Below are 57267 nucleotides of genomic sequence, written 5' to 3' on the forward strand. Positions count from 1 at the left end.
CCCCTATTCCCCTACTCCCCTACTCCCTGCGAGCATCATGCCTTACCAATCCCCAATTTCCCCCGGCCGTTCCTGGTACGAGGACACGGCGGGACCGAGGCCCGAATATCCCGGACTGGATGGCGACCGGACATGCGATGTCGTCATCATTGGTGGCGGCTTCACCGGGCTGTCGGCGGCGGCGCATCTGGCCAAGGCAGGCACCAATGTCGTGCTGATCGACGCGTACCGCTTCGGCGATGGCGCCTCCGGGCGCAATGGCGGGCAGCTCGGCACCGGCCAGCGCGCCTGGGCCGAGGACCTGGAATCCGAGTATGGCCTGGCCCGCGCCAAGGCGCTGTTTGATCTTGCCGAAGAGGCCAAGGCGCATCTCCTCGAATTCACTGCCGCCAACCAGATCGATATCGACTATATGCCGGGCCAGCTCTCGGTGGCGCACAAGCCCCGCTATGTCGACGACTACAAGGCGCATGCCGAGATCATGGCGAGCCGTTTTGCCTACCCGCATATCTCGTTCATGGATGCCAGGGAGACGGCGGAGCGGTTGGGCTCGACCGCCTATTTCGGCGGCACGCGCGACACCGGCACCGGCCACATCCATCCGATGAAGCTGGTGATCGGCACGGCGCGGGTGGCAGCGCTTGCAGGCGCGCAGCTGTTCGAGGGGACGCCGTCGACCGGCATCATGTCCAGTGGCGGCAAGGTCAAGGTTTCGACACCGAGGGGGACGGTGACGGCGCAAAAATGCCTGATAGCGGTCAACGCCTATGGCGGCGCGCTCGAGCCGGTAAGTGCGGCGCACATCATGCCGATCGGTTCCTTCATCGGTGCGACCGTGCCTCTGGGGGCAGAGTCAGATGTGCTGCCGGGCGGCGAGGCGGTCGACGATTCGCGCTTCGTCGTGCGCTATTTCCGCAGATCGAAGGACGGGCGGCTGCTGTTTGGCGGACGCGAGGTTTATGGCGTCAACGATCCGAAGGATATCCACATTCACATCCGCCGCCAGATCGCGGAACTCTACCCCGCACTCAGGGATGTCGAGATCACGCATGGGTGGGGCGGCTATGTCGGCATCACTGTGCCGAGAAAGCCTTTCGTGCGCGAAGTGATGCCCAATGTGATCTCGGCCGGCGGCTATTCCGGCCACGGCGTCATGCTGTCGAACTATTTCGGTAAACTCTATGCTGAAACCGTTGCCGGCAACCGCGACCGGCTGAAGCTGATCGAGGATCTGAAAATCCCGCCGTTCCCCGGCGGTCGGCGCTTCCGCACGCCGCTGCTGTTCCTGGCGCTCAACTGGTTTGCGTTGAGGGACAGGATCTAGCCGACCGACCTGATGTAATATTGTAATATTCATTGTAACATTTGTTGCCCGTGCGACGCATTGCGCAATTTCCCGCAAAGGCGCAGAATCCCCTATAATGGCGTACTGATGCCACAATCGCAGGCGAAAGCTGCCGGTTCTGGGCGATTGTTCGGGGATTGTTGCGGGACTGCCCGCGTTGTTTTTGGGACCTATGCGGATCAGACGCCGGACTTCCGGCACCGACTGAAAGAACGTCGGCCCGCTTATGGAGGTGGCAAGAGTGAGAGAGCCCTTCAGTTTCGGTACGCCGGAACGTCGGCGCTTTGCCATGCAGTTCGGATACGACATGCGGCCGTCCTTCTGGCAGGAAGTCCGTTCGAACTCGCATCTGGTGATCGCCGCGATCGGCACCGCCGCGTTGCTTAGCGTCGCCGCCGTGGCGCTGTGGCTGGCATTGCCGGCCAGCGACAGACAAGCGGCAGCGAGCCCCGAACAGACCATTCCAACGGTTCCGGTGAAAACAACGAAAATAACCCCGGTTGGGGCTGCGGTCGCTGCGGCATCCGTGCCGCAGGCGCGCAAGTCCGACGCGGTTCCAACAACCGTGGCGGCCGCGCAGGCCAACATCCCCGCACTCGCCGCCAATGACCCGCGCTGGACCGGTTCCCAGCCGAAGGACGCAACCACGTCCGATTCGACCGCTCCCAAGGCAGCGGACAAGCAAGCGGCGGCATTCGCACAGCCGGCAGCCGCTACCGATGCCGCCACCGAACTCGCCAAGGTAGCCGCGCCCAGCGCAGCCGCGGGCAACCACCCCGACGGCGCACAAACCGCCGCCATCCCCGCGGTGCAGCCGCAATCGCCGGCTCAAGAGCCAGCGGCAGAGGGGGATGACAGCCAAGCCAAGGCGAAGCCAAGGAAAGCCGCAGCCGCCGGAACAGGGCGCATCCTGAGGGCCGTGACCATGCGAAGCGGCCCGAAGAAAAATGCCGCCGCCATCGGTACGGTGCCAGCCAAAACCTCGGTGCAGGTGAAGAGCTGCAAGCAATGGTGCCAGATCACCTACAACGGCAAGACCGGCTGGGTCTACAAGAGTTACATCAAGACCGGCGCGTGACGCCTGGCACTTTCAGATGCAGCGGCCGCCATCGACCTCCAGCGCCACGCCGGTGATGAAGGCGGCTTCGTCCGAGGCCAGCCAGAGTGCGGCATTGGCGATGTCGAGCGGCGTCGAAAGCCGGCCGAGCGGGATCGATGCGCGGAACTTCTCGCGGATTTCGGGCGTGTCGGCGCCCATGAATTTCTCCAGCATGCCGGTCTCGCCGGCAACCGGGCAGAGGCAGTTGACGCGGATGTTCTTCGGCGCCAGTTCGACCGCCATCGACTTGGTGGCGGTGATCGCCCAGCCTTTCGACGCGTTGTACCAGGTGAGGCCGGGGCGCGGCCGCAGACCCGCGGTGGAGGCCGTGGTCAGGATGACGCCGCCGCCCTGCCGCTCCATGATCGGCACCACGGCGAGTGCCGCGTGATAGATCGCCTTCATGTTGACTGATGTTATCAGGTCGAAGGTGTCCTCGTCGACATTGAGCATGTCGCCGTTGCGATGGGTATAGCCGGCATTGTTGACCATGATGTCGATGCGGCCGAAGGCGCTTTTGGCGGCATAGACCATCTCGTCGAATTCGGAGCGCAGCGAGACATCGGTCTGGGTCCAGATCGCCGCTTCTCCGATCTCACCGGCGACGCGTTCCGCGCCCCTGGCGTTGAGGTCGGCGACAACGACCCTGGCGCCCTCCTGCGCAAAGCGCCTGGCGATGCCCTCGCCAAAACCCGACGCAGCACCGGTGATGATCGCAACCTTGTTTTCCAGACGCATGTTTTTTCCGCTCACTATTGGTGACGATCAACGGGCACGTCATTGGCGCTCATCCGCGCAAAGCCACGGCTTCTGACTGGATTGGCCGAAAGATGTGGAGCCATCGCTGATTTCTCCTTTGGCTTTCGCGTCGATCCCGCTCTATGCTGCAACTGCGAAGGCTTCCGGAGCCGCGCCTTCGACAAGCCTCCGGGTCATCGGACTGTCAAGGGGCAGGCGCATACACCCAGATGTGACACCATGGCACTGGAAAATTTAAATCGATTAGATTATATCAGCCGCGTCACAGCGACCGGCGTCAAAGCGGACAGACCATGACCAGCCAGATCATCCCCGTCGAGCCTTTCGACTTCATCATTTTCGGCGGCACCGGCGATCTGTCGGAACGCAAGCTTCTGCCGTCGCTCTATTATCGCCAGCGCGACCATCAGTTTTCGGAGCCGACACGCATCATCGGCACATCGCGCTCGAAAATGAGCGACGAAGAATTCCAGGCCTTCGCCAAACAGGCGATCTCCGAGCACGTCAAACCGGCCGACATCGACGCCAAGGAACTGAAGACTTTCCTGGCGCGACTATCCTACGTCTCGGCCGATGCGACGAGCGGCGCCGGCTTCGACAAGCTCAAGAAAGCGATCGGCGACAGCGACCGCATTCGAGCCTTCTACCTGGCGGTGGCGCCGGCGCTGTTCGGCGACATCTCGCACAAGCTGAAAGAGCACAATCTGATCACGCCGAACTCGCGCATCGTGCTGGAAAAGCCGATCGGCCGCGACCTCGATTCGGCACGCAAGCTCAACGACCTGGTCGGCGACGACTTCCACGAAAGCCAGATCTTCCGCATCGACCATTATCTCGGCAAGGAGACGGTGCAGAACCTGATGGCGCTGCGCTTCGCCAACGCGCTCTACGAGCCGTTGTGGAATTCAGCCCACATCGACCATGTGCAGATCACCGTGGCCGAGACCGTCGGCCTGGAAGACCGCGTCACCTATTACGACAAGGCCGGCGCGCTGCGCGACATGGTGCAGAACCATATGCTGCAGCTGCTGTGCCTCGTCGCCATGGAAGCGCCATCGTCGATGGATGCCGACGCCGTGCGCGACGAAAAGCTGAAGGTGCTGCGGGCACTGAAGCGCATCAACGGCAACGAGGCGCCAAAGCACACCGTGCGCGGGCAGTATCGCGCCGGGGCTTCGGCCGGCGGACCGGTGAAAGGCTATGTCGAGGAACTCGGCAAGGACAGCAACACCGAAACCTTCGTCGCCATCAAGGCCGAGATCGGCAATTGGCGCTGGTCGGGCGTTCCGTTCTATCTCCGCACCGGCAAACGGCTGGCGACGCGGGTTTCGGAAATCGTCATCGAATTCAAGCCGATCCCGCATTCGATCTTCGGCGACAGCGCCGGACCGATCTTCGCCAACCAGCTGGTCATCCGGCTGCAGCCGGACGAAGGCGTCAAGCAGTTCATCATGATCAAGGATCCGGGCCCGGGCGGCATGCGGCTGCGCCAGATCTCTCTCGACATGAGTTTTGCGCAGTCCTTCGACGGCCGCGCACCGGACGCCTATGAGCGGCTGATCATGGACGTCATCCGTGGCAACCAGACCCTGTTCATGCGCCGTGACGAAGTCGAGGCGGCGTGGAAATGGATCGACCCGATCCAGAATGCCTGGGAAAGTGCCAGGCAGGAGGCGCAGGGCTACACGGCGGGCACCTGGGGGCCATCGGCCTCGATAGCACTGATCGAGCGTGACGGGCGGACATGGCACGAGAGCAATTGAACAGCGCCGCCTACAGCTGGAACGGCTTCGCCGGGCGCCAGGAACTGGCGGCCGCCCTTGCAGGTCATGCTGCAGGCAGACTGACCAAGGCGATCGCCGAGCGCGGCACGGGGTTGCTCGCCGTCTCCGGCGGCACCACGCCGGCAAAATTCTTCGCCGCCCTTTCAGCGATACCCATCGCCTGGGACAAGGTGATCGTGACGCTGGTCGACGAGCGTTTCGTGCCGGCCTCCTCGCCACGCTCCAATGCCGGACTGGTGACCGCCAATCTGTTGCAGAACGCGGCCAAGGCGGCTCGTTTCGTGCCGCTCTATCACGAAGCCACCAGCATCGAGGATGCGGCCTCGTCCGATGATGCAGCGCTCCGCTCCTTGCCCTGGCCGCTCGATGTCGTCGTGCTCGGCATGGGGCCGGACGGCCACACCGCCTCGTTCTTTCCCGATGCCGACGATCTGGCGACGCTGCTCGACCCGTCTTCCGACAGGATCGTGCTGCCGGTTCATGCGGCAAGTGCGGGCGAGCCGCGGCTGACCCTGTCGCTGGCGCGCATCGTCGAAGCCGGCTTCATCGCGCTGCACATAGAGGGTGAGGACAAGCGTATCGCCTTCGACGGCGCGGTGGCGCCCGGGCCGCGAAAGCCAATCCGTGCCGTGCTCGACGCAGCGCATAAGCCCGTAGAGGTTTTCTGGGCCCCCTGAATCTCGATTTACTCTGGTCCCGGCAAACGGCGGGAGGATGTTTCCGGGACCTCGCCTGAAAGGACCGACCGCCATGACCGCCAGACGCGACATCGAAGCCATCACCGAACGCATCCGCCAGCGCTCAAAGCCAGGCCGCGAGCGTTATCTCGGCCGCATCGCCGAGGCATCGAACCGCACCGCCAACCGGGCTGTGCTGTCGTGCGGCAATCTCGCCCACGGCTTTGCGGTGTGCAGCCCCTCGGAAAAGCTCGCGCTTGGCGCCGACAAGGTGCCGAACCTCGGCATCATCACCTCCTACAACGACATGCTGTCGGCGCATCAGCCGTTCGAGACTTTCCCGGCGCTGATCAAGGACGCGGCCCGCGAGGCCGGCGGCATTGCCCAGGTGGCCGGCGGCGTGCCGGCGATGTGCGATGGCGTCACCCAGGGCCAGCCCGGCATGGAGCTGTCGCTGTTTTCGCGCGATGTCATCGCCATGGCCGCCGCGATCGGCCTGTCGCACAACATGTTCGACGCCGCCGTCTATCTCGGCGTCTGCGACAAGATCGTGCCGGGGCTGGTGATAGCCGCCCTCACCTTCGGCCATCTGCCGGCGGTGTTCATCCCGGCCGGACCGATGACGACCGGGCTGCCCAACGATGAAAAGGCCAAGGTCCGCCAGCTCTATGCCGAGGGCAAGGCCGGACGTGCCGAACTGCTGGAGGCCGAGTCCAAATCCTATCATGGGCCGGGCACCTGCACCTTCTACGGCACGGCGAATTCCAACCAGATGCTGATGGAGATCATGGGCCTGCACACGCCGGGCGCTTCCTTCGTCAATCCCGGCACCCCGCTGCGCGAGGCGCTGACCCGCGAGGCGACGAAGCGGGCGCTGGCGATCACCGCGCTCGGCAACGCCTATACGCCTGTCGGCCGGATGATCGACGAGCGCTCGATCGTCAACGGCATCGTCGGCCTGCACGCCACTGGCGGCTCGACCAATCACACCATCCACCTGATCGCCATGGCGGCGGCGGCCGGCATAGCCATCACCTGGCAGGATATTTCCGACCTTTCGGAAGCCGTGCCGCTGCTGGCGCGGGTCTATCCGAACGGCCTCGCCGACGTGAACCATTTCCACGCCGCCGGCGGGCTCGGCTTCCTGATCCGCGAACTGCTCGACGAAGGCATCCTGCATGAGGATGTGCAGACGGTGTGGGGCGAAGGCCTGCGGCCCTATGCGGTCGAGGCAAAGCTCGGCGTCGATGGCAGCGTGGTGCGCGAAGCCTCGCCGAAGGCAAGCGGCGACGAAAAAGTGCTGGCGCCGTTCAACAAGGCATTCCAGGCGACCGGCGGCCTGAAGGTGCTGTCAGGCAATCTCGGCCACGCCGTCATCAAGACTTCCGCGGTGAAGCCGGAGCGGCGTATCATCGAGGCGCCGGCCAGGGTCTTCGACAGCCAGCAAGGGCTGAACGATGCGTTCAAGGCAGGCACGCTGACCGGTGATTTCATCGCCGTCATCCGCTTCCAGGGGCCGAAGGCCAATGGCATGCCGGAACTGCACAAGCTGACCACCGTGCTCGGCATCCTGCAGGATCGCGGCCAGCGCGTCGCGCTGGTCACCGACGGGCGCATGTCTGGCGCCTCCGGCAAGGTGCCGGCGGCGATCCATGTGACGCCGGAGGCGGTCGAGGAGGGTCCTATCGCCAGGATCCATGAAGGCGACATCATCCGGCTCGACGCCGAAGCCGGCACACTCGAAGTGCTGGTGCCGGCCGGGGAGTTCGCTTTGCGCCGGACGGCGGATGCCGATCTCATCGGCAACGAGTTCGGCTTCGGCCGCGAGCTGTTTGCCGGCTTCCGGCAATTGGTCGGCCGCGCCGACCATGGCGCCAGCGCCTTCGGCACCGCTTGACGGCAGTTCTGCGTCGTTCATGAAAAAGGGCGGCACATGGCCGCCCTCTTGCGGTTGTGCATACGATTCTATTGCACGGTTAGCTCGGCTCGCTCGCCGGCCTTGACCGTCACGTTGCCTTCTTTCGAACTGTTGTCGGATTTCTCCGAAACGACGGCGTAGTCGCCCGCCGGGATCGCTGCCTGATACTTCTGGTCGAATGCATAGCCAAGCGACTTGCGGTTGCCGTTGATGTCCTTCTTGGCCTCGAAAATCTCGATCTTCGAGGCTCCGGGCGCGGTGATCGCCAGCACGCCGGCATTCATTGCGACCTTCAGATCCTGAAATTCGCCCACCTTGACGGTGAACGGCTGCTCGACGACGGCGAGATCAACCGTCGCAATCAACACATAGTCATCGGGCGGCAGATCGAATTTGCTGTCGGGTCCGTAGGCATAGGTCACCTCGTCCCTGGTTCCATCGATCTTCTTTTTTGCCTTGAGCACCTTGAAGCCGATGCCTGAACCGTCCGCCTTGTCGCCGCCCGCAGCATAGTAAGCATTGGCAACGACATGGCCAACACCGGCAACCATGTCCTTTTCCACGGTCTTGCCGGCAGCCAGCGGAATCGTCTCGGTAGCCACGCCCTGCCCGATCGTGACAGTCACCTTCTGGTCGCCGGCCGGCAACACGGCTTTCGTCGTCCCATAGAAGGTGGCGGGCATGTCAGCACCAGGATAGTCGATGACGACAGCCGCGCCATCGACGACATCCGCCCCCGCGCTCGGTCGCGGGTGGATGATGAGCGTGCCGGCATTCAAGTTGAAAAGCGGCTTGTAGACCTGGCCGGCCTCGATCTTGACCTTCTGCTCGGTCTTGGCCTGGCCGTCACTGGCCACGACGATATAGTCGCCCGGTTCCAGATTGGCCTTGTAGGCGCCGTATTCGGTGCTGACGTAGTCGCCGCGCGTACCGTCGGGTTTGGCCTTGTAGCTTTCCCAGGCGTTGCCGTCAGTGACGGGATCGCCGCCCTCGGCAAGCACCGCTGTCGGCAGGAAATTGAATTCCGGTTTGGCCGGCTCCGGCGCGGGCGCTGGCGCAGGTGCCGGAGCCGGTTCAGGAGCAGGCGCCGCCACTGTCTCGGCAAGCGCCTCCTGCAACGCCTTCTCGTCGGAGGCCTGGATGTACTTGCCGCCGGTGTTGTCGGCGAGGCAGGCGATCTGCCGGCCCTCATCGGCGGTCAGGCCGAAACCGACGACATCGGCGGTGAAGTCGACGCCGGATGCCTCGAGCTCCTTGCCAAGCGCGCAAGGGTCGCCGCCGCATGTTTCGAGCCCGTCGGTGATGAGCACGACGGTCGCCTTGTCCTCGGTGTATTTCAGCGCCTCGGCCGCCTGTTTGACCGCCGCCGTCAGCGGCGTCTTGCCGAGGAATTTCAGGCTGTCGGCAGCGGCCGAAATGGCGCTGCCCGAACCTGCCTGCGGCGGCACGATCAGCTGGATGTCGTCGCAGCTGCCCTTTTCACGGTGGCCATAGGCCATAAAGCCGATGTCGTCGTCGGTGGGGACCGATTGAAGCACGGTTCGAAGCGACTCTCGGGCGATTTCGAGCTTGGGCTTGCCGTCGATCTGCGCCCACATCGAGCCGGACGCATCGAGAATGATGATGACCTTGTTTGCGGCGAAGCCGAACGTCGTCATCGACAAAAGGAGGATCGCCGCAGCGACGCCTCGTGCAAGTCCCGCCATCGAAATCTCCTAAATCCGCCCCTGATCCGGGCGGCAAGCTATTTGACGTGGCGCCGGGACACAAGTCCGGGCAGCCAGGTGCGTCGGGCCCGAACCCAGCTTAACAAAAGTCGTGACGACAGCCAGTTCGGGGTGTCGGCAGTGCCGAGGGCTTTCCATGATAGGAATTTTTTCTTGACTGGATGCACTCAGCTATGGTACATTTTTGCCCATGGTGCTGATTTGCGCCGGTGACCCGCCGCTCAGGCGGGTTTTTCGTTTGATGCACCCGTCAGCCTACGCGCGGCCAAGGCTCCGAAGGAGCCATAACGCTTCGGCGTCATGTTCTCGGCTCGCTTCTTGGTGGCAATGCGCATGACGCGGACGGCGTTGCCGATCACGTCGGCGAGGCGCTTCTGGCTTTAGGTCCGGTCGGCATCAGAAATTCGCCTCAGAGTAATCTACGTAGATCGACCCGATTTTCTTCCCAACATTATCTTTCGCGTCGCTGAACCCGTCTTCAAACTCTCCCCGCTCTAAGCGGTCGGCCAACGCGCGCAAGGCGTCTGCTGCCCATTTGTTTAAGGTGCCTACGTTGGGACCAGTCAGTTCCAACTCTACATCGCACTTCAAATGCGGGCTCAATTCCTGTGCGTTTTCCATTGCCACCACCTCCATGCTTTCCGCTAAGCATATAGGCGTTTCCGCCTATGCGGGCAAACCGGGATAGGCGCTTTCGCATATTCAAATTTCAAACTGAGACACTACCCGTAAGCCGAATTCGTAGCCCCGGCCCGATGCGACGGGGCCGAAATGCCGAACTTTTCAACGAAAACGAAAACCCGCTCAGTAGGTCGTGCGGCGCTCTTCCGAGGGCGGCCTGCCGAATTGCAGCCGGTAGCTCTGGGCGAAGTAGGAATGCGAGGTGAAGCCGGTCGCGATCGCCACATCGAGGATCGGCATGTTGGTCTGGCGCAGCAGTTCGCGCGCCCGCTCCAGCCGCAGCCGCATATAGTAACGGCCGGGCGTGACGCTGAGATGGCGCAGGAACAGGCGCTCGACCTGGCGCACCGAAAGGCCGGCGGATTTGGCCAGTTGCACGGCCGACAGTGGCTCGTCGAGGTGGTCGGCCATCAGTTCGACGATACGCCTGAGCTTCTCCGACTTGCCGGTCAGGTCGCGTTCCGGTCCGACGCGCTGGCGGTCGCCGGCCGAGCGGATGCGTTCGTGCTGGAACTGGTTGGCGACGCCATTGGCGAGGTTCGAGCCGAAATCGCCGCGCACGATCTCCAGCATCAGGTCGATCGAAGTGGTGCCGCCGGCGCAGGTGTAGCGCTTGCGGTCGATCTCGAAGACGTTGCCGGTGCAGTTGATATCGGGGAAGCGCTCGACGAAGCCGGCTCGATTTTCCCAATGGATGGTGCAGCGATAGCCTTCGAGCTGGCCGGCCTCGGCCAGCAGGTAGGAGCCGACCGACAGGGCACCCAGCGCATTGCCGCGCCGGCCCCAACTGCGCAGTGCCGCCAGCACCTTGCTCTTGCCGGGAAATTCCGTCGTCAGCCCGACCGAGACGAAAAGGATATCGACCGGCGGCAGGTCGGCAACGGCGTAGTCGATCTTGAGCGGCAGGCCATTGGAAGCCATCACCGGATCGCCATCGGCCGACACCGTCGTCCAACCGTAGAAGTCGCGGCCAAGCAACCGGTTCGCCGACCGGAACGTATCGATCGCGGCAGCCAGCGAGAACATGGAGAACTTGTCTACCAGCAGGAATGCGAACTGCCGCCCGCCTTGAACGGGGTCCGTGATGACCGGCCGTTCTGAGGGAACACTGGGGTTCGGCAAAGCTGCGGCTTTCTGGCGGGTCAGAAGGACGGCCGTTTCAATCCGGCCGCTAGGTAGGCCGAGGCTAACGTATTGGCCATCAGCATGGCAATGGTCATCGGCCCGACACCGCCGGGAACCGGCGTGATGGCGCCGGCGGCCTTAGCCGCTTCGGCATAGGCGACATCGCCGACGAGGCGGGACTTGCCCTCGCCCTTTTCCGGCGCCGGAATGCGGTTGATGCCGACATCGATGACGGTGGCGCCGGGCTTCACCCAATCACCCCTGATCATCTCCGGCCTGCCGACGGCCGCGACAAGGATATCGGCGGTGCGGGCCAAGGCGGGCAGATCCCTGGTGCGGCTGTGCGCGATGGTGACGGTGCAGTTGGCGGCAAGCAGGAGGTTGGCCATCGGCTTGCCGACGATGTTGGAGCGGCCGACGACGACGGCGTTGAGGCCGGACAGGTCCTTGCCGCGCACCCGCTCGATCAGAAGCATAGAGCCGGCCGGCGTGCAAGGCACGAAGGCTGTCTCGAGTTCACCGGTGCCGAGCTTGCCGACATTGATGAAATGGAAGCCGTCGACATCCTTTTCCGGCGCGATGGTCTGGATGATCTTGCCGGCGTCGATATGGGCCGGCAGCGGAAGCTGCACGAGGATGCCGTTGATGGCCGGATCGGCGTTGAGATCGCCGATGATCTTCAGCAACGCCGGTTCCGAGGTTTCGGCCGGCAGCGTGTGCTGGACGGAATGAAAGCCGCATTCCTTGGCGGTGCGCGACTTGGACGCGACATAGACCTGGCTGGCCGGATCCTCGCCGACGATAACCACGGCAAGACCCGGCTTGGCCTGGCCCTTGGCGACAAGCTCAGCCGTCAGGGTCTTGACCGACCCCACAACGTCGCCGGCAACGCTCTTGCCATCAATCACTTCGGCCATGGACTACCCTCAACACCAGAATGCCCAAGCGCGTCGCTTGCGGAAGCGACGCGCTTTTCGATCTTTCACAGCGTGGCATTTTCACGAAAATTCCAACATGCAATCCCGCCAAAGCGCCGTCCCATGCCGTTTACGCGAAACCGGCATGTTTTTGTACGGCACAGCGCAGATTTTTGTGGCTCAGAAGTAGCGACGCCGCACGCGGCTCTCGGTCAGTTCGCGAACCGCTTCGCGGAATTCGCGCAGGCTGGCGCGGATTTCCTCGATTGGCGCTTGCTGCTCGGCATCCTCCGCGGCCCGCGACGGCTCCGCCGATCGCTGATGAGGCTGAGGCGCCTGCTGCTGCGGGAGGGACGGCTGTGGATAGGACTCGGAAGCAGGCTGAGCCGGATCGGGCTGCTGCCCCGCATTGGCGGCCGGCATCGATTGCGGATAGGGATAGGCCGGCGGCTGTGCGTAGCCCAATGGCTGCGCGTAGGGATAGAGCTGCGGCCCGGAATATGGCCGCTGCTGCACCATGGGAGGCGGCAGTGGCGGCTGCGCCGTCTGCTGCGGATGGCCGCCGGGCTGGAAAGGCCGCGACGGGTATGCTGCCGCGGCCGCCTGCCGAGGCTCGAAGGCCGGCGCCGACTGGGGGTAAGCGCGGTATTGCGGATCCTGCATTGACCCCCCGTTTTCGGCAGAAGCCCATTCAACGGTATCGAACGGCTCCTCCCTGGACGGCCTGCGTGAGACGGACTTGTGCAGCCTCGACAGCAAGGCACCGATCCGGCCGGAACCTTCGGCCGGCGAGACCTCGGCTTGCTGGACAGGCGATGGCGCGCCAGGCGGTGGTGATGCAGGCGGGGGTGTCGATGGCTGCGGCGCTGGTGGTTGTGGCGGCGCCGGCGGCGGCGCTGACCGATATGCCTTGTCTTCGTAAGGCGTCCGGTGTTCGTCCGTGCCATGGTCGCGACGCGAGCGCGAATTGGCAGTGTCACGCAGGCTCTCAAAGGCGCCACGCATGGCTCCGAGGCCAATGCCGGAGGCGAAACCCAGCAACAGGCCGGCGAGCGCGACCACGACCCGCGACGGCCCGTTCGGCTCGAGCGGCGCGAAGGCCTTCGAGATCACATTGATGTTGGCTGTGTTGATGTCCTTCTGCTCGCCGGTCTCCTTGGCGCGCAGCAGATACTGTTCGTAGACGGAACGCTTGGCGGTCGCCTCGCGCTCCAGTTCGCGCATCGACACAAGGTCGCTGTTGACGTCACCGCTGCGGACCTTCAGCTGCGCCAGGCGAGAGGCAAGATCCTGTTCGAGCTGGACCGCGCGCTTGAGGTCGACCTGCAGCGACGAGCCGATGCGGCGCAGCTCCGAGGCGATGCGGTCGCGTGCGCCGGAAAGCTGGGCATTGAGCGCCTGGAGTTCGGGATGACGCGGGCCGAACCGAATGGCAGCGCGGTCAGCCTCCTGCTTGAGCGATGCATATTGCGAACGCAGATCGCTCATCGAGTTGGAGTTGATCTCCTCCGGCAAGGTGCCGGTGAGAACCGAATTGACGTCGACCGAACGCGCCGAGGCCGCCCGGGCATTCAGCTCCAGCGTGCGGGCGCGGGCAACCGACAGCTGCTCGTTGAGTTTCAGCATCTCGTCGTCGCTGATGAGATGGCCCTGCGCGTCGACGAGGTCGTGCGTGGCCCTGAAATCCTCGACCTTGCGCTCGGCCGCCTCGACCCCCTTGCGCAGCTCGTCCAGCCGGGCCGTCAGTTCGTCGGTGGCGCGGCCTGCGGTGTCCGACTGTATCTGGCCGAAGGTCTGCAGGAAGACATCCGTCATCGTGTTGGCGATGAGGGCTGATTTCTCGCCATTCTGCGTGGTGGCGCTGACGGTGATGACGAAGGTCTTGCCGCCGCGTTCGACCGAAAGGCTCTCGGCCAGATTGCCGACAGCAAGTGCACGGCGGCGGGTGTCGTCGACACCCCCCGGCCCGTCATTGCGCGACAGGACGGAGCGGATGAGCGACATGACGCTGAGACCGCCGCCGCCTTGCCCATTGAATTCCGGATCGTTGACCAGATTGAGCTTGTCGACGACCTTGTTGAGAACGGTGCCTGAGGTCAGCACCCGAACCTGGTTCTCGACGATGGCCAGCGTGGCATCGGAAGCGACGACCGACTGGGTGAGGTCGCGATCGGTGAGCTTCAGGTCGCGCGGGTCGACGATCAGTTCGGTGGTGGCCTCATATTTCTTCGGCGTCGACAGCGCGATGGCAATGCCGAGCGCGGCGCCCAGTATTGTCGTCGTCACGATCAGCAGCTTCGACTTGCCGACACCGCGCACAACCTGCATCGGGTCGATCAGCGGCTTCCACTGCTGGCTGTCCCTGCCGTCGTTTCGGGATACCGACGCATCGCCTGCAGCGTAAGGCTCCGATGCATGATCGGCGCGCCGGGCGCCGGCGGTTTCGGCGGCACCAATTTGTGTCCGTGGCGTCGTTTGCGCGCGATATGATGACGAAGCTTGCTCATGATCCCCGTCGGTGGCGACCGGATCCGACAGTTTCGGGTTGCGCGCCTCGCGCTGCGAACGGGCGAGGCGATGACGGGTGGCGGCATCCTCGCGCCATGACGGGTCTGCCCGGTCGCCTATCGAGACCAGGGACGCGTCGGGTTCGTCGCCGCGCACAGCCTGGCCAAGCGCCAGCAATGAGCGCTCGCGCTTCCAGTCCTCGCGGTTTTCCCTGTCGACCATCGTCTGGAACTTTACCTTTGGCGACCTGCAAACGGCGCTTGGCCATTCGTTAAGCCACGCTAAACAGGCATGGAAAACAAAAGGTTAATTTTCCCGCACCGAAGCGTCGGTTTCTCGCTTCGGTTGCATCTATTTTCGACACAGGCTCAGCCTCCAGAACGGCACGTTAAGTTTTCCCGCCTAGGCTCTCCTTGAGACATGACGCAGGCCAGTGACATACCGCAAAGGCGGCCCCTCGCCCGGATCGGCAGCTTTTTGGCCGAACGACGGGGGCTGCTTCGCGACTATTTCTCGGCGATCAGCGGCGCCGGCGGGCGACTGGTGTTTTCGCTGGCCTATTTCATCGCGCTGGCCAACACGCTGTCCATTTCCGAATTCGGCATGTTCGCCACCGCTTCGGCGGCCGGTGTCATGCTGTCGCGCATCCTCGCCTTCGGGTTCATCTCGGCGCTCTACCGCACCGCCACCATCCGCCCCAATCTGATCGGCACCTTCTCCGCCGGCTTCCTGCTGCTCGGCGTGCTGTCGCTGCCGTTGCTGGCCGCGGCCTCGTTCGGCGTCTACCTGCTTTTCTTCGCCGACACCGTGCCGCTGTCGGTGTTTGCGGCAATCGTCTTTGCCGAAGCGCTGCTGTGGCGGCCGGTCGAGGTGGCGCTGATCGTCAACAATGGCCTGGGCAAATTCGGCCGCGCCGCGCTGCTGGCTATCCTGGCGACCGCGTTGCGGGCGCTTGGCGCGGTGCTGTTCATGTTCTCTGCGCATCACAGTGTCTGGATATGGTCGTGGTTCTATATCGGCGCCAATGCCGCCTCGCTGCTGATTGCCTTCGGCTTCTTCTACCCCCGCCAGCGGTTGCGGCTGCGCATCGAGCTCTATCTCAGGCGATTGGCCGATTCTGTCTACGTGGCCGGCGCCGAAGTGCTGTTCTACCTGCAGATGGAGTTCGACAAGCTGCTGGTGCTGGCGATCGGCGGCCCGCATCTGGCTGGCATCTACGCCATCATTATGCGGCTGGTAGACCTGACCGCCATTCCGATCCGCACCTTCTCGATGATGCTGGTGCAGCGCATGATGCGCGCACCGGAACTGTTGTCACGGCTGGCGGTCAAGAGCGGCATCGAAGGCGGTGTGTTCGCGGTCTCCACGGCAGCGCTGCTGACGCTTGGCATCGTGCTGCATTTCTTCCCCAATGCGCTCGGCAAGAATGTCGCCGAGGCCGCGCCGCTGGTGGTGCTGGCGATCTGCGTGCCTGGCTTGCGCAATCTGGTCGAATATCAGGCCGAGCTTTTGTTCGCGCGCGGCCAGACGCTGGTGCGGGCGCTCAATCTCGGTCTGCTCGCCGCACTGAAGGCGCTGCTTTTGACCTATGTGCTGACGACCATCCTCGACACGCCGAACCTGGTGCTGTCGCTCAATGTCGTCTTCCTGCTTTTGTATCTCGCCTCGACGCTGCTCACCTATTCGGCGATGCGTAAACCGGCAAAGCCCATCTAATCCAGCCCGATCAAACGGCGGATGCGGCCGATATCGGTGCCGATGAAGGATTGCATGCCGATCGCCACCTGCTCCGGCGCCATGGCGGCAACGAAGCGGCGGAACTCGTCGTCCGACAGCGCCTCGCCGGTCCAGTGCACCCGGCAGAACTCCTCCGAACCGTGGAAGTGGCCGGCACCCTGTAGCAAATCGTCGACATAGCGGCCGTAGATCATGCATTCGGAGAATTTGCGCGCCGAGCCGACGACCTCGACCCAGTTGCGACCATGGACCTTCTCGATCTCGCCGCACATGGCCAGCACGGTGTCGCGCCGCCACGCGATCAGCGTCGAGATATAGTCATGGATCGACGTCCGGGACGGGTCGATGCCGAGTGCCGAGCCCGCATTGCGCGACCAGATGCGATGCTCCTCATGACCTTCGTCCGCCAGCACACCGTCGCGGCGGAACAGGCGCACCTTGCCGTCGCGCCAGAAGGCGCCGCAGTCGAAAGGTTTCAGGAAGGCGACATCGGAATCGCAGAAGATGAGCACGTCTTCCCCGGCATGCGCCGAGATGGCGATGCGACGCAATTGCTGCACGTGCCAGCCACGCAGCGGCTGGGTCTTCAGGCTGAGCCAGACGCGCCGGCGAAACAGGCTGAGCGGATCGTCAAATGCCTGCAGCCAGCGCGGCAGCAATTCACGCTCGTCGACGACCGTGCGGCGGCCGGTTTCCAATTGGCGAAACAGCCTGACGTCGCGATGTTCGACCAAGATGTAATGGTGCGCCGCGCCCGAAACGTGGCGATCAAGTGTCTCGCACAGCAGGCGGCAGCGCTCGAAGTCGGGCGCGTAGCTTGCCGTCACGATGGCCGCCGTCGGTGTCTGCCGCAGCGGGCCTGGCTCGACAGCGGTGCCTGGCACGAACCTGCTGTTCACTTGACATCCTCCGCGGCTTCGGGCGCAAGCGAGAATTTCTGCCTGACGACGCGCAGCAGGAACAGTGGGTTGCCGACCACATAACGGCGCCACAGGCGGCTCGGTTCGACAGCCAACCGGAACAGCCATTCGAGCCGCAGCCGGCGCATCCACAAGGGCGCGCGGGGCACCGCGCCGCTCAGGAAATCAAGCAACGCGCCGACGGCGATCGGCAGCGTGCAGTGGCGCGCGTCGATGTGGCGTTCGATCCACAATTCCTGGCGCGGCACGCCCATGGCGACGAGCAGCACGTCGGGCCGAAGCGCGGCGATCCGGTCGACGATTTCCTGCTCCTGCGAAGCAGGGAAATAGCCGTCATGGATCACCACGAATTTGTGCTGCACCGCCAAGGCGGCCAGCTTGACCGAAGCCGCTTCGGCATTGACACGCGTCGCGCCGAGCAGCCCAACGGTCAGCGGCGTCGTCGAGGCCTGCAGGAAGGCCGGGACGAAATCGGTGCCGTTGAGATTGTCGGGAAACGGCGCCCCGTAGAGGAGCCTCGCCGCCAGATCGATACCGATGCCGTCGGGCAGGATGAGGAAATCATCGAGTGCCCCGGCGAACACCGGGTCGGTATAGGCGATGTTGGCGTTGTGGGCGTTGAGGAAGCTGACCTTGGTGAAGCGCCGCTCGGCAATCAACCGGTTCAGCAGGGCGATGGCATCGTTCCAGCGGACCGCAACCACCGGGATGCCAAGGATCGTCATCAGCTTGTCGAGCCCGAACGCAGCGCCGGCGGAATGCATGTTCATGCAAACGCCTCCTGCCTGACGGGTGCGAGCTCTTCGAGGCCGAGCCGGATGGCAGCGTCGAGCGCCTTGACCTGCGAGCCCCGGAACGCGCTGCCGTCGACGTCGCGGATGTCGGCCGCCGCAGCCTCGAGAGCCATGGCGAAGGCGACGGGATCGTCGGTGACGACGCAGTTGGCCGGACGGTGGTCGATGCCGCGCAGCGAACGGCTGGTGGCGACCGAAGGCAGGCCGAGTTCGAAGGTTTCGATGGTCTTCAACTGGACGCCGCTGCCCGCGGTGCTGATCAACGGGATGACGGCTGCACTGCGCACGAAAGCCTGCGCGTCGGGCACGCGGCAGACAAATTCAACACCGGGATGCTTGGACGCGACGCCCGAAGGCATGTGGCCGGCGATGCGGATGCGGAAATCGGGCCGCAGATGCGGCACGACCTTGCCCAGGAACCAGTCGAGGCCGATGCGGTTCGGCTGCCAGGTCCAGGTGCCGATCAGGGCGGCGTCGCAGTCGATGCGGCGCGGGCCTTTCAGGGTTGGCGCCAGGGCACCGGTCACCAGCGGCAGCACCGCCGAGCGGTTGTCGGAGGCGACACCTAGTGCGGCGCGGTCTTCCTCGGCCAGGGTGAAGACGAAGCGCGCCCGGCGGCAGAGACGCTCTTCGACGGCCTTGAGCAGCCTTGCCTCGCGGCGGAACAGCAGGCGCTGGAAGAGGCTGCCGGCGGCAGCGGCGTTCTCCCGCGCCGAAAGATGCTCGACATTGTGGGCAACGAAGATCGAAGGCCGCTCGGTGAACAGCTTTTCGAAGGCGCCGGCGAACTGCACGGAATTCAGCACGTAGCCGTCAACCGGTCCAGCTTGCTCGATGGCAGCGAGAACATCGCTGTCGGACACGGCGCGCAGCTTGACCGAGGCGAAGGTGAGGCCCGAAAGCAGCGCCTTGCCGACCCAGGCCAGCTTCTGCCGCGCGGAGGCACTGTCCGTGCGCACGTCGATGGCACCCAGCACCATGGTGTTTTCGGGGTCGGCCGCGGGTTTCCCGGGCCAGGTGAAACCAATGACGGTTACGCGCACGCCAGCGCGCCGCAGGGCGGCGATGATCGCAGCGTTTGCGATCTCGTAGCCCGAGGCGAGAGCACCGTCGGGCACGATCGATGTGGCGAACAGCAGATGCATCTCACCTATCCAGTGGTGTAGCCGGTAGCAAAGCGCGGTGAACCCTTGATTAAGCGAGCACATTCGACGGCCGAAAGCCTCTGCTTGCAGGCGTTCTCCGTGCAAGGTGATTAACGAAACCTTATCAACCGTGGTGCTACCAGAGCCCAACTCACCATGTGGCTGGACACGGATGATCCCTTTGCCATCGGACGGTTCGGTATCGGTCGCGGGACGCACGCCGCGGCTTGACGTCGAGGCCGTCGAAGCCGTCGTCACCTTGCCGACCTTCAAGCGTCCCGAGCAGGTACTGGAAACGCTGGCGTCGCTGTGCGCGCAGCAAACCGGCAGGCGCTTTGCCGTGATCGTCATGGAGAACGAAGCCGAGGCGCGGGCCGGCGCCAAGGCGGCGCTGCCGCTGTTCGAGCGCGGCGAGATGCCAGGCCTGGTCATCATCGCGCATGAGCGCGGCAATTGCAGCGCCTACAATGCCGGCTGGCAGACGGCGATCCTGCAATTCCCGAACTTCAGGCATCTGCTGGTCATCGACGATGACGAGATCGCCGATCCGCAGTGGCTGGAACGGATGTGCCGGGCTGCCGAAACGCTCGGCGCCGATATTGTCGGCGGCCCGCAGGTGCCCGTATTTGCCGACCCCGCCCATGCGCGATGGGCCGAGCATCCGGTGTTCGCGCCGCCCTACCGGGAGACAGGGCGGGTGCCGGCGCTCTATTCGTCCGGCAATCTTCTGGTCGGGCGCAACGTGCTGATCGCCATGGGTCCACCCTTTCTCGATCTCAGATTCAACTTCATGGGCGGCGGCGATTCCGACTTTCTCAGCCGGTCGGCGCAAAAGGGCTTTGTGCTGGGCTGGTGCGCCGAGGCCAAGGTGCATGAAACCGTCCCGGCCCGGCGTATCGAAGCCGACTGGATCCGGGCCCGCAGCCTGCGCAACGGTGTCATCTCGACACTGGTCGAAAAGAAGAAGCGCGCCGGCACACCGCTGGCCGGCGCCAAGGTGTTGCTGAAGAGCCTGGCACTGCTTGCCGCCTCGCCGCTTCGCGGCCTGATGCGGCTGGCGCGGACCGGCTCGCCCGATATCGCCATCTACCCTGTCCATGTGGCGCTGGGCCGCGTGCTGGCCGAATTCGGATATGCCAATGAGCAATACCGCCAGCCTGAGAAAAACTGAGCGCGCGCCGCTCAGCGCCGCGTTCACGCGCGAAGGCGTGGCGACCGCCATTGCCGCGCTGCTGTTCACCGTCATCATGGTGTCCTTCCGGCCGTTCCAGCCGGGCGGCGCAGAACTCACCGGTCAAGGCGGGGACATCGTCAACCAGCTTGGCTTCGGTTCGCTCGGCGCCATGTCGATCTTCTCGCTGATGGCCTTTGCCGATCCGCGTGTAGTGCGCTCGCTGCTCAGCCCGTCCTGGGTGCTGATGCTGGGCTTCTTTTTTCTGTCGGTGGTCCTGTCGACCGACCCGCCTTCGGCGATGCGCGCCGCCTCCTTCACCCTGATCGGCATCCTGACAATGGCGACGATCCTGGTGCTGCCGCGCGACGCCGAAGCCTTCTCGAAAGTGATCATCTTCACCGCTGTCGTAGTCATGGGCCTTTCCTATCTCGGCCTCATCGTCTTTCCGCACGAGGCGATGCACACCGCCGACTCGCAGGAGCCCGAGCATGCCGGCCTGTGGCGCGGCGTGTTCACCCACAAGAACATCGCCGGCCCGATCATGGCCTGCCTCAGCTTCGCAGGCCTCTATCTCTACCGGCGCGGACAGCGCTACTGGGGCGCCGGGATCTTCTTCGCAGCGATGATCTTCATGCTGCACACCGGCTCCAAGACGACCGCCGGCCTGGTGCCGTTCTCGATTCTGATCGTCATGTTCCCGAGCCTGATAGGCATGCGGCTCGGCACGCCAATCCTGTTTGCGCTGGCGATCGTCGCGACAGCGGTCGGCACGCTGGGCATCGTATTCCTGCCGCCGATAAAACATCTCGCGGCGATCTATTTCCCGGACATGACCTATACGGGCCGCACGACGCTGTGGGAGTTCGCCGGCAGCATGCTCGCGAAGAAGCCATGGACCGGTTACGGCTATGAGAGCTTCTGGGGCACGCCCTTGCTGCTCAACCAGGACCAGCCCTTCGACCGGCCGTGGGACATCCGGACCATCGTGCACGGCCATGACGGCTACCTCGACATCGCCGTGCTGATGGGCATTCCGGCACTCTGCGTGGCGGTCTACACTTTCCTCATCGCGCCGCTGCGCGACTACATGCGCATTCCGTTGCGCAGGGAAAACATTTTTCTCGGTGACTTCTTCATGATGGTGGTGCTGTTCACGGCGCTGAACGCTTTTCTCGAAAGCTTCTTCTTCCATCGCGGCGACCCGGTCTGGCTGTTCTTCGTGCTCGGCGTGCTTGGCCTCCGGCAAGTCTCGCTGCGGCCGATGGCAGTGCGCGATCCCGATCGCGGCTCGCGATCCTGACAGGGCTTCCCCAGGGAAGCGCCAGCGTCTATGTGAAGGCCTTCCTTCGGAGGGCTTTTGATGACGATCAGGCTTGTTCTCGCCGGCTGCGGCAATATGGGTTACGCCATGCTCTCAGGCTGGCTGAAATCCGGTAAGCTTGCGCCATCGGCGGTTTTCGTGGTCGAGCCCAATGCCGATCTGCGCAATCGCGCGACCACGCTGGGCTGCGCGACATCAGCCGATGCCGGCAGCATCCCGGCCGATGCCGTGCCCGATCTCGTCGTCATCGCGGTGAAGCCGCAGGTGATCCGCGATGTCACCTCCGCCTACAAGCGTTTCGGCGATGGCCGCACCACCTTCGTCAGCATCGCCGCCGGCACGCCGGCCAGCACCTTCGAGGAAATCCTCGGCAACCGCGCGCCGATCGTGCGCTGCATGCCCAACACACCCGCGGCAATCGGCAAGGGCATGATGGTGGTGTTCTCCAACAAGCTCGTGTCGGATGACACCAAGCGTTTCGTCGCCGATCTTTTGTCGGCGAGCGGCGAAGTGGCCACCATCGACGATGAGGGCCTGATGGATGCGGTGACCGCCGTCTCCGGATCTGGGCCGGCCTACATCTTCCATTTCATCGAAGCGCTGACCGTGGCCGCCGAGAAGGCCGGGCTGCCAACGGCGACCGCCAAGCTGCTCGCCATGCAGACCGTCTATGGCGCCGCCTCGCTCGCCGCCGAAAGCGGCGAGGAACCGGGCGTGCTGCGCCAGCAGGTCACCAGCCCCAACGGCACGACGGCCGCGGCGCTGGCCGTGCTGATGGGCGAGCACCGGCTGACCAATCTGCTGACGCAGGCGGTGGAGGCAGCGCGGCTCAGGTCTGTCGAACTGGGGAAGTAATCGTCAACTCCTCCGCTGCCGAAGTTTTGATGGGTCGGACGTGCTTGCGTTGATGGCTTGGCGGAAATGCACATCGCTTCGTCATCCTGGGGCGAAGCAAGGAGCGCAGCGACGCGGCGCAGACCCCAGGATCCATGCCGCGACTTCAAAGCGCTGCTGCGGTGCAGAATTCTGCTCCGCTGCATTCCTCGACCAAGATCACGGCATGGATCCTCGGGTCTCCGCGACGTCGCTTCGCTCCTGCTCCGCCCGTGGATGACGAAGTTGGGAAGGCTCCGGTCAATCCCGAATGTCTACGATCATCCATCGAAACGAACGACGAAATCCGAGCTGCCAGCAGGCCTTCCAACGTGACAACCCCTGTGCACCTGTCAGGCGTCATTCTGGCCGCCACCCCACATGGCATCGATCTCATTCTTGCTCACGACCCGGTCAGCCTTGCCCGCTTTGGACCTCAAATCATCGGCGATTGCAGCCAGCCGTTCCGCCAGAGGCATACGGGCGTTTTCCCGCTTCAGTTCACTTTCAAGCGCTTCGATAACCGCTCTGGTCATGGAAACCTTGCGCTTGGCGGCAAGCTGGCGAGCCAGTTCGCGGGCAAGCGGATTCCTGATTCGAAGGTTCATGTGACCGACCTTGGCGACATTTGCCCCACAATCTATCATTTGTCGCAGCAGCGCCAGCGTGGTCCTTTCAGGCCCCGTACAGCATCTCATCCTGCAGCCGGCGCAAGGCGAACAGCCTCGTTGTCTGGTCGGGCGACGCATTATCCGCCGTCAGCAACTCACCTTTCCTGACCGGTTTCAGCACCTTGCCGCCCTCGAGCAGGCCGACCGGCACGGCGCGCCGGGCGCGGGCTTCGCCGACGGTCATCGTCCAGGAGCGGTAGCAGGTCTCGCCGATCGCATCGAAGGTCTCGCCGGCGGCGAGATCCCGCTTGGCGACCGCACAGACTTCGGCAACAGGTCGCGGCAGCGGCACCATGTCGGGCTTGCCGAAAAGCATGATGCGGGCGGCGGTCAGTGGCACTTCCAGCGAGGTCAGATGGTAGGGCCGGAACAGGCTGTAGTAAGGGCCGTGGCCGATATGCAGATCGTCCATGCGCTCGATGATGCGCGGATGCGTCGCCTCGACGATGACGAAGACGCCGGGCGCGACGCCTTTGCCAATCGTGTAGTCGACGACGCCTTTCTTCAACAGCAGACCGCCATCCTCGCGCGGGATCAGCACCTTGGCGAGGTCATCGCGGTCGGCCTTGGGGCCGTGCATACCGGGCACGTCGGGCACCAGCCCGGTGGCGTTGGCGATGGCGCACATCTCGACCATGGTCTTGGAACCGTCGACGAACTCGACCAGCATGCGCGGGTTCATGTTGCGGCGGATGGCTTCGGCGCGATAGTCGTCCGGTACGGCATCGTGGTTGAGCGGGTTGTTCTTGCCCTTGCCGGCCGAGACGATGGTCAGCCCGAGCGCCGACGCGAACTCGATCAGTTCCATGCAGCTCGACGGCTCGTCGCCCGCACCGACCGAATAGACGACGCCAAGCCGGTCGGCCTGCTGCTTGAGGTAGCAGCCGATGGTGACGTCGGCCTCGACGTTCATCATCACCAGATGCTTGCCGTGCTCCATCGCCATGAGGTCGAAGTCGGCGGCGACACCCGGCTTGCCGGTGGCGTCGATGACGACGTCGATCAGCGGATTGGTGACCAGCATCTCGTTCGAAGTGACGGCGATCTTGCCGCTCTCGATAGCGCCGGTGACTTTCGACGCGGTGTCGGCTTCGACCGCCATGGCTTCGTCGCCATAGGCGATACGGATGGCATCGCGCGCGGTGTGCGGGCGGCGCGTCGAGACGGCGCAGATCGAAATGCCTGGCATCAGCATGCCTTGGGTGACCAGATCGGTGCCCATTTCGCCCGAGCCGATGACGCCAATGCGCACCGGGCGGCCCTCGGCGGCACGCCTGGCGAGATCGCGGGCAAGGCCGGTCAGGGCGACGTTGGTCATGCAGGAATGTCCACAGCTTCGTGATTTGAGGTCGGATAGCAGGGAACGGGTTCTATTTGCCAACGAAACCCGGTCGCGACCGGCAATTTCCCGCGAAATCGTCTCGGAAGGACGTCCGCCGAGGCTCGATTGGCCGAAGCGCAACCAATTGACAATGCAGCGGACAACCCCAATAAAACATTCGTTTGTCAACAAAGGCAAATGTTCACCGACGCGACAGTCGGAAAGCATTCGCCTCTGGGGCAAATTGGGGAGTGTCTTTGCGCCAGAGCGTCAAAGGCTGGATGGAGCATCATTGCGAGGCGTCGAGCGAAGGCTCGCGGCTCCAGGGGAGGAAAAATGGATACTGTTCTCGCGGGCCTAAAAGGGGCCATCGATACGCTTGGCCCGACGGTCCTGCTGCCAATTGTCATTTTCATCATCGCCGTGGTTCTGGGAGCCAAGGTCAGCAAGGCTTTTCGCGCCGCCGTCACCATCGGCGTCGCCTTCATCGGCATCAATCTGGTGCTTGGCCTCATGTTCACGTCGATTGGCGACGTCGCCAAGGCCATCGTCACCAACACCGGCATTCATCGCGACATCATCGATGTCGGCTGGCCCTCCGCGGCCGCGATCGCCTTCGGCTCATCGGTCGGCCTTTGGGTCATTCCAGTCGGCATCCTCGTCAACATCGTGCTGTTGCTGACACGGATGACGCGCACGCTCAATGTCGACGTCTGGAATTTCTGGCACTTCGCCTTTGTCGGCTCGCTGGTGGTCGCCGCAACCGACAATCTGGCCTATGGCATCGCGGTCGCAGCACTTGTCGCAGCACTCTCGCTGCTGTTCGCCGACTGGTCGGCGCGCGCGGTACAGCAGTTCTATGGCGTGCCCGGCATTTCCGTGCCGCATCTCGCCTCGGCACAGATCCTGCCGATCGCCATTGTGCTCAACTGGATCATGGACCGCATTCCCGGGATCAACCGCATCAACATCAACACGGACACCATCGAGCGCAGGTTCGGCGTGTTCGGCGAACCTGTCGTGATGGGCCTCATCATCGGCCTCGTGCTTGGTGCGATCGCCTTCTACAATGCGGGTGATCTCAGCGTGGTGCTGGCCAAGGTCCTGGGCACCGGCATGACGCTGGCCGCGGTGATGCTGCTGCTGCCGCGCATGGTCAAGATCCTGATGGAGGGGCTGATCCCCGTCTCCGACGCCGCACAGGCGTTCGTGCGCAAGCGCACCGGTGACCGAGAGCTTCTCGTTGGTCTCGATTCGGCGATCCTGATCGGCCATCCGGCCGCGATCTCGTCGTCGCTGATCCTGGTGCCGATCGCGATCATCCTGTCGGTGATCCTGCCGGGCAACCGCGTGATCCTGTTCGCCGATCTTGCGGTCATCCCCTTCATCGTCGCCATGACCGCGCCGCTGGTCAAAGGCAACGTGTTCCGCATGGTGGTGATCGGCACGGTGACGCTGGCCATCGGCTTCTACGTCGCCAACGCGCTGGCGCCGCTGTTCACCAGCGCAGCAGTCTCGTCGGGCTTCAAGCTGCCGGCGGACGCGCTGCAGATCACCTCGGTGGTCGACGGCTTCCTGTGGGTGCCTTACGTGGTCATCGAGGCGATCCAGGGGATGGGGCTTGTCGGCATCATCGTGATCGCGGTGGTCATCGCGGCATTGTTTGTCCTCTACCGGCGCAATCCGCTCGGCTGGGAGCGGGCCGCGGGCGCCGAGGACGAGCCGGCCGAAGAGACGGCCTGAACCTGATAGCGTCCACCCTTAAACCGATCGTGCGCCCTCCCGGGGCGCACGATTTCATAGACGGAGCAAAGAATGTCCGACGGACTCATGCAGCTTCTGGACCCTGACGCGATCGTGCTCGGATCCGATGCCTCGACCAATGAGGAGATCATCCGCATCCTGGCGGGCCGGCTGGAGAGACTTGGCTATGTCAAAAGCAGCTATGCCGACGCGGTCGTGCGCCGCGAATTGACCATCCCGACCGGACTGCCGCTGGAACGCTCCGACAATGTCGCGGTGCCGCACACCGATCCGGAGCATGTGCTGAAGCCTGGCATCGCGATGGGCACATTGAAGCAACCAGTGACCTTCGCCAACATGGAGGATCCCGACGAGATGCTGCCGGTCGGCTTCGTCTTCCTGCTTGCCATCAACGACAAGGACAAGCAGATTGAGGCGCTGCAGGCCGTCATGGCCACCATCCAGAACCCGCAAGCCTTGGATGATTTGAGGTCGGCCAGAACCCTCGAAGACGTGCGAGCCGTACTCGGCTGAAACAAGGAGAAGCAGAGATGTCCAGACAGAAAACCATTCTCTTTGCCTGCGGCACGGGCATCGCCACCTCGACCGCGGTCAATGTCGCCGTCACCGAGGAAATGAAGAAACGCGGCCTCACCTTCAACGCCCAGCAGGCGAAGGCCACCGAAGTGCCCGGACTGGCCGACAATATCGACTTCATCGTCTCAACCACCCCGATCTCCGCTTCGGTCACCAAGCCGGTGATCAAGGGCCTCGCCTTCCTCACCGGCATCGGCAAGGACAAGGTGCTCGACGAGATCGAGGCGCAATTGCGCAAATGACGGCACCGACGCTACGCGCAGGCTGACGCGGCTTCACACCACCCTGACGTAGCTCGTCATTCCCGATTTCTGGTGCTCGATGATGTGGCAGTGCAGCAGCCAATCGCCGGGATTGTCGGCGACGAAGCCGAGCTGAACCTTCTCGTTGGGCTGGATGAGATAGGTGTCGGAAATCACAGGCTGAACCCGGCGCGTCGAGGATGACAGCACTTTGAAGCTCATACCGTGCAGATGCATCGGATGGGATTGCGGCGTCAGGTTCTCCATGTCGATGACGTAGCTTTGGCCAAGCTTCAATTCGGCCAGTGGCGCGGTCGGGTCCTTGGTGTCGCCTGGCCACGGCACTTTGTTGATGGCCCAGAAACTGTAGCCAAGCGAACCGCAGATGCCATCGCTCGGGACGTTCTCCGCCGTGGCGCTCAGTGCCAGGGAAATATGCCTGGCACTGGCGAGATCCACTTCCGCCACCGGATTGAGCTCCAGCGGAGCAACATCGCGAATGTCCCGTTTGAGGGATTTTCCTGTCGCGCGCAGGGTTGCCAGGATTTTTGGCTTGGTGCCCCTGACGTCCCTCAAGCTGACCATCGCGCCTTCATTGTCGGGCATGCGTATGGCCAGTTCCATGCGCTGGCCGGGTCCAAGCAGCAAGGCATCGGGCGAAAAACGCTCAGGCACCGGATTGCCGTCGAGCGCCATGACACTCGCCTCCGCACCGTCGACGCGAAAAGCGTAGATACGCGTCACGTCGGTGATGGCGACGCGCAGCCGCGCTAGTCCGCCGGCCGGCGCATCATATTGCGGCTGGTCGAGCCAATTGGCGGTGCGTACCGTGCCGTAAGTGCCGGTTCTCGCGGCATCGCGCGGCCGGAACTGGTCGATGAACTGACCGTCGTCGCCGAGGCGCCAGTCGCGCAAATTGAGGACGATTTCGGCATCGAATTTCGGATCGTTGGGGTTCTCGACCACGATCACGCTGGTCAGGCCATGGCCCATCTGCTCCAGCGTGTTGCAATGCGGGTGGTACCAGAAGGTGCCGGCATCGGGCGGCGTGAAGGCGTAGTCGAAATGATCGCCGGTGTAGACGTAGGGCTGGACCAGGAACGGCACGCCGTCCATCTTGTTTGGAACGCGAATACCGTGCCAGTGGATCGTCGTCGGATCGTCGATCGCGTTGATAAGGCGTGCAGCGAAGGGCTCGCCCTTTTTCATTCTGAGCACGGGCGGCATTCCGGTGTTGCCATAGGTCAGCACATCCCTGGTCTGGCCGATATCCATCAGCTTCGCCTGGATCTTTGCCGTCTGCAAAACGACCGGCTCAGTTGTGGCAGCTGCCAAGCCGCCAAGCCGACCCATGGCCGAGAGCCCGATCCCGCCCACGCCAGCAACCGCAGCCGTTTTCAAAAGTCCGCGGCGTGTGAGTAAGGTCATTCGGCGCTCCAACTGCAAAGGCGACTGCCCTGGGTTTATCGATGTGTTGGATTATCGGCCAGCCACCAGCGCAGATGCCGGTATTGGCACATCGTGTCCCGACGATGTCATGGCGACAAGATGACGTTCGCTTGCGCTGTTTTCGACAGGCTGGTGAGAACTCATCGAGATCAGACAGCCGAAGATGAGATTTGCCAGACGGCTATGCAAGCGAGCGCAAAGCCAGCCACCCCTTCAATCGTACGTGAGATGACATCGAACAGGCGCGGACGGCTGTCGAAAAAGTGCACCAGTCGCTCTTTGAACAGGATTGAAGCGATCGCCACACAAGACAAGGTCAGTGCCACACCAAGCATCATGGTGATCGCGAACAGAATACCGGCGCCCGGTACGCCTCTGGAAATCGCGAACGTCATGACAAAGAGGGTCAGCGGGCAGGGTATCAAACCGGCCATGACACCAACAGCCTCGCCCTCATGCTTGTGATGCCGGCCATGGTTCAATGCGCGCCATATCATCCAGACGCCGATCAGCCCGAGCAGGCCGCGACTGATGTTCTCGAGGAGTGGCGCGCGCCCAACACTACCCAACGCGATCGAGACAAGCGGCAGCGAAAGCACGGCGATCAGAACTGCGATTGCCACGTGAGTGAAGGACAGAGTAACCGACACCAAGAGGCCGCGCGAAACCTTCGCATCGGAGCCGGCAAGGTAGGTCGCCAAAATAGCTTTGCTGTGACCGGGCGTCAAAGCATGTGCGGCTCCAAACAAGACCCCCATTGGCAGGAAGGCCAGGAACGCCAGCCAATCGCCTCCAACCGAGAGCAGTTTTATCTGGTCGGCGAACGCCAGATATATGGTGCGTTGAAACTCAACAAGCGTTTGGAACATCAGTCGAGGTTAGCCGACGCCGGTGGTTTTTTCGCGACCCTCAATGGTGGTGGCCGTGGTGTTCACCGTGATCATGCCCGTGAGGATGCGGATCGTCGTGTTGTTCATTTGCGGTGGCCAACCGAATGTTGGCAGCTGCAAGAGCCGGCATGTGCTCGAACAGTTCATCTTCCAAAGCGGCCGTTATCTTCCTGGCCTCGGAAACAGGCAAAGCTTCGTCGACCGAGATGGCAATGTCTGCGTGCAGCTTGTGGCCAATCCAACGAGCTTTCGCCTCGACAATCTGCGCGCCCGGCACATGCTCGGCGGCATGCCGGATTTCGCCCATGACGCCGGGTTCGACACCGTCAAGCATGCGAGTAAGCACCGAGCGTGCCGATTGCCAAACGATGCCGAAGATCGCAGCGGTGATGAGCAGGCCAATAATCGGGTCGGCCAAGGGAAAGCCGAGCCAAACGCCCAGCGCACCGATGACAACGGCAAGGCTAGTGAGACCGTCGGTGCGGGCGTGGTAGCCGTCTGCGACGAGCGCCGCGCTGTTGATCTCCCGACCGACCCGGATCCGGAACACGGCAACCACTTCATTGCCAAGAAACCCGACAATGCCGGCCGCCGTCAGCCAACCCAAATGGGTAACCAACTGGGGGTTTATCAGACGGTCGATGGCCTGATAGCCAGCGACGATGGCGCTAAACAAAATGATCAGGACAATGATGATCCCTGCCAGATCTTCGACGCGGCCCAAACCATAGGTAAAGGTCTGCGACGGCTTGCGGCGCGCCAGCATGAATGCGACCCACAATGGAATGGCGGTCGTGGCGTCTCCGATGTTGTGGATCGTGTCGGCCAGCAGCGCCACGCTGCCAGACAGCATCACAACAACAACCTGCAGCGCCGCTGTAACCGCCAGTATGACGAATGACCATTTGATGGCCCAGATGCCACGGTCAGTTGTGGCGATGGTCGCATCGATGACGCCGTGGGTATGACCATGCGGCCCTGTGCCATGACCGTGATCAGCGTGCGCGGCATGGCCGCTTGGTCCGAACCCAAACCAGTCAAGGATGCGTGCCCCCGTATGGTTCATAGATATTTCGCCAACTGCTTGAGTTCCGCCAGAGAGCTGCCGCTCGGTTCAGCGCTGTCGGTCAGGCAATGCTCGATGTGATCGTGGATCAGCTCGCGTTTCGCGCTGCTGATGGCGCTTTCGACCGCGTATAGTTGCTGCGCAAGATCAACGCAGGGGCGTTCCGCTTCGAACATGGCAATGACGGAAGCCAGGTGCCCTTGCGCGCGTTTCAGCCGCTTTAAAATGGCAGGGTGGGATGTGTGAATACCTTCGGACATACCGCCCGACTATCCCCCCTGGGAGGATAGAGTCAAGAGATCAACGACGACCGTCAGAGCGAAATGATGATAGCGTTCGCGCCGCTATTCAGCCGCCTCGGCATAATGTGCCGGCACGTAGTTGAGGATGGGGCCAAGCCAGCGCTCAACCTCTGCCAACGGCATCGCCTTCCGGCGCGCATAATCCTCGACCTGGTCGCGTTCGACCTTGGCGACGCCGAAATAGTAGCTTTCTGGATGCGCCAGATAGATGCCGGAGACCGACGAGCCCGGCCACATCGCATAGCTTTCGGTCAGGCTCACGCCTGCATTGCGCTCACCGTCGAGCAGCCGGAACAAAGTCGCCTTCTCGGTGTGATCCGGCTGCGCCGGATAGCCGGGCGCCGGACGGATGCCGCGATAGGGTTCGCCGATCAGCTCGTCCGGCGCCAGCGCTTCATCTGAAGCATAGCCCCAGAATTCCTTGCGCACCTTCTCATGCATCCGCTCGGCAAAGGCTTCGGCGAAGCGGTCTGCCAGCGCCTTGACCATGATCGACGAATAATCATCATTCGCTCGCTCGAACCGTTCGGCGATAGCCACCTCCTCGATGCCGGCGGTGACGATAAAGCCGCCGATGTAATCCGGCTTGCCGCACTCCGCTGGCGCGACGAAGTCCGCCAGTGCGACATTGGCCTTGCCGTCGCGCTTGGTCAGCTGCTGGCGCAAGGTAAAGAAGGTCGCCAGTTCCTGCGACCGCTTTTCGTCCGTGAACAGCCTGATGTCGTCGCCGACGGCATTGGCCGGCCAGAAACCGATGACGCCGCGCGGCGCGAACCATTTCTCGGCGATGATCCTCTTCAGCATCGCCTGCGCATCCTCGAACAGCTGGCGCGCGGCGGCGCCTTGCGCCTCGTCTTCGAGAATTTTGGGATAACGGCCCTTCAGTTCCCAGGTCTGGAAGAACGGCGTCCAATCGATGTAGCGCGCGAGTTCGGTGAGATCCCAGTTCTCGAATACCTTGACGCCGGTAAAGGACGGCTTCGGCGGCTCGTAGGCAGACCAGTCGATCCGGTGCGCATTAGCCCTCGCCTTGGCCAGCGGCAGCCGCTGCTTGTCGGATTCGGAGCGGGCATGCGCATCGGCGACCTTCTTGTATTCGGTGCGCACCGTGTCGACATAGCCGCCCTTGGTCTCGTTCGACAGCAAGGACGACACGACACCCACCGCCCGGCTGGCGTCGGTGACGTAGACCGTCTGGCCCTTGGTGTAGCGCGGGTGGATCTTCACCGCCGTGTGCACGCGGCTGGTCGTTGCGCCGCCGATCAGCAGCGGAATGTCGAAGCCTTCGCGCTCCATCTCGGCGGCCATATGCACCATTTCATCGAGGGATGGCGTGATCAGGCCGGACAGGCCGATGATGTCGACATTTTGGTCGCGCGCCGTCTGCAGGATTTTCGCTGCCGGCACCATGACGCCGAGATCGATGATCTCGTAATTGTTGCAGGCGAGCACGACGCCGACGATGTTCTTGCCGATGTCATGGACATCGCCCTTGACCGTCGCCATCAGGATCTTGCCCGCTGTCTGGCGTTCGCCATTGTCGATGCCGTTGGCGGCGTTGGCCAGCTTCTCGGCCTCCATATGCGGCAGCAGTCCGGCGACGGCCTGCTTCATCACCCGCGCCGATTTCACCACTTGCGGCAGGAACATCTTGCCCGCGCCGAACAGGTCGCCGACGACGTTCATGCCGGCCATCAGCGGGCCTTCGATGACATGCAGCGGCCGCTCGGCGGCAAGCCGCGCTTCCTCGGTGTCGGCGTCGATGAATTCGGTGATGCCGTTGACCAGTGCATGGCTGATCCGCTGTTCGACCGGCAGGTCGCGCCAGGCGAGATCGCGCTCCTTGGCTTCCTGGCCCGCCGTGCCTTTGAAGCGTTCGGCGATCTCCAGCATGCGTTCGGTGGCGGTGCCGCCGGCCCTGGGCATGCGGTTGAGCACGACATCCTCGCAGGCCTCGCGCAGTGCCGGCTCGATCGTATCGTAGACTGCGAGCTGGCCGGCATTGACGATGCCCATGTCCATGCCGCGCTGGATGGCATGGTAGAGGAACACGGCATGCATGGCCTCGCGCACCGGCTCGTTGCCGCGGAACGAGAAGGACAGGTTCGACACGCCGCCGGAAATGTGAACATGCGGCAGCGTCGCGGTGATCTCGCCGGCCGCCTCAATGAAGTCGACACCGTAATTGTCGTGCTCCTCGATGCCGGTGGCGATGGCGAAGACATTGGGATCGAAGACGATGTCCTCGGGCGGGAAGCCGGCCTGCTCGGTCAGGAGCTTGTAGGCGCGCGTGCAGATCTCGACCTTGCGCGCCTTGGTGTCGGCCTGGCCGTCCTCGTCGAAGGCCATGACGACCACCGCCGCGCCATAGGCGCGGACCAGCCTGGCATGATGCAGGAAGGCCTCTTCGCCCTCCTTCATCGAGATGGAGTTGACCAGCGGCTTGCCCTGCACGCATTTCAAGCCGGCTTCGATGATCTCCCATTTCGAACTGTCGACCATGACAGGAACGCGGGCGATGTCCGGCTCGGCTGCGATCAGATTGAGATATTCGACCATGGCCTTCTTCGAATCGATCAGACCCTCGTCCATGTTGATGTCGATGATCTGCGCGCCATTGGCGACCTGGTCGCGGGCGACGTCGAGTGCGGCGACATAGTCGCCCGCCGTGATCAGTTTTCGGAATTTGGCCGAGCCGGTGACATTGGTGCGCTCGCCGACATTGACGAAGGGGATCTCCTCGGTGAGCGTGAACGGCTCCAGCCCGGACAGGCGCATCTTCGGCGTGATGTCAGGAATGGCGCGCGGCGGATACTTCCGCACCGCCTCTGCGATGGCGCGGATGTGCTCCGGGGTCGAGCCGCAGCAGCCGCCGACGACATTGACCAGCCCTTCCCTGGCGAAATCCTCGATCTGCGCGGCCATGAATTCCGGGCTCTCGTCATACCTACCGAATTCGTTGGGCAGGCCGGCATTCGGATAGGCGCAGGTGAAGGTGTTGGCGACGCCTGATAGTTCGGCCAGATGCGCCCGCATCGCATTGGCGCCGAGCGCGCAATTGAGGCCGATGGTGAAAGGGTTGGCATGGCGCACCGAATGCCAGAAGGCGGTCGGCGTCTGGCCCGACAGCGTGCGGCCGGAGAGGTCCGTGATGGTGCCCGAGATCATCACCGGCAGGCGCACGCCCTTCTCGATGAAGATCTCTTCCGCTGCGAAGATCGCGGCCTTGGCGTTCAGCGTGTCGAAGATCGTCTCGATCAGGATGATGTCGGCGCCGCCGTCGATCAGGCCGCGCAACTGCTCGCCATAGGCGAGGCGCAGATCGTCGAAGGTCACGGCGCGGTAGCCAGGATTGTTGACGTCGGGCGACATCGAGGCGGTGCGGTTGGTCGGCCCCAGCGCGCCGGCGACGAAACGGCGCTTGCCATCTTCCTGCTCGGCCCTCACCGCCGCGCGCCGCACCAGCCGCGCACCATCGCGGTTCAGCGCGTAGACGGCATCCTCCATGCCGTAATCGGCCTGGGCGATCGAGGTCGAGGAGAAGGTGTTGGTTTCGAGGATGTCGGCGCCTGCGATGGCGTATTGATAGTGAATCTCCTCGATCGCCTTCGGCTGCGTCAGGATCAGAAGATCGTTGTTGCCTTGCTGGTGGCAGGCGCAGCCGGCGAAGGCCTCGCCGCGAAACTGTTCCTCATCAAAGCCGAGGCCCTGGATCTGCGTGCCCATGGCGCCGTCGAGGATGAGAATGCGCTCGCGTGCCGCCGCTGTCAGCGCGGCAAGCACTTCCGAGCCGTCCGGTTTTGCCGCGACGGGGCCGAACAATGCGTCCAGCGATGCAGAATTCTGCGACATTTTTTATCCCTTTGGCGACAGGCCTTTTCATGTCACATAAGGATATCTTTATGTCAATATACGGTAGATGCGCGCGATTGTCACCCACCTGTCTCGAGGGCGGGGTCTGTGGCGCCGGTTTTCCGACGGACCTACGCTCTGTCGAAGCTTGCCAGGAAGCGGGCGAAGACCGGATTGAAGCGATCCGGCGAATCCCAGAACGGCGCGTGGCCGGATTTGTCGAGCAGATGGGCCTTGCCTTCCCATAAATTGGAGAATTTCACAGCGGAGACGAAATCGGTGTTGACGAATGGCTCGTCGATGCCGTTCAGAACGGCGATCGGCGGCGTCTTGCCGGCCACGATCTCGCGCTGGTTCCGCCCGGTGCCGGCCGCGAACTTTTCGAACATCAGGCGCCGCGCCCTTCCATCGGTGCGCGCCACCGTGTCGATGAGAAACGGCTCGAACGGCTCGCCGCAGGTGCTGCGCGCATAGGCCTCGACATCCGCGTCAGTGAAGGTTTCCTGCCCGGCAAGGTGCATATGCTGGCTCGGCTTGAAGCCGTTGCCGACCTGCTCGGGCGAGACGGGCGGCGTGCCGGTGATCATCAGGCCAAGCAGGCCGGGAAAGCGGTCGATCATCTCAAGCCCGATATGGCCGCCGAGCGACCAGCCGAAGACGATGGCCTTGTCGACGCCGAGCAGCCCGAGCACTTCGGTCATGGCATCGGCATAGCCTTCCATGCTGTAGGAACGCTCCGGATCGATCGCATCGGCGGACGCTCCATGGCCGGGCAAGTCGGGAGCGATGAGGTGGTAGCGCTCGCCCAACGGGCTGTCCAACTGGTTGCGGAAAACGGCGCTGGAAGATGAATTGCCGTGGATCAGCATGACAGCGGCGCCTTCGCCACTGGTCTGGCGAACCGCGATCTTGCCGTGGCTGGTTTCAAGGGTCTTCTGCGAGATCGCCATTGTCCGCTCCGTCGGGGGAATTGCCCTGTTTTAATACAGTTGCGCGGCAAAGCGCCACGGCTTCCATACCTTTGCGGGAACCATCTTCCCGGCCAGGTTGCGTTGAAAAATCCTTTTCAAATAAGAACAATTATGCGTAGATTGTCAATTATCCAACTCCCGATGAACGGGAGGAAAACAGGGAACAGCACGATGAAGCCCAAATCCGCCGCAAGTCGAATCCGCCATATGCTGATGAGCACGACGCTGCTCGGCATGTTTGCCGTATCAGCCGCCCCCGCCTTTGCCGATGTCGTCAAGATCGGCCTGCTTGCGCCGCTGACCGGCCCTGCCGCGGCGGACGGCCAGGAATTCCAGCGCGGCGTGCAGATGGCCATCGACGAGGCCAACGCAGCCGGCGGCGTTGCCGGGGATACGTTCGAACTGGTGGTCGGCGACGTCAAGGATCAGTCCGCCGGCAACGTCACCAGCGCGGTCGAGCGCCTGCTTGGCGATCCGGGCGTGCACTTCATGCTGACCGGCTACGCCAGCCTGACCAATTTCGAGATCGACAACATGGCCGAGGCTGAGATGCCCTATATGCTCGCGGCCACCTCGCAGCAGACCCGGGACATCATCGCGCCGAGCCCCGATAAATACATGTGCTGCTGGTCGCTGACGCCTTCCTTCGACGCCTACAACACCGACGTCACCCTGTTCGTCGAGAAGCTCGCGGCGGAGGGCAAGATTACCTTGCCGACCAAGAAGGTCGCCATCATCTCGTCCGACAATGCCTATTCGAAGACCATCTCCGAAGGCATGAAGAAGACCTTCAAGGAGAAGGGCTGGACCATCACCGTCGACGAGATCGTGCCGTTCGGCGAAGTGACCGACTGGCGTTCGATCCTCGCCAAGGTGCGCGAGAACGTTCCCGATGTCGTCATCAACACCGACTATCTGCCGGGCAATTCGGCGTCGTTCCTGAACCAGTTCCTCGAGCAGCCGACCAAGAGCCTCGTCTTCCTGCAATACGCACCGAGCGTTCCGGAATTCGTCGAGCTGACCGGCAAGAAATCGGATGGTGTCATCTACAACCTGCTCGGCGGCGCGCTGACGACGCCGAAGAACCCGCGCGCCGACGAGGTGGCGGCCAAGTTCAAGGCAAAATACGGCGTCGAGAGCGGCACCTACGGCGTCGGCCTCTACGAAATGACCAATGTCTATTTCGATGCGGTCAAGAAGGTCGGCGGCGCATCCGACCATGCGGCGATCATGAAGGCGCTGTCGGAGACCGACAAGCAGGTCGCGGAAGGGCGGCTGAAATTCGATCCCGCCACCCACCTTGCCACGCAGGGCGACGACTATATTCCGATCACCTTCTTCCAGATCTGGGATGGCCAGCGCACGCTGATCTCGCCGGAGAAATACGCCACCGGCGCCTTCAAGCTCCAGCCCTGGATGAAGTAGGGAATGGCCCTGCTTGAACTGGACGACGTGTCGAAGGCCTTCGGTTCGCTGAAGGCCGTCGACGGCGTGTCGTTCAAGGTCGAGGCCGGCGAGATCTTCGGCATCGCCGGCCCGAACGGCAGCGGCAAGAGCACGCTGTTCAACATCATCACCGGCATACCGTTCGGCCCCGACCGGGGCCGGATCCGCTTTGACGGCATTGCCATAAACGGCAAATCGGGACACGCCATCGCGCGCCTCGGCCTCGCCCGCACGTTTCAGCGCGAGACCAGCTTCGACGGGCTGACCGTGTTCGAGAACGCGCTGATCGGCGCCAGTTACGGCAAGCAGGAAAAGACAGCGGCCACGGCCCGCAATGCCGCCGCCGAGGCGCTCGAATTCGTCGGCCTGGGATCTCGGTCGTTCGGCCGGCTTGCCGGCGAATTGTCCGTGTTCGAGCGCAAATGCCTGATGCTTGCCACCGCGATCGCCATGCAGCCGCGCATGCTCTTGCTCGACGAGCCGGCATCGAGCCTGACCAAGCCCGAGATCGAGACGTCGATCGGCCTGATCCGCCGCACCGCCGAACGCGGCATCACCATCCTTCTGATCGAGCACGTGCTGACCTTCCTGATGAGCCTTTCGCAACATCTGCTGGTGCTCAACAATGGCCGCGTCCTGGCCGCTGGCGACCCGGCCGGCGTGATCGCCGACCCGCGCGTCATCGAAGCCTATCTCGGCACCAGGAGATCGGCGGCGTGAACCCCATTCTCAGCGTCGAAGGCGTCACCGCCGGCTATGGCCGCGTCACCGTGCTGCACGATATCTCGCTGGAGGCCGGCCGTTTCGGCAATGTCGGCCTGTTCGGCCCCAACGGCCATGGCAAGACGACGCTGCTGCGCGCAGTCTCCGGGCTGCTGCAACCGAAGAGCGGCCGCATCCTGTTCGACGGGCAAGACATTGCCGGCCGCAGCGCACGCGCCATCGTCGGCGCCGGCCTGATCCATGTGCCGCAAGGCAACCGGCTGTTTCCCGATCTCTCGATCGCCGACTGCATGGCGCTCGGCGCCTATTCGCCAAGGGCCCGGCCGCATGAGGCGGAGAACCGCGAAAAGGTGATCAAGCTGTTTCCAAAACTGGCGGAGCGCTGGCGCCAGCGCGTGCGCACGCTGTCGGGCGGCGAGCGCCAGATGGTGTCGATCGGCACGGCGCTGATGAGCCATCCGCGCCTGCTGATCCTGGACGAGCCGACGCTGGGGCTGGCGCCCAAGATCAAGGACGAACTCTGCGCCTCCGTCATGGACATTTCGCGCGGCGGCGTGCCGCTGATCGTCGTCGAGCAGGATATCGAATTCCTGCTGGAGCTGACGCAGCAACTCTACCTCGTCAACCATGGCGCGGTGGCGACCGAGATCAAGCCGGGCGAAAGCCTCGACCACGGCGAGATCATGTCGATGTATTTTGGCCATTAGGAAAATCCGAAGATGAGCGCATTGGCGGAAATCCTGTTCGGCGGCCTGTTCCAGGGCTCGCTCTACGCCATGATGGCGGTCGGGCTAGCGCTCGTCTGGACGACGATCGGCGTGTTCAATTTCAGCCATGGCGTGTTCATGATGCTGGGCGCCTACATCGCCTGGCAGCTGGTCGAACTCGGCCTGCCTGCGGCGGTCGCGTTTCCGATCGCCGTCGTCGTCATGGCCGGCGTCGGCTGGATCCTGCAGGCGAGCGTCGTGCGGCCGCTGATCGGCCGACCCAACATCGTGCTGGTCGTCGTCATCACCACGCTGGCGGCCGGGTCGCTGATCGAGAACGGCGCGCTGACCATCTGGGGACCGCGCTCGAAACAGATCCCGGCGCTGATCGCCGGCAACGCCACCATCGGGGGCGTCGGCGTCTCCCTGCACCAGATCGCCATCATCGTGATCACGCCGCTGATCCTGGCCGCACTTTGGGTGTTCCTCAACCGCACGCGGCTGGGGCTGGCGCTCCGCGCCGTGGCGCAAAATGAAGATGCCAGCCACCTTGTCGGGCTGAACGTCACCGCGCTCTATGGACTGGCCTTCGCCATCGCCGCTTCGCTGGCCGGGCTCGCCGGCATCTTCATGGGCGGCTACCGCTTCATGTCGCCGGTGATGGGCAGCGACCCGCTGCTCAAGGCGCTGATCGTCGTCGTTTTCGGCGGCATATCGAGCATATCGGGTCCGATCTTCGCCGCCTATCTGATCGGCTTCTTCGAGGCAGCCTGCAGCTATTATTTCGGCTTGTACTGGACGCCGGCACTGCTGTTCGGCGTGCTCATCCTGACCCTTATGGTGCGCCCCGAGGGCATCTTTGCCAGCCGCTCCCGAGGCCTAGCATGACCGACACGACATCGCTGATCGCGCCTGGCCACGCCGAGGCGGCAACCCCGATCGCTCCAGGCCGCACGCCGTGGAAGCAGGAGGCCATCGGCTTCGTGCTCGGCTTCGCGCTGCTGGCGCTGCTGCCGCTGATCTTCGGCGACACCTATGCCCGCCACATCCTGATCATGGCCTTCATCTATGCGATCGTCGCCTCGAACTGGGATCTTAGCCTCGGCTATGGCGGCGTTTTCAATTTCGGCCATCTGGCGCTGTTCGGCATCGGCGTCTATGCCTACAGCCTGCTGACCAAGCTGGCCGAATTCGACCCGTGGATCGCGCTGTTTGCCAGCGGTGTCATCGCAACCCTGGCGGCGATCCTGGTGACCATCCCGATCCTGCGGCTGAAGGGCATCTACATCATCCTGGTCACTTTCGGCTTCGCGCAGTTGGTGATGCAGGTGATCATCAGCCAGTCCGCCATCACCGGCGGCACGCAAGGGCTGGTGCGCATTCCCGGACTTTATATCTTCGACCACAACATGGTCCGCGACGGCAAGTTCGCCTATTTCTACATCGCGCTGGCACTGCTGGTGGCAAGTACGCTGTTCCTGCGCGTGTTCGTGCGCTCACGCGCCGGGGCCAGTATCGTCGCCTTGCGCGACAATGAGGAATACGCCATCAGCCGCGGCGTCTCGATCGTGCGCCAGCGCATGCTGACGCTTGCCGCGAGCGCCTTCTTCACCGGCATCGCCGGCGCCTTTTACGCCGCCTACCAGCGCAATGCCTCGATCGACGTCTTCGGCATGAGCCTCGCGACCATCATCCTGTCGATGGTGCTGCTTGGCGGCACCAGCACCATCTACGGCGCCATCGTCGCCTCCTTCGTGCTGACGATCTTCGCCGAATGGATGGCCGATTTCGGCGCGTGGCGGCCGATGATCACGGCGGTGCTGATCATCGGCGTCATGCTGGCCTACCCGAGCGGCCTGGTCGGCATGATCAAGGCTTCATGGGGCGCCGTCGCCGGACGCCTGAAGCGCCCGGGCTGATCGGCTCGGAATAGCGGCTCCGCCTCAGCGGATGCCGCACCAGTCGATGACCGAAGCGGCGATCACCTTGGCGGTCTCGACCACCGATTCGACCTCGACATATTCGTCGGAACCGTGAAACCCGTCGCCTGACGGCCCGAAGATGACACCGTCGACGCCGGCGCCGGCATAGTGCGCGGCATCGCACACGGCGACGAAGCCGCGCGCCTGCGGCGCCTTGCCGACCATGGCCTTGCGCTTCATCAGCGATGTCACCAGCGGATGATCGACCGGCGTGTTCATCGGCGGGAAATACAGCCCGCCGAGCTCCCATTGGATCGCAGGCGGGTTGTCGCGCAGCCACGCATCGGTCTGGGCGAAATGGTGGACGAACGTCTCGAAATCGCGGCGGTAGTCGGCCGAGTTCTCATCGGGCAGGAATTTCATGTCGAGATCGAGCACCGCGACGTCGGGAATGATGGCCGGGTTGGTCATGACGATCGGCAGGCCGTGCTGGCCAAGGCCGGTTCCGCCATGCATGACGCCGATGTTGATCGTGTTCATGCCGAGCGGCAGCAGCGGATGCGATTTCGCCCGCGTCCGATCCAGCTCATACTGGCGCACGGCGGCGATGAAGCGGGCGGCGATCTCAATGGCGTTGACGCCCGGCTCGAGCCGGTCCTTGTCGTGGCGCTGCGGATAGATCTCGTTGTAGCGCAGCGCCGAATGGGCGTTGCGCCCGCGGATCGTCACCCGCGCCCATTCGAGCCCGCCTTCGACCGGCAGGACATCGCCCCAGGTTGGTTCGGCGACCAGCACCGCCTTGGCGAGCTTGCCCTTCTTCACCGCGTCCATGGCGCCGAAGCCGCCGGCTTCCTCGTCGACGACCGAGTGGATGGCGAGCCGGCCCTGCAACGTGATGCCCGCCTTGCGGATCGCGCGCGCGGCGGCGATGCAAGCGGCGACGCCGCCCTTCATGTCGACCGCGCCACGGCCATAGAGGCGGCCATTGGTGATCTCGCCGCCGAACGGATCGACCGACCAGTCCTTCATCGCCCCGACCGGCACCACGTCGATATGGCCGCACAGGATCAGGCTGCGGTCCTCGTCTCCCGCCCATTCGCCGACCAGATTGGGTCGGCCGGGCAAGGCATCCCATTGCTCGGTCTTGAAACCGTCCTGCTTGAGGATCGGTTCAAGCAGCGCCTGGACATCCGCCTCGCGGTTGATCGCCGGGTTGGGCTCGAATTTGGGATTGACCGAAGGGATGCGAACCATGTCGCGGGTCAGCCCGATCAACCAGTCGCGATCGGTCTCGATCTCAGCCTGCACGGCATCGATGGTGGTCTGGTTGTCGGGCATCGTCGCTTCCTTCTCTGCGTCGCGGCGCTTTGCATCGCTGCACTGGGCGCAACGACACTATTTCCTTGTGGTTTTGGTTTTGGCGGCGTCGTCGGCCGATGACGACAGGACGGTATCGAGCGTGACCGCATTGGCACTGCGGATCTTCTCGATGTCCTCGATGCGCTTGCGCACCCCGGCGCCGTGGCCTTCCAGCGCGTGGGCGAACACGGTTTCCATCTGGGCAACGGCCGTCGCCAGCGTGTCGAACGGCGAGTTGGCGTCGATCGCGGCAACCATGGTCAGGTCCGCTATGTCAGATATCGGCGACAGCCAGACATCGGTGAACAGCAGGATGGAGACGCCGCGCTCCTTGGCCTGCTGGGCAAAGCTCACCACGTCCGACTGATAGCGCCGGTAGTCGAACACGACGAGGAGGTCGCGCTTGCCAAGGTCGATCAACAGGTCGAAATCGGCGGGGCTCAACGAACCGATGTCGCGCACGCCGGAGCGGAACTGCAGGAGGTAGCCGGCCAGCATGGAGGCGATATGCCGGCTGAACCGGCCGCCCAGCAGCACGACCTGGCCCTTGCTCTCGAGCAGCATGTTGACGGCGCGCGTGTAGGCCTGCACCGGCACTGCCGTGCGCGTGCGCTCCAGGCTGTCGGAAACCGAATGGAAATAGGCAAGTGCGGTGCCTTCGCTGGAGCCGCCCGGACGCTTGGCCTCCATCATCAAAAGCGGCGAATGCAGCCTGGATTCGACTTCGGTGAGCAGGCGTGCCTGGAAATCGGCAAAGCCGACATAGCCAAGCTTGCTCATCAGCCGCGTCACGCTCGGGTCGCTGACGCCGGCGCGCCGTGCCAGCCGGGTCGCGGTGCCCAGCCCCGACATCGGATAATCAGCGAGCAGGACCTGGACGATCTTCTCTTCCGCGGAGGTGAACGCCACGGTCGTATTGGCCAGTTCTTCGCGGATCGACATTGTCATCGCCCATCGCCGACGGAAAGACGATTATCTTACAATTTCATACATGTTTGTCAAATTTGGAACTTCTCTTACAGAGCAATCGAGAGTTCGGCATGACTTGCTATCCCATGGCAGCCAAGCCAATCGTGCAACACATCCACGTAGGCTCGAACGAGGGCTGGCGTCTATTTGAAGCTGGCGATGGGCAGGAACTTGACCGCGGAACCGGTGAAGCGCCGGTGATCGGAGGTCTGTCCTCGCGGCTGGAATCCATCGAGATAGATGTGCTCCGGCGCTGTGCGGATGAGATTGGCGGCAATGACGGGCGCCGCCGCAGTGCTAGCTTCGCCGGCGATGCCACGATCTGTCTCAATCGGCCGGGACAACGCTGCCGGCACGATGACCGCGGTGGCTTCGGGATCGAGATTTGGCTGGACACGGTCGGCCTTCGGGCTGGTCCTGACGCGATCTTCGGGCTTCGATTGGGCAACCGAGACCCGCTGGCCGGCCAACCCATTGTGGCCGTCATCGGCGCGGTTCAAGGCCAGCAATGCAGCGACCGCATCGCCTGATTTGTCTGCTTCAAGCTGGCGCGTCGGGCTTTCCGGTCGCCATGTCGGCAACGGGATGTTGAACGCCACCATGTCCGGCGCGCCGCCCGCGGGACCGGCCGACTTGCCCGAGGGAATTTCAGCATCGGTTGCTGTTGGATTGGCCAGTTCGGCCCGCGCGGTGGAAGCGTTGGCTGCTGCAAGCGGCGCGAGTTGCGGGGTCGGAATGCTGGTCGTGGACCCGCTGCGCGGGGCGAAGGCTGGCAGCGGCACCGAGCCCGGCGCCATGGCCATGACGATCGCTTCAGGCGTCTTCCCTTCCGGTCCAATCGGCGATTCTTCGGCCCTATCGACGGAAGCCATCTGGATGTCGGCGCGCTGGGCATCCTGCGGCGGCACGATTGCGATGCCGGCGGGCCTGGGTTCAACGGACTTGGCCGGCTTGCGTGGCGCCGGCACCGCTTCGGCGACATCATCGGTCTCGTCCGCACCGCGGCCACCCAAAAGCGTCGCCAGCAGGCCGCGCGCCGGCCTGCGTTGGCCGCCGTCGGCACTTGCCAGGTCGATGTTGGGCGTGCCGGCGCCCTTGCGCGATTTGTAGGCGGCAAACGCCTGCCCATAACCGGGCAGCGGTTTGCCGTCGCTCGGCACATGCAAGGTGTTGCCGTTCGGGAATACCCTTGCGAGTTCCTGGCGGCTGATGCCCGGCCAATGCCGCACATTGCCGACATCCATATGTATGAAAGGCGAGCCCGAGGTAGGGTAATAGCCTACGCCGCCGCCCTGCATCTTCAGGCCGATGTCGCGCAGCTTCTTCAGCGGCACATCCGGCAGGAAGAAGTCCATCGCACGGCCAACCATGTGTTGGCTTTCCCGAGCCACGCCCTTCGAGCGGCTGCGCAGCATGGCGTTCGTCGCTGGCGACCGATAGGCGCTGACCACGTGGATATAGGCTCTCGAGCCGCTGGCGCGATAGGCCTGCCAGACAAGATCGAGCAGGCGCGGATCCATCTTCGTCGGTTCGTTGCGACGCCAGTCGCGCAGCATGAGATTGATCTTCTTCAATCCCGCCGGATCATAGCGCCCATTGCGCTTGAAGACGATTTCAGCCTTCTCGCCCGTATGGAGATGTTGAATCTTCAAAGCACGCGTCTCCGCGAACGCGCCGGTGACACACAGGCAAAGGAACGCTGCGATGATGGCAGGCAGTGTCCAAAGACGGGAAGCACGGGGGGCGTTTTGCACGTTTTCGCTCACGTTCATGCCTTGCACGTTCTTGTTTCGGGCGATTTCAGGTTCCGCCCAGATGAAGAGCCTTTCAGCCCTCTTCCTGACAAGCATGGACTTGACCGACGCAGACAGGCGTCCATGCCACAACACGTCATGTTGATGAACAGCATCTTGGTTAACGAATCGTGTCGCTTCCGAGAACGCGTTTCGGCTGGAGTTGCCTGTGGCAGCCATTTTCTGGAGCAATGCACGGCTGATGAGGTCCGCCAGCACGACGGCCGCGCCGTTCCCATGTAGCCGCCTCGCCCTCGCAAATGCAGAGAACGAATGTGCGGCAACAAGGATGTTGGAAACTGGTGCTGCGAGAGAGGATTGAACTCTCGACCTCTCCCTTACCAAGGGAGTGCTCTACCACTGAGCTACCGCAGCCGCTGATGGCGGGGCTTCTGCCATATCGAACCGGCAAGCGCAAGGCCAAGCGCAACGCTTCTGTGAAAGCCTTTGCCGGATAGCTTTTTAAGACATGGCAGTGCCACAATGTTGGCTATCCCTGAACAGCAAGCTGGTGGGTCGCCGGCGGCGACGGGGCGATGGACGACAAGGCAATTCCAGTGAAAAAGGATGGTCCACCGAAAAACAGCGCAACAATCCGCAAGGATCGGCTGGCCGAGCAATTGCGCGCCAATCTGCAGAAGCGCAAGGCGCAGTCACGCTCGCGGCGCACCGGCGATGCCGACGAGCGGCCGGACGGGCTCGCTGCATCGAAGGAAATACAAAAAGATTAACTCAAATCGGCCACTCTTGGCCCGGGTGGGCGAAATCCCATTTCTTGAACCAGCGTAATTCTTGAACCAGATTGGCCAATGGTCTAGACGGGCCGCTACTCAAACGATTGAACCGGCCCTTTTTGGCCGAGAGGGACGTTCTTCCATGGATCGCATCAGAATTGTCGGGGGCAACAAGCTCTCCGGAAGCATTCCGATCTCGGGCGCGAAAAACGCGGCGCTGCCTTTGATGATCGCCTCGCTTTTGACCGACGACACGCTGACGCTGGAAAACGTGCCGCATCTGGCCGATGTCGAGCAACTGATCCGCATCCTGGGCAACCACGGCGTCGATTATTCGGTCAATGGCCGCCGCGAGAAGCAGAATGAGGGCTATTCGCGCACCATCAACTTCTCCGCGCGCAACATCGTCGACACCACAGCGCCCTACGAACTGGTGTCGAAGATGCGCGCCTCGTTCTGGGTGATCGGCCCGCTGCTGGCCCGCATGGGCGAAGCCAAAGTGTCGCTGCCGGGCGGTTGCGCCATCGGCACGCGGCCGGTCGATCTGTTCCTCGAGGGCCTGCAGGCGCTGGGCGCCGATATCGACGTCGACACCGGCTATGTCATCGCCAAGACAAGGAATGGCCGGCTTGTCGGCAACCGCTACATCTTCCCGAAAGTCTCGGTCGGCGCCACCCATGTGCTGATGATGGCCGCGGCGCTCGCCAAGGGCGAGACGGTGCTGGAAAATGCGGCTTGCGAGCCCGAGATCGTCAACCTCGCCGAGTGCCTCAACGCCATGGGCGCGAAGATTTCCGGCGCCGGCACGCCAACCATCACCATCGACGGCGTCGAATCGCTGTCGGGTGCGCGCGTGCGCGTCATCCCCGACCGCATCGAGACCGGCACCTATGCCATGGCCGTCGCCATGACCGGCGGCGACGTCGTGCTCGAAGGCGCGCGGCCGGACCTGCTGCAGACGGCACTGGACGTGATCGCCCAGACGGGTGCGGAGATCACCCCGACCAATTCCGGCATTCGTGTGAGGCGCAACGGCGCCGGCATTTCGCCGGTCGACGTGACGACAGCGCCGTTTCCGGCCTTCCCGACCGATTTGCAGGCGCAGTTCATGGGCCTGATGACGATGGCCAAGGGCAAGTCGCGGATCACCGAGACGATCTTCGAGAACCGCTTCATGCATGTGCAGGAACTGGCGCGGCTCGGCGCTCATATCACGCTTTCGGGCCAGACGGCGATCGTCGACGGCGTGCCGAAACTGAAGGGCGCGCCGGTCATGGCGACCGATCTTCGCGCCTCGGTGTCGCTGGTCATCGCCGGCCTGGCGGCGGAAGGCGAGACCACGGTCAACCGCGTCTACCATCTCGACCGCGGCTTCGAGCGGCTGGAAGAAAAGCTGTCCAACTGCGGCGCGGTGATCGAACGGATTTCGGCGTAGCCCGCGACCTCGGCTCCTCTCCAGCAACGCAGGAGATTGGCGAGATCCTTCGCGGCAGCGTCCTTCTCCCCGTCACTATACGGGGAGAAGTGCCCGGCAGGGCGATGAGGGGCAGCGCAGACCTGCAGCTGTTGGTGCGGTTGCACCGATCGCCAAGACCGCCTAACAGAAGGCTGAACAATCAACCTTCAGGTGCGAAATCCGCATGACCGGCCTTAAGCTTATCGCGCTAGACGACCAGGACCTGAGCATCGTTTCGGCCCACGTCCAGGATGCCGTGCTGAAAGTCAGCGACCTCGAATTCCTGCCTGCGGCCAAGCGTTTCCTGCTGACCATGAACCGTTTCGTCTGGGAGGCAAAATCCGGCCTGTTTCGCCAGCACAATGAGCGACGGCAGGCCGTGCTGCATTTCGACCGCGTGCTCGGCGCCAAGACCAGCGGTATCGACCGCGACAAGCCTGCGGAAGTCCTGTCGCTGCTGGCGATCAGCTTCATCGAGATCAGCAAGCCGGCCGGCATCGTCGAGCTGATCTTCTCGGGCGGCGGTGCGATCATGCTCGACGTCGAATGCATCGAGGCCCGCCTTGCCGACATTGGCGGGGCGTGGGAAGCCACCTCGCGCCCCATCCACAAGGCCTGAGCGTCCGATGGCCATCACGCTTCGTCAGTCCGACGCCGATTTCGAGCAGCGTTTCGCCGCCTTCCTGTTGACCAAGCGGGAAGTGTCCGCCGACGTCGATGCAGCGGTGGGCGCCATCATCGCGCGCGTGCGCGCCGAGGGCGACGCGGCGCTGATCGACTATTCACGGAAATTCGATCGCGCCGATCTGGCTGGACTGGGCATCGCCGTTTCGAAGGACGACATCGCCCAGGCCTACAAGGCCGCCGACCCAAAGACGATCGAGGCGCTGGAATTCGCGCGCGACCGCATCCGCTCGCATCATGAGCGGCAGCGACCAAAGGATGACCGCTATACGGATGCCGCCGGCGTCGAGCTCGGCTGGCGCTGGACGGCGGTCGAGGCGGTTGGGCTCTATGTGCCGGGCGGCACGGCGAGCTATCCAAGCTCGGTGCTGATGAACGCCGTGCCGGCCAAGGTGGCCGGCGTCGAGCGCATCGTCATGGTCGTACCGGCGCCGGGCGGCATCATCAATCCGCTGGTGCTGGTGGCGGCCGACATATCAGGCGTGTCGGAAATCTACCGTGTCGGCGGCGCGCAGGCGATCGCCGCCCTTGCCTACGGCACCGAAACGATCAGGCCGGTCGCCAAGATTGTCGGCCCGGGCAATGCCTATGTCGCGGCGGCCAAGCGCCAGGTGTTCGGCGCCGTCGGCATCGACATGATCGCCGGGCCGTCGGAAGTGCTCGTCGTGGCCGACGGCAGCAACGATCCGGACTGGATCGCGGCCGACCTGCTGGCCCAGGCCGAGCACGATGCATCGGCGCAATCGGTCCTGGTCACCGACGATTCAGCCTTCGGCATCGCTGTCGAACAAGCCGTCGAGCGCCAGTTGCAGAGCCTGCCACGCGCCGAGACGGCGGCGGCGAGCTGGCGTGATTTTGGTGCGGTGATCCAGGTGTCGACCATCGACGCCGCGCTGCCGCTGGTCGACCGCATCGCCGCCGAACATGTCGAACTGGCCATCGACGACGCCGAGGGCTTCCTGTCGCGGATGCGCAACGCGGGTGCGGTCTTTCTCGGCCGCCACACGCCGGAAGCCATCGGCGACTATGTCGGCGGCTCCAACCATGTGCTGCCTACGGCGCGCTCGGCGCGCTTCTCGTCCGGTCTGTCGGTGCTCGATTTCGTCAAGCGCACGTCGATCCTCAAGCTTGGACCGGAACAGTTGCGGATCTTGGCGCCGGCGGCGATTGCGCTGGCCAAGGCGGAAGGCCTTGACGCGCATGGGCGCTCCGTCGCCATACGGTTGAACATGTAGGCGGCGATGTCTGGCCCCGATCAAACCCGCGCCAGGCTGATCGATGTCGAACTCGATGAATCGATCGGCCGGTCGACACCCGATGTCGAGCATGAACGCGCGGTGGCGATCTTCGACCTGATCGAGGAGAACAGTTTTCAGCCCGTCAATGACAGCGGCGACGGCCCTTACCGGCTGAAACTGTCGCTGGCCGAGCAGCGCCTGGTGTTTGCCGTGGCGCGCGAGGATGGCACCGCCGTCGTCACCCATATCCTGTCGCTGACGCCGCTCAGGCGCATCGTCAAGGATTATTATATGATCTGCGAAAGCTACTACGACGCCATCCGTTCCTCGACGCCGAGCCACATCGAGGCGATCGACATGGGCCGCCGCGGCCTGCACAATGAAGGTTCGCAGACGCTGATGGACCGGCTATCCGGCAAGATCGACATCGACTTCGATACGGCGCGCCGGCTGTTCACGCTGGTCTGCGTACTGCACTGGCGGGGCTAGCCCTGGCACCCGGCGCCCTGCCCCGTTCGATCCTGTTCCTGTGCGGCATGAATGCCGTGCGCTCGCCAATGGCGGAGCAACTGGCGCGCCGCATGCTGCCGGCCACCGTCTTTGTCGCTTCGGCAGGCGTTCGCGCCGGCGAGCGCGATCCATTCGTCGATGCGGTGCTTGCCGAAGACGGTCTCACGCTGGGCGGGCGTCACCCAAGGACGATGGACGATCTCGAGGACGACTATTTCGACCTCATCGTCACGCTGGCGCCGGAAGCGCACCACGCCGCACTTGAACTCACCCGCTCGCTCGCTGTCGAGGTCGAATACTGGCCGACGCCGGACCCGACCGACGCCAGCGGCACCCGCGAACAGATCATGGCTAGTTATCGCGACGTGCGCGAGCGGCTGAAGGTGCGCATAGGCCGACGTTTTCTGCTTCCAGGAGCAAAAAACGCGACGGATTAAGCGTGTTCACAAGCGGACGATTATCATATAGGTTCCGCCGAAATTCCGGCCAGGGTGCTGGAACTACCATCCAAGCAAAGGTATCGAATGCCGAAGGAAGAAGTCCTCGAGTTTCCGGGTGTCGTGACGGAATTGTTGCCGAACGCGATGTTCCGGGTAAAGCTCGAAAACGAACACGAAATCATCGCCCATACGGCCGGCCGCATGCGCAAGAACCGCATCCGCGTGCTGACCGGCGACAAGGTTCTGGTCGAGATGACGCCATACGACCTGACCAAGGGCCGCATCACCTATCGTTTCAAGTAAGCAAAGCCCGACTGGTCCGCGATGAGCATTTTGCAGAAGCTGGTGCTTGCCTCGGGTTCGCCGCGCCGGATCGAGCTTTTGCAGCAGGCCGGCATCGAGCCGGACCGCGTGCTGCCGGCCGATGTCGACGAAACGCCGCTGCGTGCCGAGCATCCGCGCTCGCTGGCCAAACGGCTGTCGAGGGAAAAGGCCGAGAAGGCGTTCGCCTCGCTGCAGACCGAAGCCGACTACGCGCCGGGTTTCGTGCTGGCCGCCGACACGGTGGTTGCCGTCGGGCGGCGCATCCTGCCCAAGGCGGAAACCCTCGACGACGCTGCCAACTGCCTCGGGCTGTTGTCGGGCCGTTCGCACCGGGTCTATTCCGGCATCTGCCTGATCACCCCGGGTGGCAAGCTGCGCCAACGGCTGGTCGAGACGCGGGTGCGTTTCAAGCGGCTGCCGCGCGAAGAGATTGACGCCTATGTCGCCTCGGGCGAATGGCGCGGCAAAGCGGGTGGTTACGCGGTCCAGGGCCTCGCCGGCGCCTTCGTCGTCAAGCTGGTCGGCTCCTACACCAACGTCGTTGGCCTGCCGCTCTATGAGACCGTCGCGCTGTTGAGCGGCGAAGGCTTCAAGGTGCATGGCGGCTGGCTGGCGGGACCCCGGCTGTGAATTCCGATCCCAAAGTCACGCCCTTGCGCCCGAAGCGCCCCTGCCCCGAATGCGGCAAGCCCTCGGCGCGCGACACCTTTCCGTTCTGCTCGACACGCTGCAAGGACATCGACCTCAACCGCTGGCTGAAGGGCGCTTACGTCATCAAGGCTCGCGACGACGAGGAAGAAACGGACCCCGACGATTCGAAATGAGCCGGGCGCCGCCGATCAGGCGGCGGCCTCGCTCTTGCGGTTCGTCCGCGCCCAGGCCGGCAGCCAGTCACCGTGGGCGGCCAGGAGATCATCGACCAGGGACCAGATCTGGTCGAGATCGAGTTCGGCCGCGGTATGCGGGTCCATCATCGCCGCGTGGTAGATGTGCTCGCGGTTTTCCGTCATCAGCGCCCGCACCGTCAGTTCCTGCACGTTGATGTTGGTGCGCATCAGCGCGGTCAATTGCGGCGGCAGCTCGCCGATATAGGTCGGCTGGATGCCTGAGGCATCTACCAGGCACGGCACTTCGGCGGCGCAATCGCGGGGCAGCGAGGTGATGCAGCCATTGTTGCGGACATTGCCGTAGATCACTGACGGCTCGCCGGTCCAGACCGAATTCATGATCGACGAGGCATATTCCTTGGACTGCTCGACTTCGATGCGATCGGCCGAGCGATAGGCCTCAGCCTGTCCCTTCCAGCGCTCGATCTGTTCGATGCAGCGCTTGGGATACTCATCCAGCGGGATGCCGTACTTCTCGATCAGGTCGGGGCGCCCTTCCTTGATGAAATAGGGCGTGTATTCGGCGAAATGTTCCGAGCTCTCGGTGACGAAATAGCCGAGCCGGGTCAGCATCTCGTAGCGCACCTTGTTGGGGCAGCGCGGGTTCCAGCCGGGCTTGGGCGCGCGGCCTTCGCGATAGGCGCGCACGAGATCTGGGTAGAGGTTGCGGTAGGAACCGTCCGGCTGGCGATGCTCGAACTTCAGGTAGAACGCCATGTGGTTGATGCCGGCCGAGCGATAGCGGATGTCTTCGTAGGGAATGTCGAGGTCTTCAGCCAGTTCCATGGCCGTGCCTTGCACCGAATGGCAGAGGCCGACCTGCTTGATGTCGGGATATTTCTCCGATATCGCCCAGGTGTTGATCGCCATCGGGTTGACATATTGCAGCATGATCGCCTGCGGGCAGACGGCGAGCATATCTTCACACACCTTCCACAGATGCGGCACGGTCCGGAGGCCCCGCATGATGCCGCCCACCCCCAGCGTGTCGGCGATCGTCTGGCGCAGGCGGTATTTCTTCGGCACCTCGAAGTCGGTGACCGTGCAGGGCTCATAGCCGCCGATCTGGAAGGCGACGACGACGAAATCGGCGTCGGCCAACGCCTTGCGCTGGTCCGAATGGGTCTCGGTCTTCGCCTTGACGCCGAGCGTCGCGATCAGCTTGTTGACGACGATGGCGCTCTCTTCCAGCCGCTGCGGATTGATGTCCATCAGCGCGATCGTCGCGCCCGAAAGCGACGGGCGCTGCAGCACGTCGCCGACAATGTTCTTCATGAACACCGTCGAGCCGGCGCCGATGAACGTGATCTTGGGATTCCTTGCCATGCTAACCTCCGGCATATGTTCAGGCCACGTCGAAAGCGGCCCTGACGAGCCGTTCGGTGTAGGCGGTCTTGGGATTGGACAGGACGTCGTCGACGGGGCCCTGCTCGACGATCTTGCCGTTCTGCATGACGATCACGCGATGGCACAGGGCGCGCACCACCTTGAGGTCGTGCGAGATGAAGAGGTAGCTGAGGCCGCGCTCGTCCTGCAGCTTGCGCAGGAGGTCGATGATCTGCGCCTGGACGGAGAGGTCGAGCGCCGATGTCGGCTCGTCGAGCAGGATGAATTCGGGTTCGAGCGCGATGGCGCGGGCGATGGCGATGCGCTGCCGCTGGCCGCCGGAGAATTCATGCGGAAACCGCGACAGTATATCGCCCGGCATGCCGGCGCTGACCAGCGCGTCGCGCACCCGTTCGACCCGCTCGCGCCGCGTCGCCCCTATGCTGTTGACAATCAGCCCTTCCTCGATGATCTGGCCGATCGTCATGCGCGGGTTGAGCGAGGAAAACGGATCCTGGAAGACGATCTGCATGCGCGAGCGCAGCGGCCGCATCTCGGCACGCGACAGGCCATGGATCGGCTTGCCGTCGAAATGGATCTCGCCGCGCTTGGCGTCGATCAAGCGGAGCAAGGCCTGGCCGAAGGTGGTCTTGCCGGAGCCGGATTCGCCGACCAGCCCCAGCGTCTCATGGCGACAGAGTTTCAGGCCGAGATCGTCGACGGCGACCAGTTCTCGCCAGTCCGGCTTCAGGAAGGTGCCGTGGCGCAGCATGAATGAGACGTGCACGCCGCTCGCCTCGAGGATGGTGCCGCAGCCCTCCGGAAGGGGTTTCGGCTGCCCATGCGGCTCTGAAGCCAGCAGCCGTCTCGTATAGGGGTGCTGTGGGTTGGCGAACAGCCGTTCGGTGACGTTGTGCTCGCACATTTCGCCATGCTGCATGACATAGACGTAGTCGGAGAACTGGCGCACCACGGTCAGGTCGTGGGTGATCAGGATCACCGCCATACGCAGCTCTTTCTGCAGGCTGCGGATCAGGTTCAGGATCTGCGCCTGGACGGTGACATCGAGCGCTGTGGTCGGCTCATCGGCGATCAGCACATCGGGATTGTTGGCCAGCGCCATGGCGATCATCACCCGCTGACGTTGCCCGCCCGATAGCTGGTGCGGGTATTGCTTGAGCCGCGCGGCGGGATCGGGAATCTGCACATGCTGCAGAAGTTCCAGTGCGCGCGCCCAGGCCTGCTTGCGGCTGACTTTGCGATGCACCCGGATCGCCTCGACGATCTGGCCGCCGACCGTATAGATCGGGTTGAGCGAGCTCATCGGCTCCTGGAAGATCATCGAGATGCGGTTGCCGCGCAGCTTGCGCCGGGCGCTCTCGGGAAATTTCAGGATGTTTTGCCCGTCATAGCAGACGCTCGATCCGGGGGACACGGTGGCGCGCCGCGACAGAAGGCCCATGACGGTGCGCGCCGTCACCGACTTGCCCGAACCGGATTCGCCGACGATGGCGATCGTCTCGCCGCGATAGAGCTGAAACGAGATGTCCTTGACCGCGTCGACGACGCCATGCTCGACCTTGAAGGCCACGGCGACGTTGCGAGCATCGATGATCGGCTGGCCCTGGCGTCCGTCATGGTCGTGACGGACGGTTGGTGCGAAGGATTCGGCGAGCGCGACGGTCATCTCAGCACCTCAATAAGGGTCGACGGCGTCACGCAGGCCGTCGCCCAGCGCGTTGAAGGCAAAGACGGTGACGAGCACGAAACCGACCGGCGACAGGATCCACGGATAGGTGCCGATGACGGAATAGGTCGCGGTGTCCTGCAGCATCAGGCCCCACGAGATCAGCGGCGGCTTGACGGCGAAGCCGAGGAAACCGAGGAAGGATTCGAGCAGCACCACGGTCGGGATCGCCAGCGTCACGGCGACGATCACGTGGCTCATCACATTGGGGAAGATGTGCTGCATGATGATGCGCCGGTCGGTGGCGCCGACCGCCATGGCGGCGCGCACATACTCGATCCGCGCCAGCGCCAGCGTCTTGCCGCGCACCTCGCGCGACATCTGCGCCCAGCCCAAGGCCGACATGACGATGATGACGAAAGCCAGGAAGACGTTGGTGGGAGCGGTGACCGGGATCAGCGTCGTCAGCGCCAGATAGAGCGGCAGCTGCGGGAAGGCGAGCACCAGTTCGACGAAGCGCTGCATCCAGACATCGAACCTGCCGCCAAAATAGCCGGAGACCATGCCGACGGTGGTGCCGATGACGGTGATGATGAAGACGACCGTCAGCGCGATCATCAGCGAGACGCGCGAGCCGTGGATGGCGCGCGACAGCACGTCACGGCCGAACTTGTCGGTGCCCAGGAAATGCACCGGCTGGCCGTCCAGCGAGCCGAACAGATGCCGGTCCGCCGGCAGCAGCCCGAACAGCTTGTAGGGCGCGCCATGCACGAAGAAACCAAGCAGCCTTGGATGGTCGTAGTCGGGACCGACGACGGGCTGGAAAGTGACCGGATCGAGGTCCGCCGAATCGGCCAGCGCATAGACCCTCGGCCGTGCGGTGAAACCGCCGTCTCTGTCATGGAAAACAGGCACCTGCGGCGGAGCGAAGCCGACATCCGTGACCTTCGGGTCCATTGGCGCGATGAACTCGGCGAACACGGCCATCAACAGCAGCAGCACGACGAGCCAGAGCCCGGCCATGCCGGTCCAGGAGCGCTTCAGCCGGCGCCAGACAAGCGCGATATAGCTTTCGTTGCCGCGCGCCGGTTTGGCGACGATGGGACCTTCGGCCGGCAGCGGTGGAGGGGATGGATCGCGCGCCAGCATCTCAGCGCTCCCCGAACTGGCGCACGCGCGGATCGAGCAGGACGAGCAGCATGTCGGCGATGATGTTGCCGACGATCAGCGTCGCCGACAGCACCATCATGAAGGTGGCGGTGACATAGACGTCGCCGACAGCCATGGAGCCGACGATCGCCGGGCCGACCGTCGGCAGCGCGAAGATGATCGCGGTCTCGATCTCGCCGGTCAGCATATAGGGCAGCACCACACCCTGATACATGATGAGCGGATGCAGCGCGTTGGGCACGGCGTGGCGCATGACGACGGCGGCACCCGTCAGCCCCTTGGCCCTGGCCGTCTCGACATATTGCGCGTTCAGCGTATCGAGCAGATTGCCGCGCATGACGCGCATATTGTAGGCGAGGCCGCCGAAAGTCGCGATCGCCACCACCGGCCAGACATGCTTGACCAGGTCGACGAATTTGGCCCACGACCACGGCGCGCCACCATATTGCGGCGAGAAGAATGAGCCGATCTCCGACACGTTGAACTGGAACACCAGCAGATAGACGATGATCAGCGCCATCAGGAAGCGCGGCACCGTCATGCCGAGAAAAGAGATGGCCGACAGTGTCGAGTCGATCCAGGTGTATTGCCTTGTCGCCGCCCATATGCCGAATGTGATGCCCAGCACCGAGGCCAGCAGATGGCAGACCAGCGCCAGGAGGAGCGTGCGCGGCAGGCGCTCTCCGACCACGTCGGCGACCGGTTTGTTGTAGTACAGGCTGTAGCCGAAATCGCCGCGGGTGACGATGCCACCGATCCAGTTGAGATACTGGAGAGGCAGCGGCTTATCGAGACCATGCTCGATGCGATAGGCCTTTGCCTGCGCGTCGGCCTCGGCGAAGGAGGCTCCACCCTGGTTGATCGCCTGCGAGCGGATGTAGTCGGCATAATCGCCCGGCGGCGCCTGGATGATGGCAAAGGTGGCCAGGCTCAAAATGGCGAGGACCGGGATTGCCGACGCTATGCGCGTGAGCAGGAATCGCAGCATGGACGGTTCGTTTCCTTGTCTCGCCGATCGCGCCCTTGGTTGCGTCCGGAGGTTGGTTTGTCCGGACGCGCCAGCGGCGCGGCCGGAGGTCTCTCGGTCAGGGAGGTAAACCTAATTCATCGGCCCCTTCTCTCCGGGTTTGCCGGGCAACTCCTCGGGGAACAATTCGTATTTCGCCTGCTTGTCGGCCGCGACAAAGACCCGTTCGCGGATGATCGAATCCTCGGCCCAGTTGAACATGAAGATCGGCGTGCCCTGCGGAATGTTCGAGAAGCGCTTGTTGACGATCAGCGCGCCGGGATATTCCGTCAGGCCGACATTGTAGACGTGCTCCGTCGAGATCTTCTGGAATTGTTTCATCAGGCTGGCACGCTGGTCGTTGTCCTGCGTCGAGACGAACTTGTTGACGATATCGACGAGATCCTTTTCGAACGGCATCACATCGACCTCGCCGTTCTCCGGCGCCCGATGGTCCCAGCTGGTGCGCGGGCCGACCGGGGCAAGCTGCACGGTGTTCTGCACCACCGACGTCAGTTCCTGTTCGTTGCGCCGGACCAGCCAATCGAAGCGGCCCGAATATTGGGAAGCGTCGCGCTGGGTGCCGTTGAGGCCATTGAGCACGACCCGAAGCCCGAGCTTTTCCATCTGGGCGACGACGCCTTCGGCAAGGCTCTTGTCGGTCGTGTAGTCGTTGTTGACCAGCATCACGATCTCGACATTCTTGCCGCCGGCGGTACCGGAAGGGAAATTCACGAAGCCGTCGCCATCCGTATCCTTGAGGCCGGCCTTGGCGAGTTCCGCCTTGGCGCCCTCGAGGTCGAAGGGGTAGTAGACCGTCGAAGCGCGGTCGTAGAAGCTGGTTCCTGACGACAGGCCGCCGGGATAGATGGCGGTGAACGGCCCCTTGACCAGCGAGTCACCGAGCGCCTTGCGGTCGAGCGCCATGGTGACGGCCTTGCGGAAATCCTCGTTGCGGTTCAGCTCGCGGATCGCCTGGCCCCGTTCGTCCGGATTGCCCCAGCCATTCGCGGAAAAATTAAATCGCAGATTGTAGCCGATGAGCCGCGGGCCGAAAGCAAGACGGGCCGGTGCGTTCGCCTCTGCCGCACGCTTCAGCGAGGCGACGAAGTTTTCCGGCTGCTCCAGATTGGAAAAATCGGCCGCGCCGGCCACCGCCTGGACGTCGCGATCGGCCCAGGTCGACAGCTTGTAGTGCAGTTCGTTGAGATAGGGCAGCTGGTTACCCTTCTCGTCGACCTTCCAGTAATAGGGATTGCGGCGCATGACGATGATGTC

50 protein-coding genes, 1 tRNA gene and 1 pseudogene (1 of these 52 only partly in view) are annotated in these 57267 nt (G+C 63.5%); 26 read left to right on the forward strand and 26 right to left on the reverse strand.

Going from position 1 to position 57267, the window contains the following annotated elements; translation table 11 throughout:
• Window positions 1-37 precede the first annotated feature (37 nt).
• Both EJ079_RS01585 and EJ079_RS01590 read left to right on the forward strand, forming a co-directional pair.
• The gene (locus EJ079_RS01585; RefSeq protein WP_127807879.1) at window positions 38-1324 is read left to right on the forward strand and encodes an FAD-binding oxidoreductase; all 1287 of its coding nucleotides are present in this window, start codon (window positions 38-40) and stop codon (window positions 1322-1324) included.
• 262 nt (window positions 1325-1586) lie between these two features.
• Window positions 1587-2423 (forward strand): SH3 domain-containing protein, encoded by an 837-nt coding sequence (locus EJ079_RS01590; RefSeq protein WP_127807880.1) that lies wholly within the window; start codon window positions 1587-1589, stop codon window positions 2421-2423.
• A gap of 12 nt (window positions 2424-2435) precedes the next feature.
• Here the strand turns inward: EJ079_RS01590 and EJ079_RS01595 are convergent, their stop codons facing one another.
• Window positions 2436-3182 (reverse strand): SDR family oxidoreductase, encoded by a 747-nt coding sequence (locus EJ079_RS01595; RefSeq protein ID WP_127807881.1) that lies wholly within the window; start codon window positions 3180-3182, stop codon window positions 2436-2438.
• Window positions 3183-3496: 314 nt separating this feature from the next.
• On the opposite strand from EJ079_RS01595, the gene zwf reads away from it, so the two are divergent.
• The 3 genes from zwf to edd all read left to right on the forward strand — a co-directional run bounded on the left by zwf (window position 3497) and on the right by edd (window position 7561).
• Window positions 3497-4966, forward strand: a complete 1470-nt coding sequence (zwf, locus tag EJ079_RS01600; RefSeq protein ID WP_127320684.1) for a glucose-6-phosphate dehydrogenase — start codon at window positions 3497-3499, stop codon at window positions 4964-4966.
• Entirely contained in the window at window positions 4948-5664 is a 717-nt protein-coding gene (pgl, locus tag EJ079_RS01605) for a 6-phosphogluconolactonase (protein ID WP_127807882.1), read from the forward strand. The genes zwf and pgl overlap by 19 nt, the downstream gene beginning before the upstream one ends.
• Before the next feature lie 73 nt (window positions 5665-5737).
• Entirely contained in the window at window positions 5738-7561 is a 1824-nt protein-coding gene (edd, locus tag EJ079_RS01610; RefSeq protein WP_127807883.1) for a phosphogluconate dehydratase, read from the forward strand.
• A 68-nt stretch (window positions 7562-7629) separates the two neighbouring features.
• On the opposite strand, the gene EJ079_RS01615 is transcribed toward edd, so the two are convergent.
• From EJ079_RS01615 to EJ079_RS01635, 5 genes are all read right to left on the reverse strand, one after another.
• Complete coding sequence (locus tag EJ079_RS01615) at window positions 7630-9288, reverse strand: VWA domain-containing protein (protein ID WP_127807884.1); 1659 nt, start codon at window positions 9286-9288, stop codon at window positions 7630-7632.
• 417 nt (window positions 9289-9705) lie between these two features.
• Window positions 9706-9930, reverse strand: coding sequence for a hypothetical protein (locus EJ079_RS01620; RefSeq protein ID WP_127807885.1), 225 nt, complete (start codon window positions 9928-9930; stop codon window positions 9706-9708).
• Between the two features lie 183 nt (window positions 9931-10113).
• Window positions 10114-11112 carry a GlxA family transcriptional regulator gene (locus EJ079_RS01625; RefSeq protein ID WP_164748958.1) on the reverse strand — a complete coding sequence of 333 codons (999 nt, stop codon included), beginning with the start codon at window positions 11110-11112 and terminating at the stop codon, window positions 10114-10116.
• A gap of 20 nt (window positions 11113-11132) precedes the next feature.
• Window positions 11133-12032 carry a bifunctional methylenetetrahydrofolate dehydrogenase/methenyltetrahydrofolate cyclohydrolase FolD gene (gene folD, locus EJ079_RS01630; RefSeq protein WP_127269251.1) on the reverse strand — a complete coding sequence of 300 codons (900 nt, stop codon included), beginning with the start codon at window positions 12030-12032 and terminating at the stop codon, window positions 11133-11135.
• A 180-nt stretch (window positions 12033-12212) separates the two neighbouring features.
• A complete protein-coding gene (locus EJ079_RS01635) occupies window positions 12213-14762 on the reverse strand; it encodes a Wzz/FepE/Etk N-terminal domain-containing protein (RefSeq protein WP_127807886.1) in 2550 nt (849 codons plus the stop codon).
• A 198-nt stretch (window positions 14763-14960) separates the two neighbouring features.
• Between EJ079_RS01635 and EJ079_RS01640 the strand changes: the two genes are divergently transcribed.
• Entirely contained in the window at window positions 14961-16256 is a 1296-nt protein-coding gene (locus EJ079_RS01640; RefSeq protein ID WP_127272343.1) for a lipopolysaccharide biosynthesis protein, read from the forward strand.
• On the opposite strand, the gene EJ079_RS01645 is transcribed toward EJ079_RS01640, so the two are convergent.
• From EJ079_RS01645 to EJ079_RS01655, 3 genes are read right to left on the reverse strand one after another with little or no spacing between them, the layout of a single operon-like run.
• On the reverse strand, window positions 16253-17176 hold the full coding sequence (locus EJ079_RS01645; protein ID WP_127807887.1) for a DUF6492 family protein: 924 nt from the start codon (window positions 17174-17176) through the stop codon (window positions 16253-16255). The genes EJ079_RS01640 and EJ079_RS01645 overlap by 4 nt on opposite strands.
• Window positions 17173-17967, reverse strand: a complete 795-nt coding sequence (locus EJ079_RS01650; RefSeq protein WP_127807888.1) for a WecB/TagA/CpsF family glycosyltransferase — start codon at window positions 17965-17967, stop codon at window positions 17173-17175. Before EJ079_RS01650 ends, EJ079_RS01645 begins: the two co-directional genes overlap by 4 nt.
• Window positions 17964-19136 carry a glycosyltransferase family 4 protein gene (locus EJ079_RS01655; RefSeq protein WP_127807889.1) on the reverse strand — a complete coding sequence of 391 codons (1173 nt, stop codon included), beginning with the start codon at window positions 19134-19136 and terminating at the stop codon, window positions 17964-17966. Before EJ079_RS01655 ends, EJ079_RS01650 begins: the two co-directional genes overlap by 4 nt.
• 172 nt (window positions 19137-19308) lie before the next feature.
• Between EJ079_RS01655 and EJ079_RS01660 the strand changes: the two genes are divergently transcribed.
• From EJ079_RS01660 to proC, 3 genes are read left to right on the forward strand one after another with little or no spacing between them, the layout of a single operon-like run.
• Window positions 19309-20307, forward strand: coding sequence for a glycosyltransferase (locus EJ079_RS01660; RefSeq protein WP_127807890.1), 999 nt, complete (start codon window positions 19309-19311; stop codon window positions 20305-20307).
• Window positions 20276-21610: an O-antigen ligase gene (locus tag EJ079_RS01665; protein WP_127807891.1), complete on the forward strand. Its 1335-nt coding sequence runs from the start codon at window positions 20276-20278 to the stop codon at window positions 21608-21610. The genes EJ079_RS01660 and EJ079_RS01665 overlap by 32 nt, the downstream gene beginning before the upstream one ends.
• A 60-nt stretch (window positions 21611-21670) precedes the next feature.
• The gene (gene proC, locus EJ079_RS01670; protein ID WP_127396179.1) at window positions 21671-22486 is read left to right on the forward strand and encodes a pyrroline-5-carboxylate reductase; all 816 of its coding nucleotides are present in this window, start codon (window positions 21671-21673) and stop codon (window positions 22484-22486) included.
• A 371-nt stretch (window positions 22487-22857) separates the two neighbouring features.
• Here the strand turns inward: proC and EJ079_RS01675 are convergent, their stop codons facing one another.
• Entirely contained in the window at window positions 22858-23112 is a 255-nt protein-coding gene (locus EJ079_RS01675) for a type II toxin-antitoxin system VapB family antitoxin (protein ID WP_127807892.1), read from the reverse strand.
• Window positions 23113-23179: 67 nt separating this feature from the next.
• Window positions 23180-24493, reverse strand: coding sequence for an NAD(P)H-dependent oxidoreductase (locus tag EJ079_RS01680; RefSeq protein WP_127807893.1), 1314 nt, complete (start codon window positions 24491-24493; stop codon window positions 23180-23182).
• Window positions 24494-24832: 339 nt separating this feature from the next.
• On the opposite strand from EJ079_RS01680, the gene EJ079_RS01685 reads away from it, so the two are divergent.
• The 3 genes from EJ079_RS01685 (at window position 24833) to EJ079_RS01695 (ending at window position 27078) form a co-directional block, all read left to right on the forward strand.
• Complete coding sequence (locus tag EJ079_RS01685) at window positions 24833-26239, forward strand: PTS transporter subunit IIC (RefSeq protein ID WP_127807894.1); 1407 nt, start codon at window positions 24833-24835, stop codon at window positions 26237-26239.
• A 72-nt stretch (window positions 26240-26311) separates the two neighbouring features.
• A complete protein-coding gene (locus EJ079_RS01690) occupies window positions 26312-26773 on the forward strand; it encodes a PTS sugar transporter subunit IIA (protein WP_127267974.1) in 462 nt (153 codons plus the stop codon).
• A 17-nt stretch (window positions 26774-26790) separates the two neighbouring features.
• The gene (locus tag EJ079_RS01695; RefSeq protein ID WP_127807895.1) at window positions 26791-27078 is read left to right on the forward strand and encodes a PTS sugar transporter subunit IIB; all 288 of its coding nucleotides are present in this window, start codon (window positions 26791-26793) and stop codon (window positions 27076-27078) included.
• Window positions 27079-27111: 33 nt separating this feature from the next.
• Here EJ079_RS01695 and EJ079_RS01700 read toward each other — a convergent pair whose 3' ends face one another.
• The 6 genes and pseudogenes from EJ079_RS01700 to EJ079_RS01725 all read right to left on the reverse strand — a co-directional run bounded on the left by EJ079_RS01700 (window position 27112) and on the right by EJ079_RS01725 (window position 35587).
• Window positions 27112-28506 (reverse strand): multicopper oxidase family protein, encoded by a 1395-nt coding sequence (locus EJ079_RS01700; protein WP_127807896.1) that lies wholly within the window; start codon window positions 28504-28506, stop codon window positions 27112-27114.
• A 170-nt stretch (window positions 28507-28676) separates the two neighbouring features.
• Complete coding sequence (locus EJ079_RS01705) at window positions 28677-29396, reverse strand: sulfite exporter TauE/SafE family protein (RefSeq protein WP_127397358.1); 720 nt, start codon at window positions 29394-29396, stop codon at window positions 28677-28679.
• Window positions 29397-29505: 109 nt separating this feature from the next.
• Window positions 29506-30483: pseudogene (locus tag EJ079_RS01710) on the reverse strand (cation diffusion facilitator family transporter); the annotation flags it as partial.
• Window positions 30480-30743 (reverse strand): metal-sensing transcriptional repressor, encoded by a 264-nt coding sequence (locus EJ079_RS01715; RefSeq protein ID WP_127397356.1) that lies wholly within the window; start codon window positions 30741-30743, stop codon window positions 30480-30482. The gene EJ079_RS01715 and the pseudogene EJ079_RS01710, both read right to left, overlap by 4 nt.
• An 84-nt stretch (window positions 30744-30827) precedes the next feature.
• The gene (gene metH, locus EJ079_RS01720) at window positions 30828-34637 is read right to left on the reverse strand and encodes a methionine synthase (protein ID WP_127807898.1); all 3810 of its coding nucleotides are present in this window, start codon (window positions 34635-34637) and stop codon (window positions 30828-30830) included.
• Between the two features lie 131 nt (window positions 34638-34768).
• Window positions 34769-35587 carry an alpha/beta hydrolase gene (locus EJ079_RS01725; protein ID WP_127398683.1) on the reverse strand — a complete coding sequence of 273 codons (819 nt, stop codon included), beginning with the start codon at window positions 35585-35587 and terminating at the stop codon, window positions 34769-34771.
• A gap of 192 nt (window positions 35588-35779) precedes the next feature.
• Between EJ079_RS01725 and EJ079_RS01730 the strand changes: the two genes are divergently transcribed.
• From EJ079_RS01730 to EJ079_RS01750, 5 genes are read left to right on the forward strand one after another with little or no spacing between them, the layout of a single operon-like run.
• Window positions 35780-37033 carry an ABC transporter substrate-binding protein gene (locus EJ079_RS01730; RefSeq protein ID WP_127807899.1) on the forward strand — a complete coding sequence of 418 codons (1254 nt, stop codon included), beginning with the start codon at window positions 35780-35782 and terminating at the stop codon, window positions 37031-37033.
• 3 nt (window positions 37034-37036) lie between these two features.
• Complete coding sequence (locus EJ079_RS01735; protein WP_127396607.1) at window positions 37037-37774, forward strand: ABC transporter ATP-binding protein; 738 nt, start codon at window positions 37037-37039, stop codon at window positions 37772-37774.
• On the forward strand, window positions 37771-38484 hold the full coding sequence (locus tag EJ079_RS01740; RefSeq protein WP_127269236.1) for an ABC transporter ATP-binding protein: 714 nt from the start codon (window positions 37771-37773) through the stop codon (window positions 38482-38484). The genes EJ079_RS01735 and EJ079_RS01740 overlap by 4 nt, the downstream gene beginning before the upstream one ends.
• 12 nt (window positions 38485-38496) lie before the next feature.
• Window positions 38497-39372 (forward strand): branched-chain amino acid ABC transporter permease, encoded by an 876-nt coding sequence (locus tag EJ079_RS01745; protein ID WP_127296621.1) that lies wholly within the window; start codon window positions 38497-38499, stop codon window positions 39370-39372.
• On the forward strand, window positions 39369-40403 hold the full coding sequence (locus EJ079_RS01750; RefSeq protein WP_127807900.1) for a branched-chain amino acid ABC transporter permease: 1035 nt from the start codon (window positions 39369-39371) through the stop codon (window positions 40401-40403). The genes EJ079_RS01745 and EJ079_RS01750 overlap by 4 nt, the downstream gene beginning before the upstream one ends.
• A 24-nt stretch (window positions 40404-40427) precedes the next feature.
• Here the strand turns inward: EJ079_RS01750 and EJ079_RS01755 are convergent, their stop codons facing one another.
• The 4 genes from EJ079_RS01755 to EJ079_RS01770 form a co-directional block, all read right to left on the reverse strand.
• Entirely contained in the window at window positions 40428-41744 is a 1317-nt protein-coding gene (locus EJ079_RS01755; protein WP_127396604.1) for an ArgE/DapE family deacylase, read from the reverse strand.
• A 57-nt stretch (window positions 41745-41801) separates the two neighbouring features.
• The gene (locus EJ079_RS01760) at window positions 41802-42707 is read right to left on the reverse strand and encodes a MurR/RpiR family transcriptional regulator (RefSeq protein ID WP_127396608.1); all 906 of its coding nucleotides are present in this window, start codon (window positions 42705-42707) and stop codon (window positions 41802-41804) included.
• 170 nt (window positions 42708-42877) lie between these two features.
• Complete coding sequence (locus tag EJ079_RS01765; RefSeq protein WP_245481802.1) at window positions 42878-44506, reverse strand: DUF882 domain-containing protein; 1629 nt, start codon at window positions 44504-44506, stop codon at window positions 42878-42880.
• A gap of 321 nt (window positions 44507-44827) precedes the next feature.
• A tRNA-Thr gene (locus EJ079_RS01770) sits at window positions 44828-44902 on the reverse strand.
• Between the two features lie 161 nt (window positions 44903-45063).
• On the opposite strand from EJ079_RS01770, the gene EJ079_RS01775 reads away from it, so the two are divergent.
• The 9 genes from EJ079_RS01775 (at window position 45064) to yacG (ending at window position 50737) form a co-directional block, all read left to right on the forward strand.
• Entirely contained in the window at window positions 45064-45258 is a 195-nt protein-coding gene (locus EJ079_RS01775; protein WP_127268678.1) for a hypothetical protein, read from the forward strand.
• Between the two features lie 145 nt (window positions 45259-45403).
• Window positions 45404-46696, forward strand: coding sequence for a UDP-N-acetylglucosamine 1-carboxyvinyltransferase (murA, locus tag EJ079_RS01780; protein ID WP_127268679.1), 1293 nt, complete (start codon window positions 45404-45406; stop codon window positions 46694-46696).
• A gap of 205 nt (window positions 46697-46901) precedes the next feature.
• Window positions 46902-47336: a DUF2948 family protein gene (locus EJ079_RS01785; protein ID WP_127268680.1), complete on the forward strand. Its 435-nt coding sequence runs from the start codon at window positions 46902-46904 to the stop codon at window positions 47334-47336.
• Between the two features lie 7 nt (window positions 47337-47343).
• Window positions 47344-48636, forward strand: coding sequence for a histidinol dehydrogenase (gene hisD, locus EJ079_RS01790; protein WP_127396016.1), 1293 nt, complete (start codon window positions 47344-47346; stop codon window positions 48634-48636).
• Between the two features lie 6 nt (window positions 48637-48642).
• Window positions 48643-49128: a UPF0262 family protein gene (locus tag EJ079_RS01795; RefSeq protein WP_013530198.1), complete on the forward strand. Its 486-nt coding sequence runs from the start codon at window positions 48643-48645 to the stop codon at window positions 49126-49128.
• Window positions 49116-49586 carry a low molecular weight phosphatase family protein gene (locus EJ079_RS01800; protein WP_127272356.1) on the forward strand — a complete coding sequence of 157 codons (471 nt, stop codon included), beginning with the start codon at window positions 49116-49118 and terminating at the stop codon, window positions 49584-49586. The genes EJ079_RS01795 and EJ079_RS01800 overlap by 13 nt, the downstream gene beginning before the upstream one ends.
• Window positions 49587-49673: 87 nt before the next feature.
• Complete coding sequence (gene infA / locus EJ079_RS01805) at window positions 49674-49892, forward strand: translation initiation factor IF-1 (RefSeq protein ID WP_006200926.1); 219 nt, start codon at window positions 49674-49676, stop codon at window positions 49890-49892.
• Between the two features lie 21 nt (window positions 49893-49913).
• Window positions 49914-50543: a Maf-like protein gene (locus EJ079_RS01810; protein WP_127269084.1), complete on the forward strand. Its 630-nt coding sequence runs from the start codon at window positions 49914-49916 to the stop codon at window positions 50541-50543.
• On the forward strand, window positions 50540-50737 hold the full coding sequence (yacG, locus tag EJ079_RS01815) for a DNA gyrase inhibitor YacG (protein ID WP_127269085.1): 198 nt from the start codon (window positions 50540-50542) through the stop codon (window positions 50735-50737). The genes EJ079_RS01810 and yacG overlap by 4 nt, the downstream gene beginning before the upstream one ends.
• A gap of 15 nt (window positions 50738-50752) precedes the next feature.
• Here the strand turns inward: yacG and EJ079_RS01820 are convergent, their stop codons facing one another.
• The 5 genes from EJ079_RS01820 to EJ079_RS01840 form a co-directional block, all read right to left on the reverse strand.
• On the reverse strand, window positions 50753-52126 hold the full coding sequence (locus EJ079_RS01820; protein ID WP_127807902.1) for an alpha-glucosidase/alpha-galactosidase: 1374 nt from the start codon (window positions 52124-52126) through the stop codon (window positions 50753-50755).
• 19 nt (window positions 52127-52145) lie between these two features.
• The gene (locus EJ079_RS01825; RefSeq protein WP_127807903.1) at window positions 52146-53813 is read right to left on the reverse strand and encodes an ABC transporter ATP-binding protein; all 1668 of its coding nucleotides are present in this window, start codon (window positions 53811-53813) and stop codon (window positions 52146-52148) included.
• 9 nt (window positions 53814-53822) lie between these two features.
• Window positions 53823-54962, reverse strand: a complete 1140-nt coding sequence (locus EJ079_RS01830; RefSeq protein ID WP_127319546.1) for an ABC transporter permease — start codon at window positions 54960-54962, stop codon at window positions 53823-53825.
• 1 nt (window position 54963) lies between these two features.
• Window positions 54964-55971: an ABC transporter permease gene (locus tag EJ079_RS01835; RefSeq protein ID WP_127807904.1), complete on the reverse strand. Its 1008-nt coding sequence runs from the start codon at window positions 55969-55971 to the stop codon at window positions 54964-54966.
• A 111-nt stretch (window positions 55972-56082) separates the two neighbouring features.
• On the reverse strand, window positions 56083-57267 hold the 3' portion of the coding sequence (locus tag EJ079_RS01840; RefSeq protein WP_127807905.1) for an ABC transporter substrate-binding protein. It continues 900 nt past the right edge of the window; the window shows 1185 of its 2085 coding nt (coding positions 901-2085); its start codon lies off the right edge, out of view — the gene reads right to left on this strand; it ends in the stop codon at window positions 56083-56085.

The organism is Mesorhizobium sp. M7A.F.Ce.TU.012.03.2.1, assembly GCF_004006095.1.
GTDB lineage: Bacteria > Pseudomonadota > Alphaproteobacteria > Rhizobiales > Rhizobiaceae > Mesorhizobium.

Excerpts from the sequence above, each read along its gene's own strand:
- EJ079_RS01695 (WP_127807895.1), top strand. The coding sequence starts at position 26,791 with ATGTCCAGACAGAAAACCATTCTCTTTGCCTGCGGCACGGGCATCGCC.
- EJ079_RS01690 (WP_127267974.1), top strand. The coding sequence starts at position 26,312 with ATGTCCGACGGACTCATGCAGCTTCTGGACCCTGACGCGATCGTGCTC.
- proC (WP_127396179.1), top strand. The coding sequence starts at position 21,671 with ATGACGATCAGGCTTGTTCTCGCCGGCTGCGGCAATATGGGTTACGCC.
- EJ079_RS01680 (WP_127807893.1), bottom strand. The coding sequence starts at position 24,493 with ATGACCAACGTCGCCCTGACCGGCCTTGCCCGCGATCTCGCCAGGCGT.
- EJ079_RS01795 (WP_013530198.1), top strand. The coding sequence starts at position 48,643 with ATGTCTGGCCCCGATCAAACCCGCGCCAGGCTGATCGATGTCGAACTC.
- EJ079_RS01675 (WP_127807892.1), bottom strand. The coding sequence starts at position 23,112 with ATGAACCTTCGAATCAGGAATCCGCTTGCCCGCGAACTGGCTCGCCAG.
- EJ079_RS01715 (WP_127397356.1), bottom strand. The coding sequence starts at position 30,743 with ATGTCCGAAGGTATTCACACATCCCACCCTGCCATTTTAAAGCGGCTG.
- EJ079_RS01655 (WP_127807889.1), bottom strand. The coding sequence starts at position 19,136 with ATGCATCTGCTGTTCGCCACATCGATCGTGCCCGACGGTGCTCTCGCC.
- murA (WP_127268679.1), top strand. The coding sequence starts at position 45,404 with ATGGATCGCATCAGAATTGTCGGGGGCAACAAGCTCTCCGGAAGCATT.
- EJ079_RS01725 (WP_127398683.1), bottom strand. The coding sequence starts at position 35,587 with ATGGCGATCTCGCAGAAGACCCTTGAAACCAGCCACGGCAAGATCGCG.
- EJ079_RS01585 (WP_127807879.1), top strand. The coding sequence starts at position 38 with ATGCCTTACCAATCCCCAATTTCCCCCGGCCGTTCCTGGTACGAGGAC.
- folD (WP_127269251.1), bottom strand. The coding sequence starts at position 12,032 with ATGGCCGAAGTGATTGATGGCAAGAGCGTTGCCGGCGACGTTGTGGGG.
- EJ079_RS01700 (WP_127807896.1), bottom strand. The coding sequence starts at position 28,506 with ATGACCTTACTCACACGCCGCGGACTTTTGAAAACGGCTGCGGTTGCT.
- EJ079_RS01835 (WP_127807904.1), bottom strand. The coding sequence starts at position 55,971 with ATGCTGCGATTCCTGCTCACGCGCATAGCGTCGGCAATCCCGGTCCTC.
- hisD (WP_127396016.1), top strand. The coding sequence starts at position 47,344 with ATGGCCATCACGCTTCGTCAGTCCGACGCCGATTTCGAGCAGCGTTTC.
- EJ079_RS01705 (WP_127397358.1), bottom strand. The coding sequence starts at position 29,396 with ATGTTCCAAACGCTTGTTGAGTTTCAACGCACCATATATCTGGCGTTC.
- zwf (WP_127320684.1), top strand. The coding sequence starts at position 3,497 with ATGACCAGCCAGATCATCCCCGTCGAGCCTTTCGACTTCATCATTTTC.
- pgl (WP_127807882.1), top strand. The coding sequence starts at position 4,948 with ATGGCACGAGAGCAATTGAACAGCGCCGCCTACAGCTGGAACGGCTTC.
- EJ079_RS01685 (WP_127807894.1), top strand. The coding sequence starts at position 24,833 with ATGGATACTGTTCTCGCGGGCCTAAAAGGGGCCATCGATACGCTTGGC.
- EJ079_RS01595 (WP_127807881.1), bottom strand. The coding sequence starts at position 3,182 with ATGCGTCTGGAAAACAAGGTTGCGATCATCACCGGTGCTGCGTCGGGT.
- EJ079_RS01785 (WP_127268680.1), top strand. The coding sequence starts at position 46,902 with ATGACCGGCCTTAAGCTTATCGCGCTAGACGACCAGGACCTGAGCATC.
- EJ079_RS01650 (WP_127807888.1), bottom strand. The coding sequence starts at position 17,967 with ATGAACATGCATTCCGCCGGCGCTGCGTTCGGGCTCGACAAGCTGATG.
- EJ079_RS01660 (WP_127807890.1), top strand. The coding sequence starts at position 19,309 with ATGATCCCTTTGCCATCGGACGGTTCGGTATCGGTCGCGGGACGCACG.
- edd (WP_127807883.1), top strand. The coding sequence starts at position 5,738 with ATGACCGCCAGACGCGACATCGAAGCCATCACCGAACGCATCCGCCAG.
- EJ079_RS01615 (WP_127807884.1), bottom strand. The coding sequence starts at position 9,288 with ATGGCGGGACTTGCACGAGGCGTCGCTGCGGCGATCCTCCTTTTGTCG.
- EJ079_RS01665 (WP_127807891.1), top strand. The coding sequence starts at position 20,276 with ATGAGCAATACCGCCAGCCTGAGAAAAACTGAGCGCGCGCCGCTCAGC.
- EJ079_RS01745 (WP_127296621.1), top strand. The coding sequence starts at position 38,497 with ATGAGCGCATTGGCGGAAATCCTGTTCGGCGGCCTGTTCCAGGGCTCG.
- EJ079_RS01810 (WP_127269084.1), top strand. The coding sequence starts at position 49,914 with ATGAGCATTTTGCAGAAGCTGGTGCTTGCCTCGGGTTCGCCGCGCCGG.
- EJ079_RS01730 (WP_127807899.1), top strand. The coding sequence starts at position 35,780 with ATGAAGCCCAAATCCGCCGCAAGTCGAATCCGCCATATGCTGATGAGC.
- EJ079_RS01640 (WP_127272343.1), top strand. The coding sequence starts at position 14,961 with ATGACGCAGGCCAGTGACATACCGCAAAGGCGGCCCCTCGCCCGGATC.
- EJ079_RS01620 (WP_127807885.1), bottom strand. The coding sequence starts at position 9,930 with ATGGAAAACGCACAGGAATTGAGCCCGCATTTGAAGTGCGATGTAGAG.
- EJ079_RS01820 (WP_127807902.1), bottom strand. The coding sequence starts at position 52,126 with ATGGCAAGGAATCCCAAGATCACGTTCATCGGCGCCGGCTCGACGGTG.
- EJ079_RS01735 (WP_127396607.1), top strand. The coding sequence starts at position 37,037 with ATGGCCCTGCTTGAACTGGACGACGTGTCGAAGGCCTTCGGTTCGCTG.
- EJ079_RS01760 (WP_127396608.1), bottom strand. The coding sequence starts at position 42,707 with ATGTCGATCCGCGAAGAACTGGCCAATACGACCGTGGCGTTCACCTCC.
- EJ079_RS01765 (WP_245481802.1), bottom strand. The coding sequence starts at position 44,506 with ATGAACGTGAGCGAAAACGTGCAAAACGCCCCCCGTGCTTCCCGTCTT.
- infA (WP_006200926.1), top strand. The coding sequence starts at position 49,674 with ATGCCGAAGGAAGAAGTCCTCGAGTTTCCGGGTGTCGTGACGGAATTG.
- EJ079_RS01755 (WP_127396604.1), bottom strand. The coding sequence starts at position 41,744 with ATGCCCGACAACCAGACCACCATCGATGCCGTGCAGGCTGAGATCGAG.
- EJ079_RS01825 (WP_127807903.1), bottom strand. The coding sequence starts at position 53,813 with ATGACCGTCGCGCTCGCCGAATCCTTCGCACCAACCGTCCGTCACGAC.
- EJ079_RS01775 (WP_127268678.1), top strand. The coding sequence starts at position 45,064 with ATGGACGACAAGGCAATTCCAGTGAAAAAGGATGGTCCACCGAAAAAC.
- EJ079_RS01750 (WP_127807900.1), top strand. The coding sequence starts at position 39,369 with ATGACCGACACGACATCGCTGATCGCGCCTGGCCACGCCGAGGCGGCA.
- EJ079_RS01830 (WP_127319546.1), bottom strand. The coding sequence starts at position 54,962 with ATGCTGGCGCGCGATCCATCCCCTCCACCGCTGCCGGCCGAAGGTCCC.
- EJ079_RS01635 (WP_127807886.1), bottom strand. The coding sequence starts at position 14,762 with ATGGTCGACAGGGAAAACCGCGAGGACTGGAAGCGCGAGCGCTCATTG.
- metH (WP_127807898.1), bottom strand. The coding sequence starts at position 34,637 with ATGTCGCAGAATTCTGCATCGCTGGACGCATTGTTCGGCCCCGTCGCG.